Origin of the sequence: Gordonia rubripertincta, from assembly GCF_038024875.1 — a bacterium.
GTDB lineage: Bacteria > Actinomycetota > Actinomycetes > Mycobacteriales > Mycobacteriaceae > Gordonia > Gordonia rubripertincta.
In genome coordinates this window covers 4,426,409-4,483,684 of the sequence record NZ_CP136136.1, presented here as the reverse complement: position 1 = coordinate 4,483,684, position 57,276 = coordinate 4,426,409, and the positions used below count along the sequence as shown (strand labels likewise).

Below are 57,276 nucleotides of genomic sequence, written 5' to 3'. Positions count from 1 at the left end.
GGGTGAACACGGTGACGATGCCCGGGTGATCGAGGGCTGCCGCTGTCCGGGCCTCGTTGCGGAACCGCTCGTGGAAGCTCGGATCGGCCGGGTTCGGCGAGATGATCTTCAGGGCCTCACGACGGCCCAGCGTCGGATGTTCGACGAGCCAGACCTGGCCCATCCCGCCGCGCCCCAACAGGGAGATCACGCGATACCCGGCGAACGTCGAGCCGGGTTCCACTGTCTCCACGCCCGACGACCCCCTTGTCCCGACCCGCTCGCACAGGTCTTCCCGACCACGCCCTCGCAGGCGGTGTCGTCACTGTAACCAGCCGGAGCGGCCCACGAGGCAAGTGGTGCGTCGTGTGAACGACCCAGCCACTACGCTGTCGTGGTGGCCGATCTCGGTGGGGCGTTGCTCGTGGGCGGGACCAGTAGTGACGCCGGCAAGAGCCTCGTCGTCGCAGGTCTGTGCCGCGCGCTTGCGCGCGACGGCATCCGGGTCGCGCCGTTCAAGGCACAGAACATGTCGAACAACTCGGTGGTGACCCTCGACGGCGGGGAGATCGGCCGCGCCCAGGCCCTGCAGGCCTTCGCCTGCGGACTCGAACCCTCGACGCGGTTCAATCCCGTCCTGCTGAAACCCGGAAGCGATCGTCGCTCCCACGTCGTGCTGCGCGGGCGCCCGGCCGGTGACGTCGGTGCCCGGGACTATCTGGCCTGGCGGGCCCGGCTGAGGGAGGTCGTCGCCGAAGAGCTCGCCTCGCTCCGCCGTGACTTCGACGTCGTGCTCTGCGAGGGGGCGGGATCGGTTGCCGAGATCAACCTCCGCCACAACGACATCGCCAACATGGGGCTCGCGCAGGCGGCGCGCCTTCCGGTGCTGTTGGTGACCGACATCGATCGCGGTGGCTCCCTGGCCTCGCTGTTCGGCACCACCGCGATCCTCGACCCCGCCGACCAGGCGCTGATCGCGGGTTACGTCGTCAACAAGTTCCGGGGCGACCCGACCATCCTCGAACCCGGGCTGCAGCAGGTCGAGGCGATCACCGGCCGCCCGACCCTTGGCGTCCTGCCGTTCTCCGACGATCTCTGGCTCGACGCCGAGGACTCCCTGGCCGCGCCTGTGGGCCGGCGGGTCGGACCGCCGACGGACAGGTGCGGCCCGGGGGCGCGGCTCCGCGTCGCCGCGATCCGGTTGCCCCGCATCTCCAACTCCACCGACGTCGAAGCGCTCGCCTGCGAACCGGGGGTCGACGTGACCTGGGTCGACGACCCGGGCAGCGTCGCCGCCGCCGACCTGGTGGTGATCCCCGGAACCCGTGCCACGGTCTCCGACCTCGCCTGGATGCGCGACCGCGGGCTTGCCGAGGCGGTCATCGCCCGCGCGGCCCGGGGCGCCCCGGTGGTCGCCATCTGCGGTGGTTTCCAGATGATGGCTCGCACCATCGACGACGTGATCGAATCCGGCCGCGGCCGCGTCGACGGCCTCGGCGTGTTCGATCTCGACATCTCCTTCGCCGCCGAGAAGACGTTGCGGCAGGTCGGCGGTACCGGCCGCGGGGGAGAGGTGATCAGCGGCTACGAGATCCACCACGGGCGGGTCGTCGGGTCGCGGGAGGACGCCTGGATCGTCGACGACGCCGCGGGACCCGAAGGCGCGGTGCGAGGTGCGGTCCGTGGGACGCACTGGCACGGACTGCTGGCCAACGACGCCTTCCGGCGTCGTCTGCTCACCGAGGTGGCCGCCGAGGCCGGTGTGCGGGACTTCCGGGTCGCGGGCGACACCGTGGTGGAGGCGATCCGGCGGCGTCAGGTCGACACCATGGCAGACCTGGTCGGCGAGCACCTCGACATGGACGCGGTGATGCATCTCATCGAGAACGGGCCGCCCGCCTCCGCGCCGGTCATCCGCCACCACGTGGACCTCAACGCCGGTTCGGCGCAGACGCTATCGTGGCCCAATGACTGAAGATCAGCGTCAGGTGACAGTCAACGGCCTCACCTTCGACGTCCGGATCGGGGGACCGGATCGGGGCCCGTGGGTCCTGCTGCTTCACGGATTCCCGGTGGACGGTTCCTGCTACGACGCGGTGCTCCCGCGACTCCACGAATCGGGCCTGCGGACGCTGGTCCTGAACCAGCGCGGCTACAGCCCGGGCGCGCGACCCGAGGCCGTCGAGGACTATCACCTCAGCCGCCTGGTGTCGGACGTGATCGCCGTGCTCGACGAACTGAAGATCGGGTACGCGATTCTCGTCGGACACGACTGGGGCGGCATCGTCGCCTGGCATCTCGCGGGCAAGTACCCCGACCGGTTCACCGGTCTGGTCGTCGCGAGCACCGGCCACCCGTCGGCGATGCGGGATGCGCTCGCGGCGAGTGATCAGCGCGAACGGTCCTCCTACATCCTGGATTTCGTCGCCGACGGCGCCGAGGAGACACTTCTCGCCGACGATGGTGCGAAGCTGCGCGCGGCCGGGGTCACCGCCGAGGAACTCGCCCCGCTGCGCGAACCGGGCGCACTCAGGGCCGCTCTGAACTGGTACCGCGCCAACTTCGTCGGCGACATCAAGGGCACCATGGCGTGCCCGCCGGTGGAGATCCCCACGACCCTCGTCTGGAGTGACGCCGACGCCGCGCTCGGTCGTGAGCAGGCAGAGGGCAGTGGCCGATACGCCTACTCCGACTTCCGGTTCTGCGAACTCGCGGGCGTCGACCACTGGATCCCGCAGAACGCTCCCGCAGCCCTCGCCAGCGAGATCGCCCTGCGGTCGGCCCTGTTCTAGGTCGGGTTCGGGGGCGGCCCTAGATCTCCAGCCCGAGCAGCGCGTTCTCGAGGACCTCGGGCATCGCCGGGTGGATCCAGTACTGGCCACGGGCGACCTCGAGCGCGGTCTGCCCGAAGGACATCGCCTGGATGACCGGCTGGATCACGGTCGGGGCCTGCGGGCCGATGATGTGCGTGCCGAGGATCTTGCCGGTGCCGCGTTCGGCGATCACCTTGCAGAAGCCGGTGGTGTCCTCCATCGCCCAGCCGTAGGCGACGTCGCCGTAGGCCTGGACCTTGACCGTGATGTCGTACCCGGCGTCGCGGGCCTCGTCCTCGGTCAGCCCGACCGAGGCGATCTGCGGGTGCGTGAAGACGGCCGCCGGAACGAACCGGTGGTCGAACTCGACGAGATCGGCTGCGTCCCAACCCTTCAGCAGGTTGGCCTGCACCACCCGCTCCTCGTGGTTGGCGACGTGCTTGAGCTGGTACGGCGAGCTGACGTCACCGAGCGTCCACACCCCGCGCGCGGCGGTCCGGCCGTGGGTGTCGCAGCGCACCCGGCCATCCTCGTCGAGTTCGATGCCGACCGAGGAGAGATTGAGGCGGTCGCCGTTGGGTTTACGGCCGGTGGCGACGAGCAGGACGTCGGCCTCGAGGTGCGTCCCGTCGTCGAACTGCAGGCGGACACCGCCGTCGGGCAGGTCCTCCGCACCGGTGATGCCGGTGTCGAGGTGGACGTCCCACTTCTCCTTGGCCACCTCGGTGAAACGGTTCGAGATGTCGGCATCCTGCTTGCGCAACAGCGCGGGGCCGCGGGCGATGATCGACACCCGGGAGCCGAGAGCGCCGAACACGTGCGCGAATTCAGCTGCGATGTAACCGCTTCCGACGATGACGAGTCGCTCGGGCAGTTCCGGCAGACGCATCACGTCGTTGTTGGTGTAGTACGTCACGCCGGAATCGGCGATGATCGGTGGGATGACCGCGCGCGAGCCGGCGGCCAGGACGGCCTCACGGGCGAGAACCGTTGCGCCGTCGGCGGTGACGAGACGGTAGAGGCCGTCCTCGTCCCGGCCGTCGAACTCGACATGGGAGCTGTAGACGGTGATGTTCTCGCACCGGTCGACGCGATATTCCTTGCCGCCCTGCGAGATCGGGTCGATCCGCCCGAAGACACGCTCGACGATGCCGGGCCAGTCCACCGAGTCGACCTTGGCGTGCACCCCGAGACGTGCGCCCTGCGTGGCGATCTCGGCGACCTCCGCCGCGTAGACGAACATCTTGGTCGGGATGCAGCCGACGTTGAGGCAGGTGCCGCCGTACACGCCTTCCTCGAAGATGGCGATCGTCTTCTCGGCGTAGCGCTCGTCGGGGATGGAGTTGCCGCTGCCGGAGCCGATGATGGCCAGGTCGACGACCTGCGTGGCGGTCATAGGGTGCTCTCTTTTCTGCTGGTTTCCGAGTTCTCGGTCGCGGGCCGGATGGTGTGGGTGAGCCAGTCGTCGACCTCGCGGTAGGCGTGCTCACGGGCCCGGGCCACGGAGAGGAAGACGTCGTGGCGGGCGTCGGGGATGGGGACGGTCGACACGCGCCCGCCGAGACATCCGCTCCAGCGGGCGATCTGGCGGACGTCGAGGACGGCGTCGGCACGATCGGTCGACGGCGAGTAGGCCTTCGCGAAATGGGTCTTGTCCGAACGCAACACGAGTGTCGGCGTCCCGACGTCGATGCCGCGGTGCAGCCGCCGCTGCCCGTTGCGGACGGCGTTCAGGAAACCGAAGGTGACCGGAAAGCCGCCCATCGGTTTGAGGGCCAGGTCATAGCTCCACTCACCGTGCGCACTCTCGTGGAGGCTCTCGCCGTAGGCCGAGGAGAGCTCCTGCGGGATCACCCGGGTCGGCTGCACCGCGGCCACCGCCTTGATCAGCATCGTCACCGGCAGCGTCCGCAGGACCGCGTCACCCTGGAGGTCCAGCCAGGGTGAGTTGAGCAGCAGGCCGTCGACGAGCCGGTGCCGGGCCGGGTCCTGCTCACGCAGGCGGTCGAGCCACAGCGCGGTGATCAGCCCGCCCGTCGAGTGGCCGGCGATGATCATGCGGGTGTCGGCACCCACCTCCTCGGCGATCAGCTCGAGCGCGAGGCCCAGTTCCTCGTCGTACCGGGCGAGATCGGTCGTGAAGTGGGCGGTGTGGTGGTCCTCCCGCGACCGTCCGCACTTACGCAGGTCGATCGCGTAGAACGCGTAACCGCGGGCGGTGAAGAAATCGGCCAGCGGCTCGTGGAAGAAGTAGTCGGTGAAGCCGTGGACATAGAGCACCGCACCGGCCAGGGGCCGGGGGCCGTCGATCCGCGCACCCGCCTCGGCGCGGCGGATCAGCGTCGCGGTGACGGGTGATTCCCCGTCCGGATCGTCGCCCAGCGGGATGGTGCGGAGTTGATAGTGGTCCAGGAAGCGGTCGGGTTGCCAGCCGGTGCCTGCGGATACGCTCACAGCAGCCAGCTTAGTGACCCCTCGGCTCGGGCAGGGGGTGCCGCGGAAGTGTCACGGAAACCACAGTTGAGCAGGTCGATTCTGTGACAGAACGTGCCATGCTGGACAATGGCCGATGAAAAGATCGTTGATCAGCTTGAAGTGGAGTCCAGGTGTCGAAAACGGTGATCAAGACCGACGTGGCTTTGGTGGGTGCAGGCATCATGAGTGCCACCCTGGGAGCTCTCCTCCGTCAGCTGCAGCCCGATTGGTCGATCAGCCTGTTCGAACGGCTCGACGCCGCTGCCGCCGAGAGCAGCGATCCCTGGAACAACGCGGGCACCGGACACTCGGCGCTGTGTGAGCTCAACTACACGCCCAAGACCGCCGACGGCGACGTCGACATCACCAAGGCGCTCAACATCAACGAGCAGTTCCAGGTGTCGCGCCAGTTCTGGGCCCACGCGGTCGACCAGGGCATCCTCGGCGATCCCTCGGAGTTCATCAACCCGATCCCGCACGTCGCCTTCACCCACGGCGACGCCGGCGTGAAGTACCTGCGCAAGCGCTACGACAACCTCGCGGGCCAGACCCTGTTCGAAGGCATGGAGTTCATCGACGACCCGGCCGAGTTCACCAAGCGTCTCCCGCTGATGTCGGCCGGTCGCGACTTCTCCGACCCGGTCGCGCTGAACTGGTTCGACCAGGGCACCGACGTCGACTTCGGTGCGCTGACCCAGCAGCTGCTCAACTACGTCGCGCAGGGCGCCGACATCTACTTCGGTCACTCGGTGACCAACCTGTCCAAGCAGTCCGACGGCAGCTGGATCGTCAAGGTCCGCAACGGGCGCACCGGCGACGTCCTGAAGGTCCACGCGAAGTTCGTCTTCGTCGGCGCCGGCGGCGGTGCGCTGCACCTGCTGCAGAAATCGGGCATCAAGGAGGCCAAGGGCTTCGGCGGCTTCCCGGTCTCCGGCGAATTCTTCCGCTGCACCAACCCCGACCTCATCGGCGAGCACCAGGCCAAGGTCTACGGTCAGGCCGCCGTCGGCGCGCCGCCGATGTCGGTGCCGCACCTCGACACCCGGGTGATCAACCACAAGCCGGGCCTGCTGTTCGGCCCGTACGCCGGCTGGTCGCCCAAGTTCCTCAAGTCGGGCAAGATCACCGACCTCCCCGCCTCGATCAAGCCGGGGAACCTGCTGCCGATGGTGTCGATCGCGCCGCAGGAGTTCGGTCTGCTCAAGTACCTCATCAGCGAGCTCGCCGCGAACAAGGCCGACCGCGTCAACACGCTGTCGGAGTTCGTGCCGCGTGCGCTCGGTGCCGACTGGGAGCTCATCACCGCCGGTCAGCGCGTCCAGGTCATCCGCAAGACCGGCGTCGGCGGCAAGCTCGAGTTCGGTACCGCGGTCGTGACCTCCGAGGACGGCACCATGTCCGGCCTGCTCGGTGCGTCGCCGGGCGCGTCGACCGCCGTCCCCGCGATGCTCTCGGTGCTCGAGAAGTGCTTCCCGGCCGAATACGCCGGCTGGTCGCCGAAGCTCACCGAGATCATCCCGTCGTTCGGTCAGAAGCTCAACGGCAACCGTGACCTGTACCGACAGGTGTGGGACTGGACCAACAAGTCCCTGCGGCTGACCGGTCGCGACGCGAGCACCGTGCAGACCGACGCGCTCGCCCCCGCCACCGCGGGGTGATCCTGGGCGGTCAACTGTGCTAACCACGACACATGAGTCCTGAACCGCAGCACGACCGGCGCCCGCAGGTACACCGCAGTACATCTGCCGAGATCGACGCGGCCACGCTGTACCGGATCCTGCGGCTCCGGGTCGACGTGTTCGTCGTGGAGCAGGCCTGCCCCTACCCGGAGATCGACGGTCGTGATCTCGAGCCGACGACACGTCAGTTCTGGATCACCGAGAGCGGTGAACCCGACGACGACGCCGTGCTGGCGACCCTGCGCCTCCTCGAGGAGCCGCCGGGTGCGGACGGCGGGACCGTCTACCGGATCGGGCGTGCCTGCACGGCACGCGCACATCGTGGCCGGGGCCTGGTTGCCCGACTCCTCACGGTCGCGCTCGACGAGGTCGGGGACCACCCCTGCCGGATCGAGGCGCAGGCCTACCTCACCGAGATGTACGGCAAGTTCGGTTTCGTCGCCGAGGGCGACGAGTACCTCGAAGACGGGATCCCGCACGTGTCCATGCTCCGATCCGGCCCGCGATGACCGACGTCCCGGAACCGGCCCCGGTCCGCTATCCGTTCAGCGCGGTCGTCGGACAGGAACAGCTCAAGCTGGCCCTGGTCCTCTCCGCCATCTCGCCGAGCATCGGCGGCGTCCTGATCCGCGGTGAGAAGGGCACGGCCAAGTCCACCATCGTGCGCGGGCTCGGTCCGTTGATCGGCGACGACGATGGCTCCGGGCGTGTCGTCGAACTGCCGATCGGTGCGACCGAGGACCGCGTGATCGGTTCCCTCGATCTCACCTCCGTACTGCGAGACGGTCGTGCGGAGTTCACCCCCGGGCTGCTCGCCCGCGCCCATCGGGGCGTCCTCTACATCGACGAGGTCAACCTGCTCGCCGACCATCTCGTCGACGTCCTGCTCGATGCCGCCGCGAGTGGGCGCGTCACCATCGAGCGTGACGGTGTATCCCATACGCAGGCAGCGGATTTCGTGCTCGTCGGCACCATGAACCCGGAGGAGGGGGAGCTGCGCCCGCAGCTGCTCGACCGCTTCGGGCTCGCGGTCGACGTCGCCGCGGGAAAGGATCTCGACGAACGCGTCGAGGTCGTCCGGCGGCGGATGGCGTTCGACGCCGACCCGAACGCGTTCGCGACCGAGTACGCCGAGGCCGAACACGATCTGGCACAGCGGATTCACGCGGCGCGGGAAGCGGTGAACGGGGTCGAGGTCCCGACCCGCGAGCTGCGCCGCATCGCCGGAATCTGCGCCCACCTCGACGTCGACGGACTCCGCGGCGACATCGTCGTCGCGCGCACCGCCGCCGCACACGCGGCCTGGCGCGGGGTCATGACGGTGGCCGAGGTGGACGTGCGGGCCGCCGTCGAACTCGCCCTGCCGCACCGCAGGCGCCGCAACCCCTTCGACGAATCCGGTCTCTCGAACGACCAGCTCGACGACGCGATGTCGGCCGGCCAGGACGCCGCCGGCCCCGAGACGCCCGACTCCCCGGACGACGACCCGACACCACCGGAAGGCGGACCGGGTGGGGGTGCGCCGGAGCCGGGGGAGTCCTCGGACTCCGCTTTGACTCCGGAAAGCGCCGATGCACAAGCGGAATCGGAGTCCCGACCGCAGGCGGCCCCCGGACCGGCCTTCGGTGCCGCCCCGACGCCGACGGGGCGGCGGGTGCGTGCGCTCCGCGTGACCGGGGTGGGAGACGGCGACCCCGGCCGCCGGTCGAAGGCGCGCAGCAGGCGCGGCCACACGACCCACGCCGTCGACTTCGAGGCCGGCCGGCCGGTGCACCTGTTCGCCACCATCCTCGCCGCAGCGGGCCGGGCACCGCGGTCGTCCGTCCGGATCGCCGCACCCGACCTGCGCTCCGCCGAGCGCATCGGCCAGGAGTCGAACCTCGTCGTCTTCGTGGTGGACCTGAGCGGATCGATGACCGCCCGCCGCCGGCTCACCGCGGTCGCGGAACTGTGCGTCGAGATGCTGCGGGATTCCTACACGCGTCGCGACCGGGTCGCCGTGATCGTCGCACGCGGAGGTACCGCGACGCTGGCCGTACCGCCCACCAAGTCGGTGGACATCGCGGTGCGCCGCCTCGCCGAGATCCGCACGGGCGGCCGGACGCCACTTGCCGAGGGGCTGGCCCTGGCCGGCGACGTCGTCGAACGTTGTCGCCGCACCGAGCCGAACCGCCGGCCGCTCCTCGTGGTCCTCACCGACGGTCGCGCCACCTCCGGCCGGGATGCCCCGGCACGGGCGCGGCTCGCGGCCTCGGCGATCCGCCGCCGGGGCATCGAGTCGGTGGTCGTCGACTGCGAGCAGGGGATGGTCCGGCTCGGCCTCGCCGCCGACCTCGCCGGACACCTCGGCGCCGAGTTGCTGACCATGGACCAGCTGTCCGCGACCGCACTGACCCGCGGCGCGGCCTGAATCCGGCTACGAAGGAGACATCCAGTGCCCCAAGGGGTTCCCGCTTCGGTTCCCGATGACGGCCTGACCACCCGCCAGCGTCGGAACCAGCCCGTGCTGGCCGTCCATACCGGTGACGGCAAGGGGAAGTCCACCGCCGCCTTCGGCATGGCCATGCGTGCCTGGAACGCCGGTATGCGAGTCGCGGTCTTCCAGTTCGTGAAGAGCGCCAAGTGGAAGGTCGGGGAGGAGTCGGCGCTGCTCGCTCTCGGGCAGTGCCACACCGACACCGGTGCGGGCGGCCCGGTGGAGTGGCACAAGATGGGCCAGGGGTGGTCGTGGCTGCGGGCAAACACCGACCACGCTGATGACCACGCCGCCGCGGCACACGCAGGCTGGGCCGAGATCGCCCGTCGGCTCGACGCAGGCGAACACGACTTCTACGTCCTCGACGAGTTCACGTATCCGCTCGACTGGGGCTGGGTCGACACCGACGAGGTCATCGAGACGCTCGCCCGACGCCCCGGACGCCAGCACGTGGTCATCACCGGTCGCCGCGCGCCGCAGAAGCTCGTCGACACCGCGGATCTCGTCACCGAGATGCGCAAGATCGCCCATCCGATGGACGTCGGACGCAAGGGACAGAAAGGCATCGAGTGGTGACCGTGCCCGGGACGACGACTCCGGCGGTGGTGATCGCGGCCCCGTCGTCGGGCAGCGGCAAGACGACGGTGACTACCGGACTGATCGGCGCGCTGCGCGCGGCCGGGCATCGGGTGGCGCCGTTCAAGGTGGGTCCGGACTACATCGACCCCGGCTATCACGCTGTCGCCGCGGGGCGTCCCGGCCGCAACCTGGATCCCAACCTGGTGGGCGAGGACCTGATCGCGCCGCTGTTCGCCCACGGCGCCGCGGGGGCCGACATCGCTGTCGTCGAAGGCGTGATGGGCCTGTTCGACGGCCGGATCACCGGCGACGTGCTCGGCAGCGCCTCCGACCCGCTGGGTGTCGGCTCGACCGCACATGTCGCGGCGGTACTCGGTGCGCCCGTCGTGCTGGTCGTCGACGCCGGCGGGCACAGTCAGTCGCTCGCCGCGGTCCTGCACGGGTTCCTGTCCTATGACTCGTCGGTGCACATCGCCGGCGTGATCCTCAACCGGGTCGGCTCGCCGCGGCACGAGATGGTGCTGCGTCAGGCGTGCGCGCGCGTCGGCGTTCCGGTGTTCGGCGTGTTGCGCCGCGACCCGTCGCTGACCGTGCCCTCCCGGCACCTCGGACTCATCCCCGCGGCCGAGCGCAGCGCCGACGCGGTCGCCGCCGTCGCCTCGATGACCGATCACCTGCGCGACGCCCTCGACCTGCCGGCGATCGTGGCCGCCGCCCGGCAGCGTCGGGTTCCCGACGCCGCACCCTGGTCGGCGGCCGACGCACTCGCGCCCTTCGCGCCCGACGACGGCGTTCCGCATCCGCACCCGCGCCCGGTCGTCGCGGTCGCCGGGGGAGCCGCGTTCACCTTCGGCTACACCGAACACGCCGAGATGCTGCGTGCCGCGGGGGCCGAGGTCGTCGCCTTCGACCCGCTGTCCGACCGCCTGCCCCCGGGCACCGCCGGCGTCGTGATCGGCGGCGGCTTCCCGGAGGAGCACGCCGAAGAGCTCGGCGCCAACCATGAACTGCGCGCCGACCTGCGGGCGCATGTCGCGGCGGGCCGTCCGATCCACGCCGAGTGCGCGGGCCTGGTCTACCTCGCCGATCATCTCGACGGCCGTCCGATGAGCGGTGTCCTCGACGTCGCCGGCAGCTTCGGGCCGCGGCTCACGCTCGGATACCGCGACGCCGTGGCCGTGGCCGACTCGGTGCTGTTCGGGGCCGGGGAGCGCGTCACCGGGCACGAATTCCATCGCAGCACCGTGCACGCAGGTGAGGCGGCGACGCCGGCCTGGGCATGGCGCGATGCCGAGGGGCGGCCGGCCACCGACGGCGTGGTCACCGAGGCGGTCCACGCGTCGTATCTGCACCTGCATCCGGCGGCGATCCCGGCGGCGTTGAGCCGTTTCGTCGCGCGAGTAGGCTCCTCGGCGTGCACGATTCCGATCAATTCCTAGACGCGGGTTCGCCGATGACGGCTAGGCGGTTGCGCGAGACGCTCGATGCGCTGGCCGCTCACGGAGCCGACGATCCGGATCTGCTCCGCCAGCTGCTCGAGGCCGTGCTCGTCGTCGGGCAGGGCGTCGAACTCGATCGTGCGCTGCAGCGCATCGTCGAGGTGGCCGCCGGTCTGGTGGACGCGCAGTACGGTGCACTGGGCGTGCGCGGACCCGACGGCGGTCTGAGCGAGTTCGTCCACATCGGGATCACCGAGGCGCAGCGGGCGACGATGGGACACCTGCCGGTCGGCCGCGGCGTGCTGGGTCTGCTGATCGACGACCCCCGACTGCACCGCATCCATGACCTCGGGTCGCATCCGACCTCGGTCGGGTTCCCGCCCAACCACCCGCCGATGCATACCTTCCTCGGTGCGCCGATCCTGGTGCGCGGGGAGGTCTTCGGCAGCATCTACCTCACCGAGAAGCGATCGGCCGACGACTTCTCCGAGGTCGACGAGACGGTCGTGGCGGTGCTCGCGGTGGCCGCCGGTATCGCCATCGACAACGCCGGACTCTTCGAGCGGGCGCGCACCCGGCATCGCTGGATGCAGGTGCTGGCCCGGCGCGGATCGGAGCCGCTCGCCGGTATCGCCCTGTCGGACACCATGTCCCGGATGTGTGTCGATGTCGCCGACCTGGTGGGTGCGGTCGACGTGTTCCTTCTCACCGAACTCGACGGCGAGGTGGAGTTGCGCGGTCACACGGGTGAGCGGATCGAGCTCGACAACTTCACCGCGCCGCATGCGAACGCGCTGACCGTCCTGCGCGCCGGCACCATGGCCCCGACACTGGTGCGCCGGGGTGCCCGCTGGACGACGGTGCAGCCGCTGCAGCGGGCCTCGGGTGCCTTCGGCTGGATGCTCATCACCCACCGCAACCGCCCGTACTGGGACTCCGAGGAGATCGCCGGACTGGCCGGCGTCGCCGAGATCGCCTCGCTGGCCGTCGTCTACGCCGAACAGCAACAGATCGCCCGCGATCTCGAGGTGCTCGAGGATCGTCACCGCATCGCGCGTGACCTGCACGACCACGTGATCCAGCGACTGTTCGCGGTGGGCATGTCGGTGCAGACGTTGCTGGCCGGGTCGACCGATCCCGCCGCCGCGACCGCGCGACTCGAGCAGATCATGACCGACCTCGATCGCACGATCGCGCAGATCCGGACGTCGATCTTCGACCTGCAGACGGTGACCGCCGGCGACGACGGGTCGACCCTGCGGCGGCGCGTCCTCGACATCGTCTCCGAACTGTCCGGGCATGCGTCGATCTCGCCCAGCGTCCAGTTCGACGGTCCCGTCGACACCGTGGTGCCGGACACGCTGGGACCCCACATCGACGCGGTGCTGCGTGAGGGCCTGAGCAACGCGTTGCGGCACGCGCAGGCCGAACACATCGCTGTCGCGGTCCGTGCCGACGACGTGCTGACGGTCGAGATCACCGACGACGGGGTCGGTATCGGCACCGACGTCACCTACCGCGGGCTGGAGAACCTCACCCGGCGCGCCGAGGACTGCGACGGGACGTTCAGCGTCGTGACCCGCCCGCGCGGCAAACGCGAGGAGGGCGGGACGACGCTGACCTGGTCGGTCCCGCTGATCGGCTAGTTCCTGCCGTCGCGCAGCTTGGTCGCCATCACCGCGACCTGGGTGCGGCGCTGCATGTCGAGCTTGCCGAGGATGCGGGACACGTAGTTCTTGATCGTCTTCTCCGCCAAGAACATCCGTCCGGCGATCTGCCGGTTCGTCAGACCCTCGCCGATGAGGTTGAACACCTCGCGTTCCTGATGGGTCAACTCGGCGAGCGGGTCCTTCTCCTCCTGCTTGCCGTCGCGTAGCTTCGCCAGCAGGGCAGCGGTCGACCGGTCGTCGAGCAGCGAACCGCCCTGTCCGACGGTGCGGACCGCGGCCACCAGGTTGTGGCCGAGGATCTGCTTGAGCACGAAGCCCGACGCGCCGGCCAGGACCGCGGCGAGCAGGGCGTCGTCGTCGGCGTAGCTGGTCAGCATCAGGCACTTCACGTCCGGTTCGGCGGCGCGGACGTCGCGGCAGAGTTCGACACCGTTGCCGTCGGGCAGTCGGACGTCGAGCACGGCCACGTCGGGCTTGGTCGCGAGGATGCCGACCAGGGCCTCACCGACGGATGCGGCCTCGCCGACGACCTCGATGTCGCCTGCGGTGCCGAGGAGGTCGCGGAGTCCGCGTCGGACGAGTTCGTGATCGTCGACGAGGTAGACGCGAACCGGTGTGGGGGTCGAATCGTCAGCCATGGTCTGAACGTACCGGACCTTCTCAGCTGCGAGAACTCACAACGGGGCGTGGTGTCGGCGGCGACGAGTGTCCCGGCCACATTCGCGACGTCTGCCCCCATGGAAGCGGGACTTTCTCCCCACGAGCAACGCCCGTCCCGGCGCGCACAGTGGTTGTCGACGGATTCTCGATCCGCCTGTCCCACCCGACCTTCGGACCAGGAGAGCACGTGACCACCCTCATCGGACCCCCGGAACTGACCAACAGCGGGATGACCGGATCGGACCTGCTGCGCGAACTGCTACCCGTGTGCGAGACCGAGGTGGAGCGTCACATGCGGATGACCAAGGACTGGCATCCGCACGACTACGTGCCCTGGGACTCCGGTCGCAACTTCGCGATGCTCGGCGGCGTCGACTGGGACCCGGAACAGTCGCAGCTGTCGGAGACCGCCAAGGCCGCGATGATCACCAACCTGCTCACCGAGGACAACCTGCCGTCGTACCACCGGGTCATCGCCGAGAACTTCAGCCTCGACGACGCGTGGGGTTGGTGGGTCGGACGCTGGACCGCCGAGGAGAACCGCCACTCGGTGGTCATGCGCGACTACCTCGTCGTCACCCGCGGCGTCGACCCGGTCGAGCTCGAAGAGATCCGCATGGCCCACATGACGTCGGGCTTCAACCCGTTGCCCGAGGACGACGGACAGCGTGACCACAGCTTCGACATGCTCTACGCCGTCGCCTATGTCAGCTTCCAGGAGCTCGCCACCCGCGTCTCCCACCGCAACACCGGCAAGGCCTGCGGCGACCCGATCGCCGACCGGATGCTGCAGCGCGTGGCGGCCGACGAGAACCTGCACATGCTCTTCTACCGCAACATCGTCGCCGGCGCCCTCGACCTGGTTCCCGACCAGACCATGGCCGCGATCTACGCGATCGTCTCCAACTTCCAGATGCCCGGCGCCACCATGCCGAACTTCCGGCGCAACGCGGTGCTCATCGCCAAGGGCGGTATCTACGACCTGCCGCAGCACATGTCCGAGGTCGTCATGCCGGTGCTGCGCAAGTGGCGCATCTTCGAGCGCGAGGACTTCGGTCCGCTCGGCGAGCACTACCGCGAACAGCTCGCCGCCTTCCTCGATGAGATGAACGTCAAGGTCGAGAAGTTCGAGGCCTCGCGTGAGCGCGCCCTGCAGCGCGAGCGGGCCCGGAGCCGCCGCATGACGATCACGGAGCCGGTGCGGGTGGGCTGTGAGTCCGGATTCGCCACGGCGATCTCGATGGCAGAGGCGGCTGCCGACCGGAACCCGGCCTGGTGGAACGAGATCCGCATGGGCGCCGACGACGCGCTCGACGCCGCCTATTGCAGTTCCACGCTGCTCGGCATGTTGCTGCAGTCTGCCGCGCACCGGCTCGGCGTCCCGGCCGCCGACATCTGGGATCACATCCGACGCACCGGAGAACTGCCGCTGTAGATCACACCGGACAGGCGCCGGAGAGCAGGTCGGCGCCCGGTAGTGTTCCGTGCCATGTCTGGTCACTACCTCGTCGGCCTCGATCTCGCGGGCCGCAGGGTGGTCGTCGTCGGCGGCGGTTCCGTCGCACAGCGGCGGCTGCCGAACCTCATCGCGGCCGGAGCCGACGTCCACGTCATCGCCATCGATCCGACGCCGGCCGTCGAATCGTTCCAGGGCATCACCGTGACCCGCCGCGCGTACGCCGACGGCGACCTCGAAGGTGCCTGGTACGTCATGGCCTGCACCGACGATCCGGCGGTCAACGCGGCGGTCGTCGCCGAGGCCGAGCGCCGCCACACCTTCTGCGTGCGCGCCGACGACGCACCGCACGGAACCGCGGTCACCCCGGCGTCCGCCCGCCATCGCGACGTCCAGTTCGGCGTCCTCGCCGGTGGCGACCACAAGCTGTCGGCCGCGTTGCGCGCCGCGATCAGCCGTGCCCTGGCGGAGGGCTCGCTGAGCGTCGACGATGTCGAGCCGCACGCCCCGGGCGTCGCGCTGGTCGGCGGCGGTCCCGGCGATCCCGACCTCATCACCGTGCGCGGTCAGCGCCTCCTCGCCGAGGCCGACGTCGTCGTCGCCGACCGTCTCGCACCCGCCGAACTGCTCGAATCACTCGGCCCGCAGGTCGAGATCATCGACGCCGCCAAGGTGCCCTACGGACGCGCGATGAAGCAGGAGGCCATCAACGACGTCCTCGTGGCGCGCGCCAAGGAGGGCAAGTTCGTCGTCCGGCTCAAGGGCGGCGACCCCTATGTCTACGGTCGCGGCTTCGAGGAGCTGCAGGCCTGCGTCGCCGCCGGTGTGCCGGTGACCGTGGTGCCCGGCATCAGCAGCTCGATCGCCGCACCCGCGTCGGCCGGCATCCCGGTGACCCATCGCGGCGTCACCCACGAGGTGGTCATCGCCTCCGGTCACGTCCCGCCGGGACACCCCGACTCGCTGATCGACTGGTCGGCGATGGGCAAGCTGCGCGGCACGCTCGTGCTCATGATGGCCGTCGAACGCGTCGACGTCTTCGCCGACGCCCTGCTGGCAGGCGGCCGTCCCGCCGACACACCGGTGGCCATGATCGAGAACGGATCGCTGCCGACGCAGCGCCTGCTGCGCACCGACCTCGCGCATGCCGCCGAGGTCGCCGAGGCCGAGGGGCTGCGGCCGCCGGCCATCGTCGTCATCGGCCAGGTGGCCGCGTTCACCGAAGGCGCCTGAGCCGAACGATTCGCCGACACCGAACCAACAGGGATTGGCACATCGGCGCGCTCGGCCGGTACCGTCGTGCCTTATGTCGAATCCAGGATCCGTGCACGCTGGAACTGTGGACACCTCCCAGTTCCGTCCGGTCTTCGGACTGCCGATCCTGGTGTTGTCCGGAATGCAGCTGCTCATGGTGCTCGACGGCACCGTCGCGGCGCTGGCCCTCCCACGGATTCGCGACGCCCTCAGCCTCTCCGAGTCGAGTGCCAACTGGGTCATCTCCAGCTACGTCCTGGCGTTCGGCGGACTGATGCTGCTCGGCGGCCGACTCGGGGACACCTTCGGCCGCAAGCGGATGTTCATCGTCGGCGTCGTGGCCTTCACCCTGACCTCGCTCCTGTGCGGCCTCGCGTGGAACGAGGCGAGCCTGATCGTCGGCCGAGCCCTGCAGGGTGCATCGGCCGCGATCGCCGCCCCGACCGCGATGGCCCTGGTCGCGACCACGTTCGCGCCGGGCAAACCCCGCAGCCAGGCCTTCGCCATCTATGCGGCGATGACCGGCGTCGGTTCGGTCGCCGGCCTCATCCTGGGCGGCGTGCTGACCGAGGTGTCGTGGCGACTCGTGTTCCTCATCAACGTGCCCATCGGCCTGGTCGTCGTGATCGGCGCGATCATCGCGCTGCGCGAATCGCAGGGTGAGCGTCTGCCGCTCGACGTCCCCGGCGCGGTGCTCGGCACCCTCGGCTGCACCCTGCTGGTCCTCGGGGTCAACGAGGGACCCAACGGCTGGGGTTCGCCCGTCGTGATCGGCTCGTTCGTGCTCGGCGTTCTGGCACTCATCGCTTTCGTGATCGTCGAGCGCCGTGCTGCCAACCCGATCCTGCCGTTCTCGCTGTTCGACAACACCTCACGCGTCGCGGCGCTGGGGGCGATCCTGTTCGCCAGCATGATCATGATGTGCATGGCGGTCTTCATCTCGCTGTACCTGCAGGGGATTCTCAAGTACTCGCCGATCCAGAGCGGTCTCGCCGTCGTGCCCTTCGCCTTCGGGCTCGGCATCGCCGCGGCGATCGCGTCGAAGCTCTCGCTGATGATCCAGCCGCGCTGGCTGGTCCTGGTGGGCGGCGCTGTCATCCTCGCCGGCTGCTTCTACGCCTCGTCGATCGCCACCGACGCCCCTGACTACTTCCCGGGCATCTTCATCCCGGTCATCGTGATCGGCTTCGGCGTGGGCCTCGCCGTCATCCCGCTGACCCTGTCGGTGGTCGCCGGCGTCGGACCCCACGAGATCGGTCCGCTGACCGCCCTCGCGCAGGTCGCGCAGAACCTCGGCGGTGCGGTCGGCCTCGTCGTCGTCGGCGCGATGGTGACCTCGCGGGCGCTGTCCAAGGGCGGCACCACCGGACCCGTCGAGACCATGAACCCGACCCAGTTGGCCGCCCAGGCGGAGGGCTACGGCCTCGCCTTCGCGGCCTGCGCCGGCATCGCGGTCATCGCCGCGATCGTCGTGTTGTTCATGCGCTTCACCCCGGAACAGGTCGCCGAGGGGCAGGCCGCCCAGGAAGCGGCCGACGCCGGGGTGGACCCCTAGTCCGTCGGCGCCACTAGTCCGTCAGCACGACGATCTGGTCGGTTGCGGCGATCTCGACGCGCTGACCGGCGTCGGACAGGACCGCGGCGAGGCCGTCGATGTCGCGCACGGTACGTCGTGTGCGGACCAGCTCGCGCGCCATCAGACCCTTGTAGTGCTTGTTGAAGTGGCTGACGACCTTGCGTGACCCGTCGGGCTGCTCGGTCATCACCGTCGCGGTGACCGCACCCTTGACCGGGCCGAGCTGTTGGTAGACCCCGGAACGCAGATCCACGACGAAGTCGTCGACGGCGTCCAGCGCGGGCGACAGCTCCGGCTTCCAGATCGACGCCAGCGTCGGCATGCCGGGCAGTTTCGATCCACCCGACAACCGGTAGGCGGGAATCGCGTCGGCGGCACGCACCACACCGAACAACGCCGAGCCGATGGCCAGGCGCTCGGCGGCCTTGGTCTTGCCCGCCTTGGTCAGCGAGGCGTGGTCGAGAGCGTCGTAGAGGACGCCGGTGTAGCGCTCGATGGCCGGTCGGGTGGGGGAGAGCCACAGGTCGGCGTTGCGATCCACCTCGGAGAGCTGGGTGGCTCCCAGGCCGAGTGCCTTGCGACTCGCGTCGAGGTCGCCGGCGAGGTCGACGATGGCCTCACCGATCCGTTTGCGGACCGGGTTCAGCTCGGCGAACGACAGGGTGTCGAGATCGAGGGGAGCCCCGTGCCCACCGTCGGATTTGGTCTCGGAGGGAGGGAGGATGACGAGCACCGGAACACCATAACTAAGCTGGTTTGTCGTGATCACACGCATGTCGACCCTGTTCCTGCGGACCCTGCGCGACGACCCGGCCGATGCCGAGGTGCCCAGCCACAAGCTGCTGGTGAGAGCGGGCTACGTCCGCCGCGTCGCGCCCGGCGTCTACTCCTGGCTCCCGCTGGGTCTGCGAGTGCTCAAGGCCATCGAGAACGTGGTGCGCGAGGAGATGAACGCGATCGGCGGCCAGGAGATCCTGCTGCCGGCGCTGCTGCCGCGCGAACCCTACGAGGCCACCAACCGCTGGACCGAGTACGGCGACGCCCTGTTCCGCCTCAAGGACCGCAAGGGCGCCGACATGCTCCTCGGACCCACGCACGAAGAACTCTTCGCGACCTTGGTCAAGGGCGAGTACTCGTCCTACAAGGACATGCCGGTCATCCTGTACCAGATCCAGACCAAGTACCGCGACGAGGAACGGCCGCGCGCGGGCATCCTCCGCGGCCGCGAATTCGTGATGAAGGACGCCTACTCCTTCGACCTCGACGACGACGGCCTGAAGAAGGCCTACAACGCGCATCGCGAGGCGTACCAGAAGATCTTCGAACGCCTCCAGATCAAGTACGTCATCGTCTCCGCCACCTCCGGCGCGATGGGTGGCAGCGCCTCCGAGGAGTTCCTGGCCGAGTCCGAGGTCGGCGAGGACACCTTCGTGCGATGCCTGGAGTCGGGTTACGCGGCCAACGTCGAGGCGGTCGTGACGCATGCGCCCGACCCGAAGCCGGTCGACGGCCTGCCCGAGGCGGTCGTGCACGACACCCCGGGCACCGAGACCATCGCGAGCCTGGTCGAGTGGGCGAATGCGAACCTCGACGGCGAGTACACCGCCGCCGACACCCTCAAGAACGTGATGGTGAAACTCCTTGCGCCGGGCAAGGATCCCGAGTTCGTCGGCGTCGGTGTCCCCGGCGACCGCGAGGTGGACATGAAGCGTCTCGAGGCCTCCGTCTCGCCGGCCGAGGTCGAACTGCTCACCGACGCGGACTTCGCCGCCAACCCGTTCCTGGTCAAGGGGTACATCGGTCCGAAGGCATTGCAGGCCAACGGTGTCCGCTACCTCGTCGACCCCCGCGTGGTCGACGGGACCTCGTGGATCACCGGAGCCGACGAACCCGGCCGCCACACGTTCGGGCTGGTCGCCGGCCGGGACTTCACGCCCGACGGCGCGATCGAGGCCGCCGAGGTCCGCGACGGCGACCCGTCGCCGGACGGTGCGGGAAAGCTGGTGAGCGCCAAGGGCATCGAGATCGGCCACATCTTCCAGCTCGGCCAGAAGTACACCGACGCCTTCGAGGTCGACGTGCTCGGCGAGAACGGCAAGCCGGTCCGGTTGACCCAGGGTTCTTACGGTGTCGGTGTGTCGCGCCTGGTGGCGGTCATCGCCGAACAGTCGCATGACGACAAGGGTCTGCGCTGGCCGAAGACCGTGGCGCCGTTCGCCGTTCACCTCGTCATCGCCAACAAGGACGAGGCCGCGATCGCCGGTGCCGAGCAGCTTGCTGCTGACCTCGACGCCGCTGGACTCGAAGTGCTCCTCGACGACCGCAAGGCCTCGCCCGGCGTGAAGTTCAAGGACGCCGAACTCCTCGGCATGCCGACGGTCGTGGTCGTCGGACGCGGTTACGCCAACGGCACCATCGAGATTCGTGACCGGTTCACCGGTGAGGCCGCCGAGGTGGCCGTCGACGGAGCGGTGGATTCGATCGTCGCCGCGGCGCGCGGCTGATCGAGCGGATCCGAGTCCGGCTCAGCCGGAGACGGGAGATCCCGGAAACGCGACCGTGACCGGGGTTTCCTGCAACAGGGCACGCCACGTGGCGGCGCGGACTGCGGAGTCCGACAGGCCGTCGACGCCGATCCGGCGACCCGGCTCGTCGTCGGCCTGCTCGACCAACGCCCGGTATGCAGTGGTGCAGTCGACCTCGGCCGCGAGTGCCGCCCGAGCGGCGGTCTCGGGATCGGTGACCTCCACCGGAAGCGTGTAACCGGCTGCGGCCAGCGGTGGTGTGCCGCCGGCGGCGGTGATGGCACGGTCGATCTCGTCCCGGCGGGCGCGGTGCTCGGCGGCGTAATCGCCGACCATGCGACGACGCGCGGCCGCGACGAACGCGGTGATCACCCCGTAGGTGAAGATCGCCGCGTTCTCGGCGTCGGCGGCGACGGCGAGCGGATCGCCGGTGTCGGCCACCGGGGAGGGGACGGGGCTGGTCATGCCAGTTGCACCTCTCTCATCGAGGTCACGGCGGCCGCGACCGATCCGGCCAGTCCGGCCGGGTACCCGGACACCGAGATCGCCACATCGCGCGCCTCGCCGGCCGACTGCTCGAGGCCGGCGCGCACGCCCACCAGGGTCGGCGGTCCGGCCGGTGCGGGTGCCGACGAGGGGGCCGGTTCGTCGATGGTGGCCGCGACGTCCTGATCCAGCCGGATGATCTCCTCACGCAGCGCCCGTGCATGCTCGACGCGTTGGTCTGCGACGACGGCGAGTGCGGCGGCATACCGGGGTTCGGCGCCGGCGAGTGATCGTGCACTCTTCTCGTCGGCGAGGGCACTGCGCACGAGCGGTACCAACCGCTCGGCGGTGACGGCCTCCTCCGACGGTCCGGTGCTGCAGCCCGACACGCCGACGGCGCCCAGGCCGGCCACCGCGACCCCGGCCACGAGTCCTCCGCGCAGCACGGTGCGCCGATCCAATGTGGTCACGCGACACATGATGCCAGCCGCGAAACGAAGGTGGTCGGGGCATGCCTCGGGATCCACTAGGATGTGTCGGAGCAACTTCGTGCGAGACCTTGCACGGCCCGACAACTGAAGACGAGGGGAGTGGCATGCCGATCAGCCCGCCGCAGGTGAGTGAACTCGTCGAAAAGCTTGTCGTAGAGCAAGGTTTCGACCTCGAAGACGTCATCGTCAACCGACGCGACGGCCAGGACGAACTGACGATCGTCGTCGACCGCGACGGCGGCAGCGAACTCGACGTCCTCGCCGACCTGTCCAACCGGATCTCCGAGGTCCTCGACGCGGTTCCCGAACTCGCCGACGAGGACCCCTACGTCCTCGAGGTGACCTCGCCCGGCGTCGACCGTCCCCTGACCCTCCCGCGGCACTGGCGTCGAAACACCGGACGCCGCGTCACCGTCGACGTCGCCCCACACGACGGAGGCGAGGAGCGGTCCCTCACCGGTCGCATCGGCAAGCTCGACGAGACGAACGTCGAGATCGTGATGAACCACCGCGGACGGATCGCGGTCGAGACGATCCCGCTCGAGGCCGTGACGCGAGCGGTCGTGCAGGTCGACTTCTCGCAGCCGAGCATCGCCGAACTCGAACTCTGCGGCCTCGACGCCGATGAGATCGGGCGCCGGCGGACGCGGGACCGCACGCAACTGGACAACTGAAGACCGAAGAACCGAACAAGTGAACAGCAGTGACAAGTGAAGAGCGGCGACAAGTGAATAGGAGCCAGACCCCATGAACATCGACATCGGCGCGCTGCGCATGATCGAGGCCGACAAGGGCATCTCGATCGAGACGGTCATCACCGCCATCGAGACCGCCCTGCTGACCGCCTACCGCCACACCGACGGCTTCGCGCCGCATGCGCGTGTCGACATCAACCGCAAGTCCGGTGCCGTCCGCGTGATGGCACAGGAACTCGACCAGAACGGCGACGTCGTCCACGAGTGGGACGACACCCCGGAGGGCTTCGGCCGGATCGCGGCCACCACCGCGCGCCAGGTCATCCTGCAGCGCCTCCGCGACGCGGAGAACGAGAAGAACTTCGGCGACCTCGTGGCACACGAGGGCGAGATCGTCGGCGGCGTGGTGCAACAGGACTCCCGCGCCAACGCCCGCGGCATGGTCGTGGTGCAGATCGGCAGCGACGCCAACAGCACCGAGGGCGTCATCCCGCCCGCCGAGCAGGTGCCCGGCGAGGTCTACACCCACGGCGACCGCATCAAGTGCTACGTGGTCGGCGTCAGCCGCGGCCCCCGCGGACCGCAGATCACGCTGTCGCGTACCCACCCGAACCTGGTCCGCAAGCTGTTCTCGCTCGAGGTGCCGGAGATCGAGGACGGTTCGGTCGAGATCGTCGCGGTCGCCCGAGAGGCGGGTCACCGGTCCAAGATCGCCGTGCACACCGGTGTCGCCGGACTCAACGCCAAGGGTGCCTGCATCGGCCCGATGGGCCAGCGTGTGCGCAACGTCATGAGCGAACTGGCGGGCGAGAAGATCGACATCATCGACTTCGACTCCGATCCCGGTGTGTTCGTCGGGAATGCGCTGTCCCCGGCGAAGGTTGTATCGGTCACCGTGGTCGACGCGGCCGCGAAGGCGGCCCGGGTCGTGGTACCGGATTATCAGCTCTCCCTAGCCATCGGCAAGGAGGGGCAGAACGCCCGTTTGGCCGCCCGGCTGACCGGTTGGCGGATCGACATCCGCTCCGACGCAGCCCCCGCGGTCGAGGGGAGCGCCGAGTGACACGAGTGACAGCCGATTGTTCGCAACCCACCCGGTCGCGCTAGACTGATCGATGGTTCAGCGATCCGCCCCCCGCACGTCAACCAATCACAGGCCGGTACGGATGTGTATCGGTTGCCGGCAACGGGCAGAGGCCACCGAGTTGGTTCGTGTCGTCACGCAACAGCGTGGTGATATCCCAGTGCTCGTGGCCGATCCCGCGAAGACCATGCCGGGACGTGGCGCTTGGTTGCATGCGAGGGCGGAGTGCATCTCCGTCGCGACGCGACGCAGGGCCTTCGCCGCGGCACTCCGGACCCCCGGTCTGACCGCGGACCCGGACGATCTCGCCGAACAGCTCGGCGTGATCACCCACTAAAGATGGCTCCTCGGAGTCGGAACAGGTTGCAGAAGACATGAGCACACCGTGAAGTCCCCACGATGAGCATGTACCGGACATAAATCGAGGCCGTAGCGGGTTAGCCGCTTGGCCTCCAGCAAAGGAGAGCAGTGGCAGGCAAAGCCCGCGTGCACGAACTGGCCAAGGAGCTCGGTGTCACGAGCAAGCAGGTGCTCGAGCGTCTGAAGGAACAGGGCGAGTTCGTCAAATCGGCGTCGTCGACGGTAGAGGCCCCAGTGGCCCGTCGACTGCGTGAATCATTCCCCGGCAAGGACGGGGGAGCCAAGGACGGCGGATCGTCGTCGGCGCCCGGCCCTCGCCAGTCGGCCAAGCCCGGACCCAAGCCGTCCGGTGCGCCGAAGCCCGGTGTCGCCCCGGCAGCGCCGGCCGAGCGTCCCGCCCCGGGACCCCAGACCAGCGGACCCAAGCCGGGCGGCCCGAAGCCGGGCCCCGCCCCGGTCGAGACCCCCGCACCGGCGGCGGCCGAGCGCCCGAGCACGGCCCCGACCCCGACCCCCGGTGCCCCCAAGCCCGCGGCCCCGGCACCTCAGGCGCCGGCACCCGCCGCACCTCAGGCACCCGCCGCGTCGGCAGCACCCACGCCGCCGACCAAGGCCCCGGGTCCTCGCCCCGGTCCCAAGCCCGGCCCGCGTGCCCCGCGTGTCGGCAACAACCCGTACTCCTCGGCCCCGGCTCCCGCGCCGCGTCCGGCGGCCCGCCCCGGCGGCCCCGGCCAGGGCGGTCCCCGTCCCGGTGGCGGTCGTCCCGGTCCCGCCGGCCAGGGTGGACCCCGTCCCGGTGGCGGTCGTCCCGCTCCCGGCCAGGGCGGACCTCGTCCCAACCCGGGCAACATGCCCCCTCGTCCCAGCCCCGGCGCGATGCCCTCGCGTGCGGCTCGTCCTGACGCCCGTCCGGGTGGTCGCGGCGGTGCCGGTGGTGGCCGTGGCGGAGGCGGCGGCGGTTACCGCGGCGGACCCGGTGGCGGCGGCGCTCCCGGCGCACCTGCCGGTGGTGGCTTCCGCGGTCGTCCCGGTGGCGGCGGCGGTCGTGGCCGCGGCGGTGCAGCAGGTGCGTTCGGTCGTCCCGGTGGCGCGCCCCGCAAGGGTCGCAAGTCGAAGCGGGCGAAACGCGCCGAGTACGAGAGCATGCAAGCTCCGTCGGTCGGCGGCGTCCGTCTGCCCCGCGGCAACGGTGAGATCATCCGTCTCGCCCGTGGTGCCTCGCTGTCCGACTTCGCCGACAAGATCGACGCCAACCCGGCATCGCTGGTCCAGGCGCTGTTCAACCTCGGCGAGATGGTGACGGCGACCGAATCGGTCAACGACGAGACGCTCGAGCTGCTCGGCTCGGAGATGAACTACCGCGTCCAGGTCGTCAGCCCGGAGGACGAGGACCGCGAGCTGCTCGACAGCTTCGACCTCACCTACGGCGAGGACGAGGGCGGCGAGGAAGACCTCGAACAGCGTCCGCCGGTGGTCACCGTCATGGGCCACGTCGATCACGGTAAGACCCGATTGCTCGACACGATCCGTAAGGCCAACGTCCGCGAGGGCGAGGCCGGCGGCATCACGCAGCACATCGGTGCCTACCAGGTGAACACCCACCTCAACGGTGAGGATCGCCTGATCACCTTCATCGACACCCCGGGTCACGAGGCGTTCACCGCCATGCGTGCCCGCGGCGCCAAGGCGACCGACATCGCGATCCTCGTGGTCGCGGCCGACGACGGCGTCATGCCGCAGACGGTGGAGGCGGTCAACCATGCCCAGGCGGCCGACGTGCCGATCGTGGTCGCGGTGAACAAGATCGACAAGGAAGGCGCCGATCCGCAGAAGATCCGCGGACAGCTGACCGAGTACGGCCTGATCCCCGAGGAATACGGCGGCGACGCCATGTTCGTCGACATCTCGGCCAAGCAGGGCGAGAACATCGACGCGCTGCTCGAGGCCGTGCTGCTCACCGCGGACGCGTCGCTCGACCTGCGTGCCAACCCGGACATGGACGCCCAGGGTGTCGCCATCGAGGCGCACCTCGACCGCGGCCGCGGCCCGGTGGCGACCGTGCTGGTCCAGCGCGGCACGCTCCGCGTCGGCGACTCGATCGTCGCCGGTGACGCCTACGGTCGTGTCCGTCGCATGGTCGACGAGCACGGCGAGGACGTCCCCGAGGCGCTGCCGTCGCGTCCGGTCCAGGTCATCGGTTTCACCTCGGTCCCCGGTGCAGGCGACAACCTGCTCGTGGTCGAGGAGGACCGCATCGCCCGGCAGATCGCCGACCGCCGCAATGCGCGCAAGCGCAACGCGCTGGCCGCCCGCAGCCGCAAGCGGATCAGCCTGGAAGACCTGGATTCGGCTCTCAAGGAGACCAGCCAGCTCAACCTCATCCTCAAGGGTGACAACTCGGGTACGGTCGAGGCCCTCGAAGAGGCTCTGCTCGGCATCGAGATGGGCGACGAGGTGTCGCTGCGCATCATCGACCGCGGTGTCGGTGGCGTCACCGAGACCAACGTCAACCTGGCGGCGGCCTCGGATGCGATCATCATCGGCTTCAACGTCCGCGCGGAGGGCAAGGCCACCGAGCTGGCCAACCGCGAGGGCGTCGACATCCGGTACTACTCGGTGATCTATCAGGCCATCGACGAGATCGAGAGCGCGCTCAAGGGCATGCTCAAGCCGGTCTACGAAGAGGTGGAGCTCGGCCGCGCCGAGATCCGCGCCATCTTCAAGTCGTCGAAGGTCGGCAACATCGCCGGCTGTCTCGTCCAGTCGGGCATCATGCGCCGCAACGCCAAGGCGCGCCTGCTGCGTGACAACGTCGTGGTCGCCGAGAACCTCACCGTGTCGTCGCTCAAGCGTGAGAAGGACGACGCCACCGAGGTTCGCGAAGGCTACGAATGTGGTCTCACGCTGACCTACTCGGACATCAAGGTGGACGACGTGATCGAGACCTACGAGCTGCGGGAGAAGCCGCGCGACTGATGCGCGTCCGCTTCTGAGCTCTCTCGACCCACGTCCGTGCGCGTCGGCCCGACACCGGGCCGGCGCGCACGGCACCGCTCATGGAAGGACCCCCGATGGCTGATCCAGCACGGGCACAACGTCTGGCCAAGCGGATCTCGACGATCGTCGCCTCGGCGATCGCCACCGAGATCAAGGACCCGCGCCTGGCCTACGTGACGGTCACCGACACCCGCGTGACCAACGATCTGCACGACGCGACCGTCTACTACACGGTGATGGGCGAATCCATCGACGCCGAACCCGACTACGAGGCGGCGGCAGCAGGACTGGCCAAGGCGACCGGTGTGCTCCGGTCCAAGGTCGGCGCCGGTACCGGCGTCCGCTTCACCCCGACCCTGCGTTTCCTGCTCGACACAGTGCCCGACGCGGCCCGGCAGATGGAGGAGCTCGTCGCTCGCGCCCGCGCCAACGACGAACTCGTCGCGCGACGCGCAGCCGAGGCATCACCGGCCGGTGACGCCGATCCCTATCGCTCGGCAGACGACGCCGGCGACGACGAGTGAGCGCTTCGGCGAGTGCGGCGATCGCCGCCGAGCTGGCGGCCGCGTCGGCGGTGACCATCTGTTGTCACATCCGACCGGATGCGGACACCATCGGCAGCGGTCTCGCGCTGGGACTGGCCCTCGACCGTCGCGGCGTCGACGTCGAGGTGTCCTATCCCGGTGCCGAGCAGCTGCCGGCCTCCCTCGGCGGACTGCCCGGCAGCAAACTCCTGTGTTCCCCGAACCAGGTGGTCGGGCACCCGCTGGTGGTGTCGGTCGATGCCGCGAACCTCGAACGCCTCGACGAGTTGGGCGAGGTCTTCAGCAAGGCCGCCACGTCGATCACCATCGACCATCACGCGTCGAATCGCGGTTTCGGTGACCTCGACCTGATCGATCCCGCCGCCGACTGCACGTCGGTCCTGGTTCTCGACGTTCTCGACGAGCTCGGCGTCGAACTCGACGCCGACATCGCCACCTGCATCTACGCCGGGCTGACCACCGACACCGGTTCGTTCCGCTGGGCTCGACCCCAGTCCTTCCGGATCGCGGCGCGCCTGCTGGAGACCGGCGTGGACGCACGCCGGTGGAGCCGCATCCTCTTCGACTCCCACCCGTTCGAGTGGTTCGCCATGATGTCCGGCGTCCTCGCCTCGACGAAGCTGGTCCCGTCGGCGTGCAACGGCGAGGGACTCGTCTACGCGATCGTCGACCAGAAGGCCCTGGCCGGCATGAGCTGGGAGGAGTCCGAGAGCGTCGTCGACACCATCCGGACGGCCCGCGACGCGGAGGTGGCCGCGGTGTTCAAGGAGAACGCAACCGGGGTGTGGACGGTGTCGTTGCGGTCCAAGGAGATCGTCGACCTCGTCCCGATCGCCCGCGCCCACGGTGGCGGCGGGCATCGTCAGGCCTCCGGCTACAGCGACACCGGGACCGCCGACGAGGTGGTCGCGAGGTTGTTGGAGTCGCTCTGACCGAGACCCGCGGAGAGGCCGCGACAACTGACGAGGCAGGTGTCGCACGTATCGCGACGCTGACCGTCTCGGCGCTCGCGGTCCTGATCGCACCACCCCTCTACCTGCTTCTCGACCTCGCGGTCGTCGGCCGTCTCGGCGGCGATCAGCTCGCCGCGCTCGGTGTCGGCACGCTGGTCCTCTCGATCGTCAGCACCCAGCTCACCTTCCTGTCATATGGCACGACGGCCCGGTCGGCGCGCAGGTTCGGAGCGGGTGACCGGGTCGGCGCGGTGCGGGAGGGCGTGCAGGCCAGCTGGATCGCGGTCGCCGTCGGCGTGGTGATCGTCGCGGTCGCCTATCCGCTCGCGCCGATGGTCATGCGGCTGCTCGTCGGGGCGTCGTCGCCGGAGTCGGCCGCGGTGGCCGCCGACGCCGCGCACTGGATGCGCATCGCGATGTTCGGGGTGCCGCTGATCCTGCTGTCGATGGCCGGCAACGGCTGGATGCGCGGTGTGCAGGACACCCGCCGTCCCGTGGTCTATGTGGTCATCGGGTTGTCGCTCGCCGCAGTGCTGGTCGTCGGCCTCGTGCACGGGGTCGGACCGTTCCCGCGCCTCGGCCTCCCGGGCAGCGCCGTCGCCAACGTGATCGGCCAGGGCGTCACGGGCGTGCTGTTCGCGGTGCGGGTGATCCGCGAGGCGGCCTCCTCACCGGAGTCGAACGGGTTCAGACCCGACCGGAGAATCATCGGCGCCCAGCTGTCGATGGCACGCGATCTCATCGTGCGCAGCCTGTCTTTCCAGATCTGTTTCGTCTCGGCCGCCGCGGTGGCCGCCCGGTTCGGCGTCGCGCAGGTCGCGGCGCATCAGCTCGTGCTGCAGCTCTGGGAGTTCATGGCGCTGTTCCTCGACTCGGTCGCGATCGCCGCGCAGGCGCTCGTCGGCGCCGCACTAGGCGGTGGTCGGGTCAAGGTCGCCGACACCGTGGCCCGCCGCGTGACCGGGGTGTCGGTGGTTGCCGCGACCGCGATGGCCGCGGTCTTCGCCGCCGGTGCGACGCTCATCCCGCGCATCTTCACCTCCGACGACGCCGTGCTGGACGCGATCGGCGTGCCGTGGTGGTTCTTCGTCGGCATGATGCCGATCGCCGGTGTGGTCTTCGCTCTCGACGGCGTCCTGCTCGGCAGCGGCGACGCCGCCTTCCTCCGTACCGCGACCCTGACCGGCGCGCTCGTCGGGTTCCTGCCGCTGATCTGGCTGTCGCTGATCTTCGACTGGGGACTGGCCGGGGTGTGGTCGGGACTCGTGGTCTTCATGGTCGTCCGGCTCGCGACCGTCGTGTGGCGCATCCGCTCCGGCCGCTGGCGTCAGGCGGGTGCCGTACCCGCCTGACACTCGTCAGTCGTCGCGGGGCCGCCGGATCCGGGTGGTCCGGAAGGACGGGTCGTCGGGTCGCCGCGGCGGCTGGGCGAGCGGGGGAGGCGGCGGCCGGTACCGCTCGGTCTCCCGCAGATCCGGGTGACCGGCCTGCGTCCGGTAGAGCTGAGTGGTCCGGAAGCTCTCCACGTTCGGGCCGGCCGCCGGGCTGCTGGTCGCGCGCGATCGGCGGGTCGCGAGGCCGATCGCGTCGCACGCCCACAGGACGAGGACGGCCGCGACGCCGAACATGGTCTCGAATGCGATGACGCCGATCCAGTAGTGCAGGGGCAGGGCGACCTCGGTGGCCGTGAGGTCGACGCCGAAGTCGGGCTGGTGATAGTAGGTCGCCCACGTCCCCAGCGCGACCAGTCCGGCGAACGGGAGCAGGCCCACCCAGGTCATGGCCGTCTGTCGTCGGGCGATCGACCACACGACGACCTGGCCGGTGAGCAGCGTCGCGGTGGCGGCCATCGAGGCGAACCGGAACACCTCCGACGACCAATCCTGGGTGACCGAGAGATCGAGGTAGAAGGGGAGCAGCGCGAGCCGCTCCAACCCGACGAACAGCAGGCCGAGAAGCACCGCCACGGTCACCCGCCACCCGGACCGTGCCCACGCCGCGGTGATCACCACGAAGACGACAAGGACGCCCCCGCTCAGGCCGTACTGCGTCCACCGCTCGGTGGTGTCGCCGACGGCGAAGGCCGTCACCTGCGCGACGAGGTAGGCGAGCAGGATCAGGAAGCTCACGACGACCTGGACCCACCAGGGTCCGCGATTGCCCGGCAGACGTGATCCGCTCGGGGCGACGGGTGCGCCGTACACCGCTCGATCGTCCCACGCCGACCCGCCCCGGGCACGGTGGATTCACGACCTCTGGCACGATGGATCCTCGTGGCAACTTTGTGGGCGATCAGCGATCTGCACGTCGCCCATCGGGGCAACGAGCACATCATCGACGAGATCCGGCCGACGTCGCCGGGCGACTGGCTGATCGTGGCCGGTGACGTCGCCGAACGCACCGACGACATCGTCGACACCCTGCGCCGGCTGCGGACCCGCTTCCACACCGTCATCTGGGTCCCGGGCAATCACGAGCTGTACACCACGGCCAAGGACCCGCTGCAGGTGTTCGGGGTGGCCCGCTATGACTATCTCGTGCAGGCGTGCCGCGACATCGGTGTGGTGACCCCGGAGGACATCTACCCGCTGTTCGATCCGGGTGACGGCGGCGATCCGGTCCGCGTGGTCCCGATGTTCCTGCTGTACGACTACACGTTCCGGCCGGAGGGCACGGCCAACAAGCTGACCGCGCTGGCATTGGCGCGGGAACGCAACGTGGTGGCGACCGACGAGTTCCTGCTCTCGCCCGAGCCGTTCCCGACCCGGGATGCCTGGGGCCGGGCGCGCATCGAGATCACCCGCCGTCGGCTTCAGGCCCTCGACCCGTCGGAGAAGACGGTCCTCATCAACCACTGGCCGCTGCGTCGCGAGCCCTGCGATGCCCTCATCTACCCGGAGTTCGCACTGTGGTGCGGCAGCGAGCTGACCGCCGACTGGCACACCGAGTTCAACGCCGCGTGCTGTGTCTACGGGCACCTGCACATCCCACGCACCACCTGGTACGACGGCATCCGGTTCGAGGAGGTGTCGGTCGGTTACCCGCGCGAGTGGAAGCGGCGCGGCCTGCCGAACCCGTTGATGCGCAACATCGTGCCCGGTGACGGCCTCGGCGAGACAGATCTCCCCGAGCACGGGGTGCGGTTCAACCTGCCGCCCGACTACGCCGAGCGCGCCGCGGAATTCCGGGCACGGGTGGAACAGAGGCAGGCGGAGCGCCGGACGCGGCAGGCGGAACGGCAAGCACGAAAGGACGAGCAGTGATCGAACAACTCCTCCCATCCGGGGTCGCCTCGGCGGAGGCGTTCGACGATCCGCCCGGACTGATCGCGATGCCCGCCGAGCAGGCACTCATCGGCAAGGCCGTGGAGAAGCGTCGCCGCGAGTTCACCACCGTCCGCCACTGTGCCCGGCAGGCACTGGGGCAGCTGGGCTACGACCCGGTGCCGATCCTCAAGGGCGACAAGGGCGCCCCCATCTGGCCCGCGGGCATCGTGGGCAGCCTCACCCACTGCGACGGCTACCGCGCCGCGATCGTCGCGCACGCGATGGGGGTGCGGTCGCTCGGCATGGACGCCGAACCGCACGACGCACTGCCCGACGGTGTGCTCGAGCACACCAGCCTGCCCGCCGAGCGCGAGGTCCTCGCGACCCGCCCGGCCGGACTGCACTGGGACCGGTTGCTGTTCTGCGCCAAAGAGGCCACCTACAAGGCGTGGTTCCCGATCACCAAGCGATGGTTGGGTTTCGAGGACGCCCTCATCACCTTCGAGCAGACCGCGGAGACGTCCGGGACGTTCATCTCGCGCATCCTGATCGATCCGGCCGCCTCCGACGGCGGTGCGCCGGTGCTCGAGTTCCACGGCCGCTGGCTCGTCGAACGGGGCATCATCACCACGACGATCGCGATGGTCTGACATGGCCGACGCAACCATCGAGAAGGCCGGCCTGCTCATCGTCGACAAGCAGGCCGGGATCACCAGCCACGACGTGGTGTCGCGGTGCCGCAAGATCTTCGACACCCGCCGGGTCGGCCACGCCGGCACCCTGGACCCGATGGCCACCGGCGTTCTCGTCGTCGGGATCGAGAGGGCGACAAAGCTTCTCGGCCTGCTGTCACTGACCACCAAGTCCTACACGGCGACCATCCGCCTGGGCGCCTCGACCACCACCGACGACCGCGAGGGGGAGATCCTCGCCACCGCGGACGCCTCCGGTGTCACCGACGACGAGATCGCCTCGGGCGTCGCCGATCTCACCGGCGACATCCAGCAGGTCCCGGCGAGGGTGTCGGCGATCAAGGTCGACGGCCGGCGGGCACACGCCCTGGTCCGCACCGGCGCCGACTTCGACCTCGAGGCCCGCCCGGTCACCGTGTCGCGCTTCGACGTGCTCGCCACCCGTCGCGGCGGTGACACCGACAACGGCACCCCCGGCGTCGTGGATCTCGATGTCGCCGTGGACTGTTCGTCGGGCACCTACATTCGTTCCCTGGCCCGTGACCTCGGTGCCGCACTCGGGGTCGGGGGACACCTCACCGCGCTTCGCCGCACCGCGGTCGGGCCGTTCACCCTCGAGTACGCGCGCACGCTCGACGAGGTCCGTGAGGACGGCCGCGTCAGCCTCGACATCGACGAGGCCGTGAAGCTGTCCTTCCCGCGTCGTGACATCAGCGACGACGAGGCCGAATCCATCAGCCAGGGACGGTGGCTCGAGCCGATCGGTTTGAAGGGCGTCTACGTGGTCGTCGACCCGCACGAGCAGGCCATCGCGCTGATCCAGGAGAAGGGCAAGCGGGCGAGTTCGGTGATGGTGGTACGACCCGCGACCCTGCGTTAGCGCGGGACGACGAAGATCGCGCGGGCGGCGATGTCGCCCAGATCGATCGGCGCCGCGTCGTCGAGGGAGACCGAGATGGTGCCGGCGAACGGTCGCTTCTCGGCGACGGTCACGACGCAGTCGAGGGCCACGCCCACTTCGTCGAAATAGCGCAGCATCTCCGGGTCGGTGTCGGAGATGCGTGCGATGCACCCCGACGCGCCGACCTCGAGGTCGGCGAGCAGTGCCGCGGCGGGTGTGGGGATCGAACCGTCGAGTGCGGGGATCGGGTCGCCGTGCGGATCCCGGTCGGGGAAGCCGAGTTTGGCGTCGAGCCGGGCCATCAGGCGGTCGGAGACGGCGTGTTCGAGGATCTCGGCCTCGTCGTGCACCTCGTCCCAGCGGTAGCCGAGTTCACGGACGAGGAAGGTCTCGATGAGACGGTGGCGCCGCACCATGAGGACCGCGGCCTCACGGCCGTGATCGGTGAGAGTCACCGCCCCGTAGGGCTCGTGGGAGACCAGACCCTGGTCGGCGAGCTTGCGGATGGCCTCCGACGCGGTGGACGGGGAAACTCCGAGGGACTGGGCCAGCAGCTTGGTGGTGACCTTGACGTCCTCCCACTCCTGGCTGGTCCAGATGACCTTCAGATAGTCCTGGGTGACCTGTGACAGCTCGGTCACCGGACGGTCTGATCGCCATGGCATGGATCGAGCTTAGCGCCCCCCGGTCGCCTCGCCGACACCTCGTCGTCGGCCCCGTGTTCGCTTCCAGGCGTGTGGCGGTGGTGGTTTGGAACAGGTGCTCCCCGTAGGCTGGTCGCGTGTTGCGATGGCGAGGTCTTGATGACATCCCCGCGGACTGGGGACGGTGCGTGGTCACCATCGGTGTCTTCGACGGTGTGCACCGTGGGCATGCCGAACTGATCCATGCCGCGACGAAGGCGGCGAAGGAGCACGGGGTGCCCTCCGTGCTGATGACCTTCGACCCGCATCCGTCGGAGGTCGTGCGGCCGGGATCCCATCCGCCGCAACTGACCACGCTGACGCGACGGGCGGAACTGGCCGAGGAACTCGGGATCGACGTCTTCTGCGTGATGCCGTTCACCCCGGAGCTCGCGGCCCGCTCGCCCAAAGACTTCGCCCACGACATCCTCGTGGAGACACTGCATGCCGCCGAGGTGGTGGTGGGGGACAACTTCACCTTCGGGCGCAAGGCCGCCGGCGACGTCGCGAAGTTGACCGAGTTGGGCGCGAAGTTCGGCTTCGAGGTGCAGGCCATCTCACTGTTCGGCGAACACGCGGTGACCTACTCGTCGACCTACATCCGTTCCTGCGTCGCCGCCGGCGACATGGATCGTGCCGCCGAGGCTCTCGGCCGCCCGCATCGGGTGGAGGGTGTGGTCGTCCGCGGTGACGGCCGCGGACGCGATCTCGGTTATCCGACCGCCAACGTCGCGCCCCCGATGTACGCCGCGATCCCGGCCGACGGCGTGTACGCCGCCTGGTTCACGATCCTCGGTGTCGGTCCTGCCGTCGGTGAGGTCCTGCCGGGGGAGCGCTACCAGGCAGCGGTGTCGGTGGGCACCAACCCGACCTTCTCCGGCCGCACCCGGACCGTCGAGGCCTTCGTCCTGGACAAGAACGCCGACCTCTACGGCCAGCACGTCGCCGTCGACTTCGTCCACCGCATCCGCGGCATGGTCCAGTTCGACGGGATCGACGCCCTCATCGAGGAGATGGGGAACGACGTCGCCAAGACCAGGGAGATCCTGGCGGCGGCCGAGACATCGTGAGCACTCCCGGCAGGAGCCCCGCGCATACCTCCGCGATCGCCGCGGCCCTCGCGTCGGTCGTGCTCGGCCTGGTGGTCGTGGCCGCGACGTTCATGCAGTGGGTGGACCTCGCCTCGGTGGGACTCGCGCCGCTCAACCCGAACGGTTTCGGCGTCCACGACGGGCGCTACGCGGAGACGCTCGGAACCCAACTGACGCTCGGGTGGTTCACCGTCACCCTCGGTCTACTGATCATCGTCGGTGGTCTCGCCGCCCTCTACGGCCTTGTGCGGCGGGTGGGTGCAGCTCACTCGGGTTTCGCCACGGTCGCCGGGGCCGGGGTCGGCGTGGTCGTCATGGCCGGTGCGGTCCCGGTCCGGCCCCTCGGGCTGACGCTGCCGCTGGGCGAGATCGGTGCGACGTCGGCGGCCGCCGACGTGGGGGAGCCGACCGCCGGGCTGTTCCTGATGCTTGCCGCGGCGCTGACCTCGGTCGTTCTCGGACTGCTCGGCGTCTCACTGACCGGTCGCGGCGCCGAACGGCAACCGGCCCGGCGTCTGCTCGCCATCGCGATCGTCGTCGGCGCGGTCGTCGGTGTCGTCGCCGTCGCCCTGGTGTGGTGGTGGCTCGGCCGTGATGCGGCCACGAGCATCCACGGACTCGGGCCGGTCACGCTCGGATTTGGGTCGGGCACACGCGGGCAGGTAGCCTGATCAGTCGGTGTTGCTGCAGTCCGCGGTGGCGCACCGGATGTATCTGAGACGCGGCACTGAGAAACAGGAGTACCTCCATGGCTTTGACTGTCGAGCAGAAGAAGGAAATCCTCAGCGAATACGGTCTGCACGAGACCGACACCGGTTCGCCCGAGGCCCAGGTCGCCCTGCTCACCAAGCGCATCGTCGACCTCACCGAGCACCTCAAGCAGCACAAGCACGACCACCACAGCCGCCGCGGCCTGCTGCTGCTCGTCGGCCGTCGTCGCCGCCTGCTGAAGTACGTCGCCAAGGTCGACATCAACCGCTACCGTTCGCTCATCGAGCGCCTCGGCCTGCGTCGCTGATCGCGGACCGCGACCACTGACTTCTCACCGGCCATCTCCCGAACGGGAGGTGGCCGGTTTGTCATATTGAGGTATTGACAGGACGCGGTGATAGGCTGACAGACGGATCGTTGCCGTGAACTGATGGCAGTGCGTGACGACGAGCCAGATCGGTCCTCGGTAGTGGCCGCCGGAACAATGGTTCCGGCCGCTTCGATCGAAGGCCGTCTGAGCACTCAACCGGGCGCGAAACGTCGCGCCATTCACTCGCTGCCGTGTTTTCTCGGCGCGTTCTGGGTCGGTCCGATCCGCGCGTGCGACGAGCTCCACAGCACGACTGCACCGGCATTCGGTGCACCCTGCGCACCTCGCGATGACCACCCTCAACCGCACAAGCGGCCATCTCTGCGTGGCCGCGCATCACGACGGCCGCTAACGGCAGCCGCTACGAAGGGATTCCACCCCACATGACAGATGTGAACACCACCGAAGACATCAACGACGAGTACGACGACGCCATCACCGAGGCCACCGCGATCATCGACAACGGGAGCTTCGGCACCCGCACGATCCGGTTCGAGACCGGACGTCTCGCCCTGCAGGCCGCCGGCTCGGTGACCGCGTACCTCGACGACGAGAACATGCTGCTCTCGACCACCACCGCGTCGAAGCACCCGAAGGAGCACTTCGACTTCTTCCCGCTGACCGTGGACGTCGAGGAGCGGATGTACGCCGCTGGACGCATCCCCGGATCGTTCTTCCGTCGTGAGGGTCGTCCGTCGACCGACGCGATCCTGACCTGCCGCCTGATCGACCGCCCGCTGCGCCCGTCCTTCGTCGACGGTCTCCGCAACGAGATCCAGGTCGTCGTCACCGTGCTGTCGCTCGACCCGAACGACCTCTACGACGTCGTGGCCATCAACGCCGCGTCGGCGTCGACCCAGCTCGCGGGTCTTCCGTTCTCCGGCCCGGTGGGTGGCGTGCGTGTCGCGCTCATCCCGACCGAGGAGAACAAGGCCGGCCAGTGGGTCGCGTTCCCGACCGTCGAGCAGCTCGAGGGCGCCGTGTTCGACATGGTCGTCGCGGGCCGCATCGTGAGCGGTGAAGGCGATTCCGCCGACGTCGCGATCATGATGGTCGAGGCCGAGGCGACCGACAACGTCATCGACCTGATCGCCGGTGGCGCCCAGGCACCGACCGAGGCCATCGTCGCCGAGGGTCTCGAGGCCGCCAAGCCGTTCATCGCCCGCCTGTGCGAGGCACAGAAGTCGCTGGCCGCCGCCGCTGCCAAGGACACCGGGGAATTCCCGCTGTACCCGCCGTACCAGGACGACGTCTACGAGGCCGTCGCCGCCGCGGCCACCGAGCGTCTCTCGCAGATCCTGACGATCGCCGGCAAGCAGGAGCGCGACGACAAGACCGACGAGCTCAAGGCCGACATCCTCGCCCAGCTCGGCGAGCAGTTCGAGGGTCGTGAGAAGGAGATCGGCGGCGCATACCGTTCGCTGACCAAGAAGCTGGTGCGCCAGCGCATCCTGACCGACCACTTCCGCATCGACGGTCGCGGCATCACCGACATCCGTGCACTCTCCGCCGAGGTCGCGGTCATCCCGCGCGCCCACGGCAGTGCGCTGTTCGAGCGTGGCGAGACGCAGATCATGGGTGTCACCACCCTCGACATGGTGAAGATGGCGCAGCAGGTCGACTCGCTCGGACCCGAGACGTCCAAGCGGTACATGCACCACTACAACTTCCCGCCGTACTCGACCGGTGAGACCGGTCGCGTCGGTTCGCCCAAGCGTCGCGAGATCGGTCACGGTGCGCTCGCCGAGCGTGCCCTGATGCCGGTCCTGCCGAGCGTCGAGGATTTCCCGTACGCGATCCGTCAGGTCTCGGAGGCGTTGGGCTCCAACGGTTCCACCTCGATGGGTTCCGTGTGTGCCTCGACCATGTCGCTGCTGAACGCCGGTGTGCCGCTGCGCGCGCCGGTCGCCGGCATCGCCATGGGCCTGGTCTCCGACACCGTCGACGGCGAGACCCGCTATGTCGCACTGACCGACATCCTCGGTGCCGAGGATGCCTTCGGCGACATGGACTTCAAGGTCGCGGGCACGAAGGACTTCGTGACCGCGCTGCAGCTCGACACCAAGCTCGACGGCATCCCCTCGCAGGTGCTCGCGGGTGCGCTCAGCCAGGCCAAGGACGCCCGACTGACCATCCTCGACGTCATGGCCGAGGCCATCGACGAGCCCGACGAGATGAGCCCGTTCGCACCGCGGATCACGACCATCAAGATCCCGATGGACAAGATCGGCGAGTTGATCGGCCCCAAGGGCAAGACGATCAACGGCATCACCGAGGAGACCGGCGCCAACATCTCGATCGAGGACGACGGCACCGTGTTCGTCGGCGCCTCGGACGGTGTCAAGGCACAGGCTGCGATCGACCGCATCAACGCGATCGCCAACCCGCAGCTGCCGAAGGTCGGCGAGCGCTTCCTCGGCACCGTCGTCAAGACCACCGCGTTCGGTGCGTTCGTGTCGCTGCTGCCGGGTCGCGACGGCCTGGTGCACATCTCGAAGCTCGGTAAGGGCAAGCGTGTCAACAAGGTCGAGGACGTCGTGAACGTGGGCTCCAAGCTCCGTGTGGAGATCGCCGACATCGACGAGCGCGGCAAGATCAGCCTCGTCCCGGTCGACGAAGAGGCCGACAAGGCCGAGGCCGCAGCCGCCGAAGCGGCGACCGCCGACGCTTGAGCCGAACGCCGCTGGCCCGCATCGAATCTCGATGCGGGCCAGCGGCGTGTTGGGCGAGTTCGGATTCGGTGGCGGAATCGCCCGATTCATACGAAATTGCGGCAGATGCCAAAGGGGATCAAACAAGAACGATTTCTTTGTGTGACTAATCAATTGTATTCGCGCCGATATTGACTTGGGGGTCCGGGTCGGCAGGTATTGTTAACCGCTCACGACGACCAGTCGCGGCGGTGATATTGGCTCCGCAGTGTCGTGCAAATTCGCAGTATCCGAAGGCGATTGGCAGATATGTCGTGATGGTCTCGCCAGCGTATGTTTCGAAACGATCTACATCGCCCTGGAATTGCGCGGATGATGCCATAATTCGAAGAAACCTGTCCGCGACATCGATAGCTGGGACCGGCCATGCGCGCATCGAGGTACCCTCATGGAGGCTGACTCCGGAAGCGATGCACCGCACGGGGACTCGGGCAGACCGTCGGCGCTGACGCTTGACTGGATGGAGTGGCATCCGGCCTCGGGTGCCCCCATGTCATCCATGACTCCATCGGACGAATCACAGGTCGCGGCGGCGCCTGGAACGGTGATCGCACCCACCGTGATTGACTATGGGCGAACCGACGCCATGCATGAGGTCGGGTACCCTGTTCGCTCACCAGCGCCCCGGCTTTCGGGTCAGTTGGCCGTGCTGGGAGTTCTTGTCCTGTCGCTTGTTGTTGTGAGCGCGGCCGTCGTATGGAACCTGGACAGCGGACGTGTGTCGACTGGGGATCGGTCGGACGGGAGCGTAGTCGGACGAACATCGACCCCGGATCTGTACATGTCGTGCAGCACTCCTCCGAGCCTGACGGTGGTGTCGACGTCACTCACCGACACCGGCTTCGCGGTCACGACGAGCGGTTCCAGCTCCTGTAGCGGTGGTGATGTGATGTCGAACTCGGCGACGCGGATCGTTGTCAGATCTTCGATCGGGCTCGTGGCGTCGGGGACATTCGACCTATCGTCCGAGTCGATCGGCATTCCGCCATCGGGAGGTCGAGGACGATCGATCACGTTCACCTTTCCGCCGGGGAGTTACTACTCGTTGCCGGACGTCATCGGATCTTCGAGTGCGCTCTCGGTCACCGTGGACGCGGTCGGCACGACAGCCGTTCAAGAGGTGCAGGCCGCCACGGAGTTTGCCGCCGTCGATGTCAAGTCCGACGTGGCATTCACACCTGACGGCGTGGACCCCGAACAGATGGCGGGGCAGAGCCTCCGAGACCAGGTCACGCACGATCGCCCGCAGATTCTCTCTAACGGTAACAACCGATGGCATGCCCAACTCAGCGCCAAACAACCAGGGCTGGTGGCGGACGGGAGGACTTGGCTGTACACCGACATTCTCGAGGAGTTCGCCGTCCTGGATGCACGATTCGCTGGGACACGACTTCTCTGGAGCAGTGAATGGCCGGTCTTCAGCGTGAGGGACTGGTGGATCACGGTTACCGAGCAGACTTTTCAATCTGGTGCGGGTGCAGTTGTCTGGTGTCGGCAGCAGGGCTTCGATCGCGACCATTGCTTTGCCAAATTCGTCAGCGACACCGCCTCACCCGAGGGGACCACCGTATACGTCCCGTGATGTCCAGCACGCCCCGCAACTCACCGGAAGGCAAGGAAATGACGGCTGCTATGCAACCTGCACTCCTGATGGGCGAGAGTGTCCGGTTTCAGACACAGTTCACGCCGCACATGATTCTCACCTATCTCAAGACGACGGTGACCGTCACCGACCGCCGCGTGATCGTCCACCATCCGCACCAGCTGTTCGGCGTGATCCCCTATGGCTATTTGCAGAAAGAGGTTCCGCTGCGCCACGTCGCGCAGATCAGTAGCGGCAGTGCGACGTCGACGATCCGCATCCTCTTCGCTCTGGCGGTCTTCTGCTTTGCGATCGGAGTGATATTCCTGGGCCGGGAGGCCGTCGATCCCGGCAGCATCCTCTTCGGTATTGATTCACGCGGAGCGCTCGGGGTTCTGTTCGGCCTCATACTGCTGGCGATCGCCGTCGTTCTGTTTATGACTGCGCACTCGAATGGAATCTTCGTCTACAGCACAGGTGGGGGTGTCCTCGTCGCCAACGGAGCGAGATCCGAAATGCCGCACATACAGCACACCGCCGCCGAGCTCGGGCGGTTGATCTTCTCCTGAGCTCGCTCGTGGAACGCAGTCCGTGCCGAGCATGATGCCCTGACCGGCGGTCAGGGTGTACTCGGACCCGGGGGTCACGGACCCGGCCGTCCGGCGCCGATGTCATCGAGCAGGATCATTCGATCGCCGGAAGCGCGCCTATGATCTGCAGAGATGAACGGTCCGCCTGATCAGCTGACGGTCGCGCACCGCCGCGACGCTGCGCACACACCCGCGTCGCGCACCGTGGCCGACCTGCTGCGGACCGCGCCGGTGACCGGACAGGCCGACATGACCGTGCGCCAGGCGGCGGCGCTGATGACCGAGCGCGACCAGGACTACGTGGTGATCCCGCTGCCCGGTCAAGGTCTCGGCCTGCTCACCGACGCCGACATCCGGGCGCGCGTGGTCGCTGCCGGGCGCAGCCTCGACACCCCGGTGGGGGAGATCGTCGACGGGCCGGCGTTCGTCGTGGACTCCCGTACATCGGCCATCGACGCCCTCACCGAACTCGTCGACCGTGACCTCACGGTGATCCCGGTGACCGACGCCGACGGAACAGTTCTCGGCGTCGTCGGCGCGAGCGACTTCGTCGCCGACCCGGCCGGTTCGAGCATGCCGCTGCGCGAACAGATCTCACGGTCGCAGACGGTCGGGGAACTGCAGGGACACGCGCAACGCATCCCGCAGCTGGTGGCCGATCTGGTGCGGCGGGATCGACCGGCACACGAGGTCACCCAGGTCGCGTCCCTCATCATCGACGCCGTCGTGTTGCGGGGGCTACGGCTGGTCGTCGACTCCCGGCCCGACGTCGACGCCGCTGCGTACACGTGGCTGTCACTCGGCAGCAATGCCCGTCGGGAGCCGGTGCTGAGTTCGGATGTCGACTCCGCGGTCGTCTTCGACGACTCGCTGGAGGCGGCCGAGCTCGACGCCTACCGTGCGGCCTTCGCCGAGCTCGACGACGTGCTGCGCGGCGCCGGCCTGACGGTCGACACCAACGGCGCCGTCGCGTCGAAGCCGCTGTTCTCGCGGACCCGCACCCAGTGGCAGACGGCCGCGCGCGGGTGGATCGACGTGCCGCTGGAGAACAAGGGGATGATCTTCACGTCGCTGGTCCTCGACGGCCGGCCCCTGTTCGGGTCGCGCCGCGAATCGCCCATTCCCACACCGGGAGTCGAGATGATCGGCGCGCTGCGCGCCGATCCGCGCACCATGCGGTTGCTGCTGGAGGAGTCGTTGTCGACCAAGGCACGACTCCGTTCGATGCGTGACGTCCTGACCCGGCGCCCGGGCGCGTTCGACGTCAAGGCCAACGCGCTGACGCCGTTGATCAACATCGCCCGCTGGGTTGCGCTGAGCGTCGAATCCACCGAGGTGAACACACGCGCCCGGTTACAGGCGGCCTCGGGCAGCGCACTGCTCACCGCCGACGACGCGACGACGCTGACGGAGGTCTTCGACGTCCTGCAACGGGTGCGGTTGCGGTATCAGGTGGCGCAGTTCGATCGCGGCGAGACACCGGCCGACGTGCTGGAGATGGGCCGGTTGTCACCGCTCGACCGGAGTCTGGTGGCGCAGGCGGTGCGGGAGATCGCCGGCGTCCAGCGCAGAATGGCGGGTATGAGCCACTACCAGGTGAACTGAGATGCCATGTGCCTGATCCTCTTCGCGTGGAACGCGCATCCCGAGCACCGGCTGATCGTCGCCGCCAATCGCGACGAGTACCACCGACGGCGCACGTATGCGCTGTCCCGGTGGGATGACCTGCCGATCATCGCCGGACGCGACGCGCTGGCCGGTGGCACCTGGATGGGTGTCTCCGCCGATGCCCCCGACCGCGTCGCGATGGTGACGAACGTTCGAGTCGGTCCTCCCGAACGCGTCGGGGTGCGCTCGCGCGGCCAGTTGCCGGTGGACTTCCTGACCGGTGACGAGGACCCCAAGGTGTTCGCCGACCGCGTCGTCGAACAGGCCGCCGACTACGACCCGGTGAACCTTCTCGTCGGCGACGCCGCGGATCTGTGGTGGGTGACGAACCGGCCGCAACCGCACGCCGAGCGAGTGGCCGACGGCGTGCATGGCGTGTCCAACGGGGCGCTCGACAACGACTGGCCGAAGGTCGTCGACGGCACTGCTGCGCTCCGTGACCTGATCTCCGCGGGCGCCTCCGACGAGGACTACTTCGCCATGCTGGCCGATCAGGATCGCCCCGACCCGGCGCGGCTGCCCGACACCGGCGTCGGAGCCGAGTTCGAGGCGGCCCTGTCGCCGAAGTTCATCAACATCCCGGGATACGGCACGCGGGCCTCGACCCTGCTGCGCATCCGCCACGACGGCCACGGGGAGATCATCGAACGCCGCTACGGCTATCGCGGCAAGCGGCGGGGGACCACCCGCATCACCTTCTGAACACGGGTGGCCTCGCCGATCAGTTGTGTGCGAACGGCATCGGCGCGACGGGGAGACCGAGCGCCTCGCCGACCTCGGCGGTGAACAACTCGCCGCGGTGGGTGCTCAGCCCCGATGCCAGTGCCGGATCGGTGTCGCAGGCGGTCTCCCAGCCCTGGTCGGCCAGGCGCAGCACGTAGGGGAGGGTCGCCCCGGTGAGCGCCTGCGTCGACGTGCGGGCGACGGTGCCGGGCATGTTGGCCACGCAGTAGAAGGTGGTGTCGTGCACGGTGAAGGTCGGGTCGGCGTGGGTCGTGGGGTGTGAATCCTCGAAGCAACCGCCCTGATCGATCGCGATGTCGACGAGAACCGCGCCCGGTTTCATCTGGTCGACAAGGCTGTTGGGCACCAGAACCGGTGCCTTCGCGCCCGGGACGAGCACGGCGCCGATGACCAGGTCGGCCTTCTTGATCGCCTCGTCGAGCGCGAGTTTGGTGCTGTAGCGGGTGTGGACGCGGCCGGCGAACCGGGCGTCGATCGCGCGCAGCTTGGCGATGTCGAGGTCGAAGACAGTGACCTGCGCACCCATGCCGACGGCGATCGTCGCGGCGTTGACGCCGCTGACCCCGCCGCCGATCACGACGACCTCGGCGGACTCGGTGCCGGGGACGCCGCCCATGAGGACGCCGCGCCCGCCCTCGGACTTCATCAGGTGATAGGCGCCGACCTGGGGTGCGAGACGGCCGGCGACCTCGCTCATCGGGGCGAGCAGGGGGAGCGCGCCGTCGGCGGTGCGGACCATCTCGTAGGCGATGGACGTGGTGCCCGAGGCCAGCAGCGCGTCGGTGCACTCCTTGCCGGCGGCCAGATGGAGATAGGTGAAGATCGTCTGGCCCTCGCGCATGAGGTCGAACTCGGAGGCGATCGGCTCCTTGACCTTGAGCAGCAGTTCGGCCTGGTCCCAGACCTCGGCGGCGGTGCCGAGGATCTGCGCGCCGGCTGCCTTGTAGTCGTTGTCGGTGACGGCCGACCCCTCACCGGCGCCCGCCTGGACGATCACCTCGTGACCGCGGTGGTGCAGCTCCGCGACGCCCGCCGGGGTGATGGCGACGCGGTACTCATGGTTCTTGATCTCGGTGGGGATCCCGACGCGCATGATGCTCCCTCTCGTTTCGAAGTTTGTGCAGATAATCTGTCTCAAGCGTGAAGGAACTTCAGAAGTGCCACAATATTCGTGAACAAGATTCTCGACAGGCCGGTCTCGGCGAAGATGTTTCCACTCAGGACGGTGAGATGCCCACTGCACCGAAGGATGTTCAGCTCGGAGAGCTCGACGCGACGGACCGCGAACTGCTGAAGCTCCTCCAGTCCGATGCCCGTATGCCCAACAGTGAGCTGGCACAACGTGTCGGGATCGCCGCGTCGACGTGTCACGGCCGCATGCGCAGGCTCGTCGAGCTCGGTGTGATCCGTGGATTCTTCGCCGACGTCGACCCGGCCGCCGTCGGCCGCCCGCTGCGCGCCATGGTCGCGGTCAGTCTCCAGTCCGACGCCCGAGGGCAGATCCGGCAATTCGTCGGCGAGATCGCCGCCTACGACGAGGTGATCGACGTGTTCTTCCTCGCCGGTGCCGACGACTACATGCTCCACGTGGCCACGGCCGACACCGAGACGCTGCGCCAGTTCGTCGAGCGGCTCAACAGCCGTCGCGAGGTCGCGGGCACCACCACGTCGCTGGTCTTCGAGCATCGACGGGGTGATGCGCCGATCTATTGACAAGGTCCTCGCCACTAGACTGAGTTCCGTTGACACGTCGAGATCGAAGAGGGTGGACATGAGCGGTATCAAGGTGGGTGTCCTGGGCAGTCAGGGCAAGGTCGGGCAGGCGATCGTCACGGCGGTCGAGAACGCCGACGACCTCACCTACACCGTGGGCGTCGACAAGGGTGACTCGCTGGAGTTCTTCTCCGACACCGACACCCAGGTCGTCGTCGACTTCACCCACCCGGACGTCGTGATGGACAACCTGAAGTACCTCATCGCCAATGGGATTCACGCCGTCGTCGGCACCACCGGCTTCACCGAGGAACGCCTCGAGACCGTGCGCGGCTGGCTCGCCGAGAACCCGAAGGTCGGCGTGTTGATCGCCCCGAACTTCGCCATCGGCGCCGTCCTGTCGATGCGTTTCGCCGCGCAGGCCGCCAAGTACTACGACTCGGTCGAGGTCGTCGAACTGCACCACCCGCAGAAGGCCGACGCCCCGTCGGGCACCGCCTACCGCACCGCCGAGCTGATCGGCCGCGCGCGCGCCGATGCCGGCGTCGGCGCGAGCCCCGACGCCACCACCTCCGAACTCGACGGCGCGCGAGGAGCTGTGGTCGACGGCGTCCACGTCCACTCGGTGCGTCTGGCGGGCCTCGTCGCCCACCAGGAGGTTCTGCTCGGCACCGAGGGGGAGACGCTCACCATCCGCCACGACTCGCTCGACCGGTCGTCGTTCGCGCCCGGTGTGCTCCTCGGTGTGCGCAGCATCGGCGACCGCCCCGGTCTGACCATCGGACTCGAAGAACTGATGGACCTCTGATCCCCATGGTTGATGACGGCACACACGACGAGGGCACCCACACCGGCGACACCGAAGGCGGCGCGCCGCAGCTGGGGCCGAAGAAGAAGGACGCACGGCCGATCATCTGGATGATCGGGTTCCTCGTCGTCGCGCTGATCGTCTACTTCGTGCTGCTCGGCTGGCGCGGGTTCCAGCTGATCGCGACGGGAACCGCCGCGGGAATCGGTCTGGGGCTCGGCGTCATCGCCCTGCCGCTGATCGGCGCCTGGCTCATCTATGCAACGCTGCGCGCGGGTCTGGAACACCAGAAACTCGCCGCGATCATGGCCGAGGAGGGTCGCGAGCTCGACATCTCGAACCTTCCGCACCGCGCCTCGGGCCGCATGGAACGCGGCGCCGCCGACGAACTCTTCGCCCAGGTCAAGGCTGAGTGGGAAGCCGACCCCGACGACTGGCGCAACACATACCGCATCGCCCGGGCCTACGACTACGCCGGTGACCGCCCCCGAGCCCGCGCGATGATGAAACGCGCGGTCGCGCAGTTCCACGGACGCGAGCAGTAAGGGGTCGGGCGGGATGAGCGATCCGACGAGCTTGCTCGACGAGGCCGCCCGTCTCTGGGCCGACCATCTGGCGAACGTCGGACCCGAAAGGCTCGGGGAGACAAGTGGTTGCGCGGGATGGACCAACCGCGACCTGATCAACCACCTCATCGGCGGCGGCTACCGCTACGCCATGCTGCTCGAGGGTGGCAGCGCCGCCGACACCCTGACGACGCGCGACGTCGACTACGTGGGTGCCGGTGACCCGGTCGCCGAATTCTGGCGCAGCGACAACGCCTTTCGAGCCGCGGTCGACTCCGCCGACCTCGACGTCGAGGTCGATCATCGTGCCGGCCGACGCCCGGGCCACCAGCTCCTGGTGATGCGGATCATGGAGCTGGCCTTGCACACCCACGATCTGTGCGTGGGCCTCGACGCCGAATGGGCGCCGTCGGAAGGGTTGGTCGACTTCGTGTTCACCGACGCCGCCCCGTCATCGACGAACTACGTGCGGCCGGGATGTTCGAGGCGCCGATCGAACCGGCGTCGGAGAGCGCCGCAGACCGGTTGCTCGCATTCGCAGGGAGGTCCTGATGGCGGACAAGAGGCTGCTGATCATCCACCACACACCGTCGCCGGCATGCCAGGAGATGTTCGAAGCGGTCGTCTCCGGTGCCACCGATCCGGAGATCGAGGGCGTCGAGGTGGTACGTCGAGCCGCGTTGGCGGTGACCGCGAGCGACTTCCTGGAAGCCGACGGCTACATCCTCGGCACCCCGGCCAACCTCGGATACATCAGTGGCGCACTGAAACACGCTTTCGACGTCAGCTACTACCAGATTCTCGACTCGACGCAGGGTCGCCCGTTCGGGGCGTACATCCACGGAAACCAGGGAACCGAGGGCGCGGAGAAGGCCCTCACCTCCATCACCACCGGCCTCGGCTGGGTGAAATCCGCTGACTATGTGGTGGTTTCGGAGGGGCCGACGAAGGCTGACCGGGAGAAGTGCTGGGAACTGGGTGCCACGGTCGCGGCGGGGTTGATGGAGTAACCGCGTTGGACCGCCCGAGCGGATAGGTCTAGGACATGCGGGGCCTGGGTCTCGTCATACGATGTCCCTGCGATCTTCTCCCATAACGTTTCACTACTCGCTGCGCTCCTCGGTGGCTCGGCGCTCCATGTTCCCGACGAAGTCGGCCAACATCTCGGGATGCGCGTACGGCAACAGCATCCAGTGCAGGTCTTGGGCGCTGCGCAATCATGCCCGCTACTCCGACAAGACGGCTTTGTCGGTGGCAGTCGGGACCGCTCGCCAGCCGGGCGCCTGGTACTCCACCGTGCAGCACGTCACCGTTCTGAACAGCCCCGAGTGGCCGGTCGCCACCGTCCCGATCTGATTGAGAGGAGCGCAGGGGTGATCTTCATGCTGCTCGGCACGCGGCCGAGTCGGATGCTGGCCAGAGCGAATTAGCGAGCCGACAGGGTTCGTACTCCGGCGGAAACAATGCTTGGTCGACGTCGTCCGCGTTCCGCGGAACGCTCGTGATGTCGTGACCTGCGGAATTGTCGGTGGCCCGAGGTAGCTTGTTCGTATACCTGTTCGAACTGGCTGGGGGGTAGGGATGTCTGTTACCGCGTTGCGTGGCGGGGGTGTGTCGTCGATGTTCGACGGCACGGATCCGAAGTTGTTGTCGGACGAGGTACTCGAGGTTCGGGTCGTCGGTTATGCCGCACAGATCACGGCGTTGACGGCTGAGTTCCTTGGTCTGGTGGCGGAACTGGATGAGCGGGACTCATGGCGTGGGCCGGGAATTCATTCACTGTCGCACTGGCTCTCCTGGAAGGCGGGGATTGCGCCGCGGACGGCACATGAACAGGTGCGGGTGGCCAAGGCGTTGGGCGAGCTCCCGCTGATCCGGCAGCACTTCAGGTCGGCTGACGTATTCGAAGGTGCGAGCGCTGACGCGGGTGGCGACCCCGTTGCGTGAGCCGGAGTTGGTGAATCTGGCGTTGTCGTGCACAGCGTCGCAGCTGGAGAAGGCGGTGCGGGCGATGCGTCAGATCGACCGCGGTTACAGCGATGGTGCGGAGTTGACGCCGCCGGCGGAGTCGTGGGCTCGGTGGAAGTGGAATGCGGATGGATCGTTGTCGGTGTCGATGACCCTGACGCCTCTTGATGGGGCGCGGTTTCTGGCAGGGACGGTGCGTGCGGAGTATGAACGCACTCGCACGATGGGCGATCCGGACCTGCCGAGTGTTCCGCGGAACACTCCCGGCGAACTGGAAACCGAATCCGGGGAGACAGATTCGGAGGTGAAGCCGGCGAATCGTCGGGATCTGTGGCGAAACGTACCGTCGAATATTGCTGCGGCGGTGGTGGCGATGGCCGATATGGTGCATGAGGGAATCGCGATGCCCGACCTCGCTCCCGGGGCCGAGATCTTGGTCCATGTCGGAGACGGGGTGGAGCATGCGCATCTGGATGACGGGCCGGCGCTCTCTGAGGCGGAGGTCGGGGAAGCGACCTGCGGTGCGTCGCTACGAGAAGCGTTGTCCAGAAGGGTTCCTGGAAGTCCGGGGAAGCGGGCGTTGTTGGGGTTGGGGCGCAAGCAGCGGGCTCCGTCCAAGGCGATGATTCGGGCGTTGTTCCTGCGGGATCGGTGTTGTCAGACGCCGGGATGTGGGCGGACGCGGCATCTGCACGCGCATCATGTGGTGTTCTGGTCGGCCGGTGGGGAGACCGAGTTGGACAACCTGATTCTGTTGTGCGGCTCGTGTCATCGAGCATTGCATAGGGGCGAGTTCGCGATCAAGGGACATGGGCAGCAACGGTTTTCGTTCCATATGTCCGATGGTTCGGTGACAAAGGCGAGTCCTCCGACAGGCGCGCCCGGACAATGGCGACCGGACGGCCGGATTGCCGCGGATGCGACGGTGCCGGTCGGTGGCGGGCAACTCGACCTCGGGTACGCCACCGAGGTGATCTATGCGGTGTGGGACTGGAAGCAGCGCCAGGCGACGGCCAGTCCTGCGGCCGCGTGATTCCGGCCGCCCGCACAGGGGGTAGAGCGTTCCGCGGAACATTCGTGACGCCGATTTGTCCGGTGCGCTGTTAAGCTGTCTCCCGGAGTGCCGGGAAGTCTGGTCGGCTGCGTGTTCGTCGTTGGTCGTGTTCCGCGGTCTGCGGCGACGCGTACGTTGCCGCACCACCGAGGACGACTATGCACCCACTCCAGCACTCTGAACCGAAACCGCGCCTGTTCGCCCGAGGCTCCTGGCCGGAGACCTCCCGCATCACCGACATCCTCTGCAAGGAAACCGTCGGCGGGATGCTGCTCCTCATCGCCACCGTGGCCGCGTTGGCGTGGGCGAACTCCCCATGGTCGGCTGCGTACTTCGATCTCGCCGATGTTCGACTCGGTACCGACGCCCTCGGCCTGCCCCTCGACCTCACCCTCGCGACCTGGGCAGCCGATGGCCTCCTCGCGATCTTCTTCTTCATCGTCGGCCTGGAGTTGAAGCGGGAGTTCGTCGCCGGCGACCTGCGTGACCCCGCCCGTGCCGCGCTGCCGGTGGTCGCCGCCATAGGGGGCATGGCGGTACCGGCCGTCATCTTCGTGGCATTCACCGCACGAGCCGGCGACGGTGCTGTACAGGGGTGGGCCATCCCGACGGCCACCGACATCGCCTTCGCGGTCGCGGTGCTGGCGGTGATCTCCACACATCTGCCCGCGGCACTGCGTACCTTCCTCCTGACCCTGGCGGTGGTCGACGACCTGCTCGCGATCACCGTCATCGCGGTGTTCTACAGCGACACCATCAACGGCTCGGCTCTGGCGCTCGCGCTCCTGCCACTCGCGGCGTTCGCGATCTGTGTGCAGCGGGGGATACGCGCCTGGTGGATCCTGCTTCCGCTCGCGGTGCTGACATGGGCGTTCGTCCACGAGTCAGGAGTGCACGCAACCGTCGCGGGGGTGTTGCTCGGATTCACCGTTCCGGTTCTGCACCGAAAATCCGACGACGCGGGCAAGCCGGGTCTCGCCGAACAGTTCGAGCACCGGATCAGGCCCCTCTCAGCAGGTTTCGCGGTCCCGGTGTTCGCATTCTTTGCCGCAGGCGTCGCCATCGGCGGGCTCGACGGTCTCCGTGCCGCCCTCGGCGATCCCATCGCGCTCGGCGTCGTCTTCGGGCTCGTCATCGGCAAGGTGGTGGGGATCGTCGGCACCAGCGCCCTGCTGGCCACCTTCACCCGCGCATCGCTCGACGCCGACGTGCGGTGGATCGACGTGGTCGGCGTCGCGATGCTGGCCGGAATCGGATTCACGGTGTCGCTACTCATCGGTGACCTCGCCTACGAATCGGGCACCGAACGCGACGAGCTGGTGAAGATCGGGGTCCTGGCCGGCTCCCTCATCTCCGCGTCGGCGGCCGCAGTTCTCCTTCGGCTACGAAATCGTCACTACCGCGCGGTTGCTCGCGAAGAGGCGCGTGACGACGACCACGACGGGATCCCCGACGTCTACCAGCGAGAGCAGTGACATGCAGCAGACCGGACTCGGCCTGATCAACGTTCCCGAACGCGCACAGAATCCGGTACGTGCGATCGGCATACGCGTTGCCATCGCCGTCGGTGTCATCTCGATCGCGACGGCGGTGGTCTACGTCGACCGGGATGCCTACAGCCACGCGCTGGATGCTCCACTCACACTCCTGGACTGTCTGTACTACGTCACCGTGTCGCTCTCGACCACAGGTTACGGCGACATCGCTCCCATGACCCCGGGAGCTCGAGTTGTCAACGTCCTCGTGGTCACGCCGTTGCGCGTCCTGTTCCTGGTGGTGCTGATCGGGACGACTCTCGAGGTGCTGACCGAACGGTCTCGTCGGGCGTGGCGGATTCAGCGGTGGCGGCACAACCTGCGCGACCATCACGTGATCGTCGGCTTCGGCACCAAAGGTCGAAGTGCGGCCCGCGCGCTCATCGACGCCGGCGTGGACACCGCGAATCTCGTGGTGGTCGACAGCGACCCGAACGCGCTCGACGCCGCGGAATCGCTCAACCTGGTGGCTGTTCGTGGAGACGCGACACGGAGGGAGGTCCTCAAGCTGGCCGAGGTCGGCGCGGCCCGTGCCATCCTCATCGCTGTTCACAGCGACGCGACAGCCGTCCTGATCACCCTTACCGCCCGCCAGCTCAGTCCCGGGGCCAACATCGCGGGTGTGGTCCGCGACGCGCAGAACGTGTCGCTGCTACGCCGCTCGGGTGCCGACACCGTCGTCGTCTCGGCGGCGACCGCGGGGCGCCTCATGGGAATCGCAACTCGGACACCACATGTCGTCGAGGTGGTGGATGACCTGTTGACTCCGGGAACACGGCTGTCGATGGTCGATAGGCCCGAGGACCGTTGACCGCGGCAGTGTTCCGCGGAACACCTACCTGGGGGTCAGCTTGATGATCGGCAGTTCCCGATCGGTCTTCTCCTGATACCCGGCGAACCGCTCGTTCTCGTTGATCTGATTCCAGGCCTGGGCGCGTTCGTCGCCGTGGAGCTGCTGGGCGCGGACCTCGACGGTCTTGCCGTCCACCTCGATGCGGGCCTTGTCCGGGTTCGCCTTCAGATTGTGGTACCAACCGGGGTTGTTCACGGCTCCGTTCGCCGACGCCACGATCAGCCAACTGCCGGCGGGGCCCGGGAACCAGGCGAGCGGGGTCACCCGTTCCCGACCGGTCTTGCGGCCAACGGTCGTCAGCACGAGCGCATTCATCCCGCCGAACTGTCCCTTGCGGCGGATCATCGGCGCGACGACCTTGTTCACGATGCGCATGAACGGTCCCTTCGGCACACGGCCGCCACGTGTACCTGCCGAGGTCTCGAAGCTCATCGTCGTCTCTCCTTCACCGGGATGGTCCCAGTGTGCTGCAACCGAGCGTTCCGCGGAACACTTCTGGAGCAGCCCGGTCGTGGACTCCGGACTACTCCACGTCGGCGAGGAGCTTGCTGACTTCGTACTGACGCACCAGGAACGCCTTCTCGTCGAGCTTCTTCCGTCGCATCCAGGAGGTGACCTCGGAATTGCACTTGCTCGCGTTGCACGAACCGCAGCATGGGACGACGTTGGAGATCGTGTACCGGCCACCGCGCGAGATGGCCAGCATGCAGTCGCGCTGCAGAGCGACCCCGTCGGCACCGCAGTACGCGCACCCGCCCCACGCGTCCTGAAGAGCGAGCCATTGGGTGTCGGTGAGATCGTTGTCGCGGGAGGCGACGCGCTTACGACGCCGCTTGGCGTAGCGGTTGGCGCGGGTCGTGCTGCGAGTGGCCACGGGAGGAGAATACCCGTTCTGATCACACCAGCCTCAGCAGTCACAACCTCGTGTCACCGAGTCTCCGATTTGACCAACCCCTAGACTGGCCACCGTGAGCACGGCCATCCGCGACATCTCATCGACCGGGACGATCCCCACTCCGTACGAGGACCTGCTGCGCCTCGTGCTCGAGACGGGCACCCCGAAGGCGGATCGCACCGGGACGGGAACCAAGAGCGTCTTCGGTCATCAGCTGCGGTACGACCTCGCCGAGGGCTTTCCGCTGATCACCACCAAGAAGGTGCACCTCAAGTCGATCATCTACGAACTCTTGTGGTTCCTGCGCGGAGACTCCAACGTCCGCTGGCTCCAGGAGCGCGGCGTGACCATCTGGGACGAGTGGGCCGACGCGAACGGTGACCTCGGACCCGTCTACGGCGTCCAGTGGCGCAGCTGGCCGACGCCGTCGGGGGAGCAGATCGACCAGATCTCCGCAGCGCTCGAGACGCTGAAGACCAACCCCGACTCACGACGCAACATCGTGTCGGCATGGAACGTGGGGGAGATCCCGCAGATGGCGTTGCCCCCGTGCCACGCGTTCTTCCAGTTCTACGTCGCCGACGGCAAGCTCTCCTGCCAGCTGTACCAGCGCTCGGCCGACCTGTTCCTCGGCGTGCCGTTCAACATCGCGTCGTACGCCCTGCTGACCCACATGATGGCGCAGCAGGCGGGCCTGGAGGTCGGTGAGTTCGTGTGGACCGGCGGCGACTGCCACATCTACGACAACCACGTCGACCAGGTGACCCTCCAGCTCTCGCGCGATCCGTATCCGTACCCGAAACTCGAACTGCGCAAGCGGGATTCGATCTTCGATTACGAGTACGACGACATCGAGATCGTCGGCTACGAGTCGCATCCCGGGATCAAGGCGCCGGTGGCGGTGTGACCCGCCGGGTCCGGCTCGTCTGGGCGCAGGGCCGCGAGGTCGCCGGCAAGGGGGCGGCGATCGGTCGTGACAACACCATCCCGTGGCGCGTCCCCGAGGACATGGCGCGGTTCAAGGAGAAGACGCTCGGCAACCCGGTCATCATGGGCCGCAAGACGTGGGACTCCCTGCCGCCGAGGTTCCGGCCGCTGCCCGGGCGCACCAACATCGTGGTCACCCGCAATGCGGACTGGTTGGCAGACGGTGCGCTGACCGCCCGGACGATCGACGAGGCATTGAGCCTGGCCGACGGCGACACCGTGGGCGTCATCGGCGGCGGTGAGATCTACCGGCTCGCCATGGATCACGCCACGGAACTGTACGTCACCGAGATCGATGTCGACGTACCGGGAGCCGACGCGTTCGCGCCGGAGATCGGTCCCGGGTGGACCGTCGCCGACAAGGGGGAGTGGCAGACCTCGACCACCGGCACCGCCTACCGATTCGTCGACTACACGCGCTGATGGCACCGGAGCGTCTCACCTCGGCTCAGGCCCGTCGAACCGCGCTCGCTGCACAGGGATTCGCCGACCGTGCACCGTCGGGCGCCCCGAGCATGGCCCACCTCAAGCGGGTCGTCGGCCGGACGGGTCTGCTCCAGATGGATTCGGTCAACATCGTCGCGCGAGCGCACTTCATGCCGCTCTACAGCCGGCTCGGACCCTACGACCCCGACCTCCTGCATCGCGCCGCCTGGCAACCGGTCCGCGGGAAGCGTCTGCTCGTCGAATACTGGGCTCACGAGGCGGCTCTCATCCCGGTCGAGGACTGGCCGCTGTTCCGTTGGCGCATGGACGAATTCGCCGACGGGCGGTATCGGCACACGCGTGAGGTCATGCGCCGCAACCGGAGTCTCGCCGAGGACGTCCGCAGCGTGATCGAGGAGATCGGCGCCGCGATGCCGAGGACGATCGAGGAGGAGCTCGGCATCGAACGCGAGCCGGGCACCGCCGGGAGCTGGTGGCAGCGCGGCGAGATCAAGCACCTGTGCGAGGCGATGTTCGCCGCCGGCGACCTGTCGGCGGTGCGCAACGGCAACTTCATGCGTCACTACGACCTCACCGAACGGGTCGTCGGCGCCGACATCGCCGCGCAGCACCCGGATCGCGCGCAGGCGCACCGGGATCTCATCGCCCGGGCCGCGCGCTCACTGGGTGTCGCGACCGTCGCCGACCTCGCCGACTACTACCGCCTCAAACCGGCCGACGCCCGGCCGGCCGTCGCCGACCTCGTGGATTCGGGTGTGCTGCACGAGGTCTCGGTCGACGGATGGCGCGACCCCGCCTATCTCGCAGACGGTGCGCCGATGCCGCGCCGCATCGACACCTCGGCGATCCTCTCGCCGTTCGACCCGCTCGTCTTCTTCCGGCCACGAGCCGAGCGCCTCTTCGACTTCCACTACCGCATCGAGATCTACGTCCCCGAGCACAAACGTGTCCACGGCTATTACGTGCTGCCGTACCTGCTGGGCACCGACATCGCGGCCCGCGTCGACCTGAAGGCCGACCGCAGATCCCGAACCCTGTTGGTACTCGGCGCCTTCTGTGAGCCCGGACACGATCGCGGCGTCGTCGCCGATCGATTGGCCGCCGACCTGCGCACATTCGCGGGCTGGCTCGACCTCGACGACGTGTCGGTGGGCACGAAGGGTGACCTCGCGCGCGATCTCCGAGCCGTGATGGGATGCTGAGCACCGGGAGGCCGCGAAACAGCGGGACAACAACCGGGGACGACCAGAAGGAGAGAACCGACGATGACCGTGTCGTATGACGGCAACGACTACCGCTTGGTGATGTTCGACCTCGACGACACACTCGCACCCTCGAAGAGCCCGCTCGACGACCAGATGGTGGACCTGCTCCGCCGGATGCTCGACGTCAGCCTCGGGTGCATCATCTCCGGCGGCAACTTCACGCAGTTCGAGAAGCAGGTCCTCGCGCGTCTCGGCACTTTCGACTCGGTCGGCAACCTCCACCTGATGCCCACCTGCGGCACCCAGTACGTGCGCTGGGCGGGCAACGAGTGGGAGACCGTCTACGCCGAGTACCTCACCGACGACGAGAAGAAGCGCACCCTCGACGTCCTCGAGACCGGTGCCAAGGAACTCGGCATCTGGGAAACCGAGACCTGGGGCGAGATCCTCGAGGACCGCGGCAGCCAGATCACCTTCAGCGCGCTCGGGCAGAAGGCGCCGGTCGACGCGAAGGCCGCCTGGGATCCGGACGGCGCGAAGAAGGAGTCGCTGCGCGCCTACGCCGCCGAACGGCTGCCCGACCTCGAGGTACGCAGCGGCGGTTCGACGTCGGTCGACGTCACCAAGAAGGGCATCGACAAGGCGTACGGCGCGCTCAAGCTGATGGACATCCTCGGCCTGACCACCTCGGACATCCTGTTCTTCGGTGATCGCCTCGACGAGGGCGGCAACGACTACCCGGTCAAGGCGCTGGGCATCACCTCGATCGCCGTGCACGGCTGGCCCGACACCCACGCCAAGCTGTCGGCGATCCTGGACCAGAGCTAGACGGCGGGTCGGCCGACCGGCTCGACCCGCTGCGTACCGCTGCGCACCCGGTAGGACTTCGCGTAGAACTGGCCCGACCGCGGGTCGATCTTGTTGTTCACGTAGTACCAGTCCATCTGGGTCGCCGCGGGGGTGACGGTGAGGACCGAGTACCCGTGCGCGTCCAGCTCGCAGAAACGCACATGGTGGTTCGCCGAACGGAACGCCGCCGACGCCGCGACGCCGGCGGTGTCCGGCGGCACGTTGAACATGTCGTCGACGTTGGTCGCCGTGACCGAGGTGCCGACGAGTTCGGTGGCGACGGTCCCGGCGCCGGGATAGTTCGCCACGTTGACCGGGACATCGCAGGCCCACGACGAGTGGATGTCGCCGGTGACGAAGACGACGTTGTCGACGCGGTTGGTCCGGATCGAGTCGAGCAGACGCCGACGGTCGGCGGCATACCCGTCCCACTGATCGGCGTTGTAGGGGATTCCCTCCTTCGGGACCCCGAGCATCGAGGTGACCGCACCGGTCGTCGCCGGATCGAGCGGCGGGATCAGCACCGGCGTGATCATCACCGGGTTGCCGACGATCTTCCAGCGGGTCTCCGACGATATGAGCCCGTTGGTGAGCCACGACATCTGCGCCTTCCCCGTGATCGTGCGAGCCTGGTCGTCGATGCTCGCCGACCGTGCGCTCACCTGCAGGTCGCGGTAGGAACGCAGATCCAGCATCGACAGCTCGAGCAGTTTCCCGAACCGCAGTCGGCGGAACAGGTGTCGGCCCTGCGGGTCGACGCCGGGGCGGATGGGCATCCACTCGGAGTAGGCGCGGAGCGCGGCGGCGCGCCGGACCGGCCACGGGCCCTCGTTCGGCTGATGGTTCTCCGCGCCGCCGCTCCAGGCGTCGTTGGCGGTCTCGTGGTCGTCCCAGACGGGGATGAACGGCACCTTCCGGTGCAGTGCGGCGAGGTCCGGGTCGGTCTTGTACTGGGCGTGCCGCGTCCGGTAGTCGCGCAGCGTGACAACCTCGTGGCGCGGGTCATGGACCCGGACGGTTCCGGTTTTCCCTGTGTAGCGGCCGGTTTGATAGTCGTAGAAATAGTCGCCGAGATGGATCACCGCGTCGAGTCCTGGTTGGGCGGCCAGGTGACGGTAGGCCGAGAAGTAACCCGCCTCCCAGTTGGCGCAGGAAACGACGCCGAAGCGGATTCGTGCGACGTCGGCGCTCGTGG

At 68.4% G+C, this 57,276-nt stretch carries 53 protein-coding genes and 3 pseudogenes (2 of these 56 only partly in view); 43 read left to right on the top strand and 13 right to left on the bottom strand.

All coding sequences use genetic code 11. From position 1 onward, the window contains the following. On the bottom strand, positions 1-232 hold the 5' portion of the coding sequence (locus RVF83_RS20365) for a protein kinase domain-containing protein (protein ID WP_005199013.1). The gene continues 1,922 nt to the left of window position 1, outside the view; the window shows 232 of its 2,154 coding nt (coding positions 1-232); the start codon lies at positions 230-232; the stop codon falls past the left edge of the window. Positions 233-373: 141 nt separating this feature from the next. On the opposite strand from RVF83_RS20365, the gene RVF83_RS20360 reads away from it, so the two are divergent. Next, positions 374-1,954, top strand: coding sequence for a cobyric acid synthase (locus RVF83_RS20360; protein WP_039880535.1), 1,581 nt, complete (start codon positions 374-376; stop codon positions 1,952-1,954). A 13-nt stretch (positions 1,955-1,967) separates the two neighbouring features. After that, on the top strand, positions 1,968-2,771 hold the full coding sequence (locus RVF83_RS20355) for an alpha/beta fold hydrolase (protein WP_005199015.1): 804 nt from the start codon (positions 1,968-1,970) through the stop codon (positions 2,769-2,771). Between the two features lie 19 nt (positions 2,772-2,790). Here the strand turns inward: RVF83_RS20355 and mtr are convergent, their stop codons facing one another. Together mtr and RVF83_RS20345 are read right to left on the bottom strand one after the other, a co-directional pair. Next, positions 2,791-4,188 carry a mycothione reductase gene (mtr, locus tag RVF83_RS20350; RefSeq protein ID WP_005199016.1) on the bottom strand — a complete coding sequence of 466 codons (1,398 nt, stop codon included), beginning with the start codon at positions 4,186-4,188 and terminating at the stop codon, positions 2,791-2,793. Continuing rightward, entirely contained in the window at positions 4,185-5,246 is a 1,062-nt protein-coding gene (locus RVF83_RS20345; RefSeq protein WP_005199017.1) for an alpha/beta hydrolase, read from the bottom strand. Before RVF83_RS20345 ends, mtr begins: the two co-directional genes overlap by 4 nt. A gap of 152 nt (positions 5,247-5,398) precedes the next feature. On the opposite strand from RVF83_RS20345, the gene mqo reads away from it, so the two are divergent. Genes mqo through RVF83_RS20315 form a run of 6 tightly spaced genes read left to right on the top strand, consistent with a single transcriptional unit; the run spans position 5,399 to position 13,086 of the window. Further along, positions 5,399-6,925: a malate dehydrogenase (quinone) gene (mqo, locus tag RVF83_RS20340; RefSeq protein ID WP_005199018.1), complete on the top strand. Its 1,527-nt coding sequence runs from the start codon at positions 5,399-5,401 to the stop codon at positions 6,923-6,925. A 32-nt stretch (positions 6,926-6,957) separates the two neighbouring features. After that, positions 6,958-7,455 (top strand): GNAT family N-acetyltransferase, encoded by a 498-nt coding sequence (locus tag RVF83_RS20335; RefSeq protein ID WP_005199019.1) that lies wholly within the window; start codon positions 6,958-6,960, stop codon positions 7,453-7,455. Continuing rightward, the gene (locus tag RVF83_RS20330; RefSeq protein WP_005199020.1) at positions 7,452-9,356 is read left to right on the top strand and encodes a VWA domain-containing protein; all 1,905 of its coding nucleotides are present in this window, start codon (positions 7,452-7,454) and stop codon (positions 9,354-9,356) included. Before RVF83_RS20335 ends, RVF83_RS20330 begins: the two co-directional genes overlap by 4 nt. Before the next feature lie 24 nt (positions 9,357-9,380). Next, positions 9,381-9,998: a cob(I)yrinic acid a,c-diamide adenosyltransferase gene (gene cobO / locus RVF83_RS20325; protein ID WP_005199021.1), complete on the top strand. Its 618-nt coding sequence runs from the start codon at positions 9,381-9,383 to the stop codon at positions 9,996-9,998. Then, positions 9,992-11,440, top strand: coding sequence for a cobyrinate a,c-diamide synthase (locus RVF83_RS20320; protein ID WP_005199022.1), 1,449 nt, complete (start codon positions 9,992-9,994; stop codon positions 11,438-11,440). Before cobO ends, RVF83_RS20320 begins: the two co-directional genes overlap by 7 nt. A gap of 14 nt (positions 11,441-11,454) precedes the next feature. Further along, complete coding sequence (locus tag RVF83_RS20315; RefSeq protein ID WP_039880538.1) at positions 11,455-13,086, top strand: GAF domain-containing sensor histidine kinase; 1,632 nt, start codon at positions 11,455-11,457, stop codon at positions 13,084-13,086. Here RVF83_RS20315 and RVF83_RS20310 read toward each other — a convergent pair. After that, positions 13,083-13,748, bottom strand: coding sequence for a response regulator (locus tag RVF83_RS20310; protein ID WP_005199024.1), 666 nt, complete (start codon positions 13,746-13,748; stop codon positions 13,083-13,085). The genes RVF83_RS20315 and RVF83_RS20310 overlap by 4 nt on opposite strands. A gap of 209 nt (positions 13,749-13,957) precedes the next feature. Between RVF83_RS20310 and RVF83_RS20305 the strand changes: the two are divergent. The 3 genes and pseudogenes from RVF83_RS20305 to RVF83_RS20295 form a co-directional block, all read left to right on the top strand. Continuing rightward, positions 13,958-14,947, top strand: a pseudogene (locus RVF83_RS20305) (acyl-ACP desaturase); the annotation flags it as partial. A 312-nt stretch (positions 14,948-15,259) separates the two neighbouring features. Then, positions 15,260-16,459 (top strand): uroporphyrinogen-III C-methyltransferase, encoded by a 1,200-nt coding sequence (cobA, locus tag RVF83_RS20300; protein ID WP_174351891.1) that lies wholly within the window; start codon positions 15,260-15,262, stop codon positions 16,457-16,459. A 73-nt stretch (positions 16,460-16,532) separates the two neighbouring features. After that, positions 16,533-18,035 carry a DHA2 family efflux MFS transporter permease subunit gene (locus RVF83_RS20295; RefSeq protein WP_039880540.1) on the top strand — a complete coding sequence of 501 codons (1,503 nt, stop codon included), beginning with the start codon at positions 16,533-16,535 and terminating at the stop codon, positions 18,033-18,035. A 13-nt stretch (positions 18,036-18,048) separates the two neighbouring features. Here RVF83_RS20295 and yaaA read toward each other — a convergent pair whose 3' ends face one another. Then, positions 18,049-18,831, bottom strand: coding sequence for a peroxide stress protein YaaA (gene yaaA / locus RVF83_RS20290; protein ID WP_005199028.1), 783 nt, complete (start codon positions 18,829-18,831; stop codon positions 18,049-18,051). Between yaaA and RVF83_RS20285 the strand changes: the two genes are divergently transcribed. Then, complete coding sequence (locus RVF83_RS20285; protein ID WP_005199029.1) at positions 18,830-20,560, top strand: proline--tRNA ligase; 1,731 nt, start codon at positions 18,830-18,832, stop codon at positions 20,558-20,560. The two genes, yaaA and RVF83_RS20285, sit on opposite strands and share 2 nt — an antisense overlap. Positions 20,561-20,581: 21 nt before the next feature. On the opposite strand, the gene RVF83_RS20280 is transcribed toward RVF83_RS20285, so the two are convergent. Both RVF83_RS20280 and RVF83_RS20275 read right to left on the bottom strand, forming a co-directional pair. Then, a complete protein-coding gene (locus RVF83_RS20280; RefSeq protein WP_005199030.1) occupies positions 20,582-21,046 on the bottom strand; it encodes a ferritin-like domain-containing protein in 465 nt (154 codons plus the stop codon). Continuing rightward, positions 21,043-21,546 (bottom strand): hypothetical protein, encoded by a 504-nt coding sequence (locus RVF83_RS20275; RefSeq protein ID WP_051989297.1) that lies wholly within the window; start codon positions 21,544-21,546, stop codon positions 21,043-21,045. The genes RVF83_RS20280 and RVF83_RS20275 overlap by 4 nt, the downstream gene beginning before the upstream one ends. Positions 21,547-21,662: 116 nt before the next feature. Here RVF83_RS20275 and rimP point away from each other — a divergent pair, with 116 nt between their 5' ends. The 7 genes from rimP to RVF83_RS20240 all read left to right on the top strand — a co-directional run bounded on the left by rimP (position 21,663) and on the right by RVF83_RS20240 (position 29,544). Then, positions 21,663-22,232 carry a ribosome maturation factor RimP gene (gene rimP / locus RVF83_RS20270; protein ID WP_005199032.1) on the top strand — a complete coding sequence of 190 codons (570 nt, stop codon included), beginning with the start codon at positions 21,663-21,665 and terminating at the stop codon, positions 22,230-22,232. A gap of 73 nt (positions 22,233-22,305) precedes the next feature. Further along, positions 22,306-23,316, top strand: coding sequence for a transcription termination factor NusA (gene nusA / locus RVF83_RS20265; protein ID WP_005199033.1), 1,011 nt, complete (start codon positions 22,306-22,308; stop codon positions 23,314-23,316). Between the two features lie 52 nt (positions 23,317-23,368). Further along, entirely contained in the window at positions 23,369-23,674 is a 306-nt protein-coding gene (locus RVF83_RS20260; protein ID WP_307827302.1) for a YlxR family protein, read from the top strand. Positions 23,675-23,805: 131 nt separating this feature from the next. Continuing rightward, positions 23,806-26,673 carry a translation initiation factor IF-2 gene (gene infB, locus RVF83_RS20255; protein ID WP_005199035.1) on the top strand — a complete coding sequence of 956 codons (2,868 nt, stop codon included), beginning with the start codon at positions 23,806-23,808 and terminating at the stop codon, positions 26,671-26,673. A 95-nt stretch (positions 26,674-26,768) separates the two neighbouring features. Next, positions 26,769-27,218, top strand: coding sequence for a 30S ribosome-binding factor RbfA (rbfA, locus tag RVF83_RS20250; RefSeq protein WP_005199036.1), 450 nt, complete (start codon positions 26,769-26,771; stop codon positions 27,216-27,218). Further along, the gene (locus tag RVF83_RS20245) at positions 27,215-28,171 is read left to right on the top strand and encodes a DHH family phosphoesterase (protein ID WP_005199037.1); all 957 of its coding nucleotides are present in this window, start codon (positions 27,215-27,217) and stop codon (positions 28,169-28,171) included. Before rbfA ends, RVF83_RS20245 begins: the two co-directional genes overlap by 4 nt. After that, positions 28,168-29,544, top strand: coding sequence for an MATE family efflux transporter (locus RVF83_RS20240; RefSeq protein ID WP_083877542.1), 1,377 nt, complete (start codon positions 28,168-28,170; stop codon positions 29,542-29,544). Before RVF83_RS20245 ends, RVF83_RS20240 begins: the two co-directional genes overlap by 4 nt. Positions 29,545-29,550: 6 nt before the next feature. Here the strand turns inward: RVF83_RS20240 and RVF83_RS20235 are convergent, their stop codons facing one another. Further along, on the bottom strand, positions 29,551-30,396 hold the full coding sequence (locus RVF83_RS20235; RefSeq protein ID WP_005199039.1) for a hypothetical protein: 846 nt from the start codon (positions 30,394-30,396) through the stop codon (positions 29,551-29,553). 69 nt (positions 30,397-30,465) lie between these two features. Here RVF83_RS20235 and RVF83_RS20230 point away from each other — a divergent pair, with 69 nt between their 5' ends. The 3 genes from RVF83_RS20230 to truB are packed head-to-tail and all read left to right on the top strand — an operon-like array spanning position 30,466 to position 33,030. Then, positions 30,466-31,455, top strand: coding sequence for a metallophosphoesterase family protein (locus RVF83_RS20230; protein ID WP_005199040.1), 990 nt, complete (start codon positions 30,466-30,468; stop codon positions 31,453-31,455). After that, entirely contained in the window at positions 31,452-32,108 is a 657-nt protein-coding gene (locus tag RVF83_RS20225; protein WP_005199041.1) for a 4'-phosphopantetheinyl transferase family protein, read from the top strand. Before RVF83_RS20230 ends, RVF83_RS20225 begins: the two co-directional genes overlap by 4 nt. Position 32,109: 1 nt before the next feature. Next, the gene (truB, locus tag RVF83_RS20220; RefSeq protein ID WP_005199042.1) at positions 32,110-33,030 is read left to right on the top strand and encodes a tRNA pseudouridine(55) synthase TruB; all 921 of its coding nucleotides are present in this window, start codon (positions 32,110-32,112) and stop codon (positions 33,028-33,030) included. Here the strand turns inward: truB and RVF83_RS20215 are convergent. Next, on the bottom strand, positions 33,027-33,716 hold the full coding sequence (locus RVF83_RS20215) for a metal-dependent transcriptional regulator (RefSeq protein WP_162904481.1): 690 nt from the start codon (positions 33,714-33,716) through the stop codon (positions 33,027-33,029). The genes truB and RVF83_RS20215 overlap by 4 nt on opposite strands. 116 nt (positions 33,717-33,832) lie before the next feature. On the opposite strand from RVF83_RS20215, the gene RVF83_RS20210 reads away from it, so the two are divergent. From RVF83_RS20210 to RVF83_RS20175, 8 genes are all read left to right on the top strand, one after another. Then, on the top strand, positions 33,833-34,804 hold the full coding sequence (locus RVF83_RS20210; RefSeq protein ID WP_083877537.1) for a bifunctional riboflavin kinase/FAD synthetase: 972 nt from the start codon (positions 33,833-33,835) through the stop codon (positions 34,802-34,804). Further along, positions 34,801-35,496, top strand: a complete 696-nt coding sequence (locus tag RVF83_RS20205; protein ID WP_005199045.1) for a hypothetical protein — start codon at positions 34,801-34,803, stop codon at positions 35,494-35,496. The genes RVF83_RS20210 and RVF83_RS20205 overlap by 4 nt, the downstream gene beginning before the upstream one ends. A gap of 77 nt (positions 35,497-35,573) precedes the next feature. Then, a complete protein-coding gene (gene rpsO, locus RVF83_RS20200) occupies positions 35,574-35,843 on the top strand; it encodes a 30S ribosomal protein S15 (protein ID WP_005199046.1) in 270 nt (89 codons plus the stop codon). A gap of 446 nt (positions 35,844-36,289) precedes the next feature. Then, positions 36,290-38,578, top strand: a complete 2,289-nt coding sequence (locus RVF83_RS20195; protein ID WP_168432555.1) for a polyribonucleotide nucleotidyltransferase — start codon at positions 36,290-36,292, stop codon at positions 38,576-38,578. An 853-nt stretch (positions 38,579-39,431) separates the two neighbouring features. Next, positions 39,432-40,199: a hypothetical protein gene (locus RVF83_RS20190; RefSeq protein ID WP_157226831.1), complete on the top strand. Its 768-nt coding sequence runs from the start codon at positions 39,432-39,434 to the stop codon at positions 40,197-40,199. Beyond that, positions 40,199-40,768, top strand: coding sequence for a hypothetical protein (locus RVF83_RS20185; protein ID WP_247602304.1), 570 nt, complete (start codon positions 40,199-40,201; stop codon positions 40,766-40,768). The genes RVF83_RS20190 and RVF83_RS20185 overlap by 1 nt, the downstream gene beginning before the upstream one ends. A gap of 153 nt (positions 40,769-40,921) precedes the next feature. Continuing rightward, the gene (locus RVF83_RS20180; protein WP_005197071.1) at positions 40,922-42,394 is read left to right on the top strand and encodes a putative nucleotidyltransferase substrate binding domain-containing protein; all 1,473 of its coding nucleotides are present in this window, start codon (positions 40,922-40,924) and stop codon (positions 42,392-42,394) included. 6 nt (positions 42,395-42,400) lie between these two features. Then, on the top strand, positions 42,401-43,159 hold the full coding sequence (locus RVF83_RS20175) for an NRDE family protein (protein WP_005197073.1): 759 nt from the start codon (positions 42,401-42,403) through the stop codon (positions 43,157-43,159). A 19-nt stretch (positions 43,160-43,178) separates the two neighbouring features. Here RVF83_RS20175 and ald read toward each other — a convergent pair whose 3' ends face one another. Continuing rightward, positions 43,179-44,294, bottom strand: a complete 1,116-nt coding sequence (ald, locus tag RVF83_RS20170; RefSeq protein ID WP_005197076.1) for an alanine dehydrogenase — start codon at positions 44,292-44,294, stop codon at positions 43,179-43,181. Positions 44,295-44,431: 137 nt separating this feature from the next. On the opposite strand from ald, the gene RVF83_RS20165 reads away from it, so the two are divergent. The 9 genes and pseudogenes from RVF83_RS20165 (at position 44,432) to RVF83_RS20125 (ending at position 51,656) form a co-directional block, all read left to right on the top strand. Next, on the top strand, positions 44,432-44,914 hold the full coding sequence (locus tag RVF83_RS20165; protein WP_005197077.1) for an Lrp/AsnC family transcriptional regulator: 483 nt from the start codon (positions 44,432-44,434) through the stop codon (positions 44,912-44,914). Between the two features lie 58 nt (positions 44,915-44,972). Beyond that, positions 44,973-45,722 carry a 4-hydroxy-tetrahydrodipicolinate reductase gene (gene dapB / locus RVF83_RS20160; protein WP_005197079.1) on the top strand — a complete coding sequence of 250 codons (750 nt, stop codon included), beginning with the start codon at positions 44,973-44,975 and terminating at the stop codon, positions 45,720-45,722. 5 nt (positions 45,723-45,727) lie between these two features. Further along, positions 45,728-46,267 carry a hypothetical protein gene (locus tag RVF83_RS20155; RefSeq protein ID WP_005197082.1) on the top strand — a complete coding sequence of 180 codons (540 nt, stop codon included), beginning with the start codon at positions 45,728-45,730 and terminating at the stop codon, positions 46,265-46,267. A gap of 13 nt (positions 46,268-46,280) precedes the next feature. Continuing rightward, positions 46,281-46,796, top strand: a pseudogene (locus tag RVF83_RS23765) (maleylpyruvate isomerase family mycothiol-dependent enzyme); the annotation flags it as partial. Between the two features lie 43 nt (positions 46,797-46,839). Further along, entirely contained in the window at positions 46,840-47,298 is a 459-nt protein-coding gene (locus tag RVF83_RS20145; RefSeq protein WP_005197083.1) for a flavodoxin family protein, read from the top strand. A gap of 127 nt (positions 47,299-47,425) precedes the next feature. Further along, positions 47,426-47,644, top strand: a complete 219-nt coding sequence (locus RVF83_RS20140) for a hypothetical protein (RefSeq protein ID WP_005197085.1) — start codon at positions 47,426-47,428, stop codon at positions 47,642-47,644. A 264-nt stretch (positions 47,645-47,908) separates the two neighbouring features. Beyond that, positions 47,909-49,289 (top strand): annotated as a pseudogene (locus RVF83_RS20135) (HNH endonuclease). A gap of 179 nt (positions 49,290-49,468) precedes the next feature. Continuing rightward, positions 49,469-50,785 carry a Na+/H+ antiporter NhaA gene (nhaA, locus tag RVF83_RS20130; RefSeq protein WP_005197089.1) on the top strand — a complete coding sequence of 439 codons (1,317 nt, stop codon included), beginning with the start codon at positions 49,469-49,471 and terminating at the stop codon, positions 50,783-50,785. Position 50,786: 1 nt separating this feature from the next. Continuing rightward, positions 50,787-51,656 carry a potassium channel family protein gene (locus RVF83_RS20125; RefSeq protein ID WP_005197091.1) on the top strand — a complete coding sequence of 290 codons (870 nt, stop codon included), beginning with the start codon at positions 50,787-50,789 and terminating at the stop codon, positions 51,654-51,656. A 24-nt stretch (positions 51,657-51,680) separates the two neighbouring features. Here RVF83_RS20125 and RVF83_RS20120 read toward each other — a convergent pair whose 3' ends face one another. Together RVF83_RS20120 and RVF83_RS20115 are read right to left on the bottom strand one after the other, a co-directional pair. Further along, the gene (locus RVF83_RS20120; protein WP_168432557.1) at positions 51,681-52,130 is read right to left on the bottom strand and encodes a nitroreductase/quinone reductase family protein; all 450 of its coding nucleotides are present in this window, start codon (positions 52,128-52,130) and stop codon (positions 51,681-51,683) included. Positions 52,131-52,221: 91 nt separating this feature from the next. Further along, on the bottom strand, positions 52,222-52,572 hold the full coding sequence (locus tag RVF83_RS20115; RefSeq protein ID WP_005197436.1) for an HNH endonuclease: 351 nt from the start codon (positions 52,570-52,572) through the stop codon (positions 52,222-52,224). Positions 52,573-52,666: 94 nt separating this feature from the next. On the opposite strand from RVF83_RS20115, the gene RVF83_RS20110 reads away from it, so the two are divergent. The 4 genes from RVF83_RS20110 (at position 52,667) to RVF83_RS20095 (ending at position 56,060) form a co-directional block, all read left to right on the top strand. After that, positions 52,667-53,500, top strand: coding sequence for a thymidylate synthase (locus RVF83_RS20110; RefSeq protein ID WP_005197434.1), 834 nt, complete (start codon positions 52,667-52,669; stop codon positions 53,498-53,500). Further along, the gene (locus RVF83_RS20105; protein ID WP_005197432.1) at positions 53,497-54,003 is read left to right on the top strand and encodes a dihydrofolate reductase; all 507 of its coding nucleotides are present in this window, start codon (positions 53,497-53,499) and stop codon (positions 54,001-54,003) included. The genes RVF83_RS20110 and RVF83_RS20105 overlap by 4 nt, the downstream gene beginning before the upstream one ends. Further along, positions 54,003-55,229, top strand: coding sequence for a winged helix-turn-helix domain-containing protein (locus tag RVF83_RS20100; protein WP_005197430.1), 1,227 nt, complete (start codon positions 54,003-54,005; stop codon positions 55,227-55,229). Before RVF83_RS20105 ends, RVF83_RS20100 begins: the two co-directional genes overlap by 1 nt. A 63-nt stretch (positions 55,230-55,292) precedes the next feature. After that, entirely contained in the window at positions 55,293-56,060 is a 768-nt protein-coding gene (locus tag RVF83_RS20095; protein ID WP_005197428.1) for an HAD-IIB family hydrolase, read from the top strand. On the opposite strand, the gene RVF83_RS20090 is transcribed toward RVF83_RS20095, so the two are convergent. Beyond that, positions 56,057-57,276: the 3' portion of an alkaline phosphatase D family protein gene (locus tag RVF83_RS20090; RefSeq protein WP_005197426.1), read on the bottom strand. Its footprint extends 445 nt past the window's final position; the window shows 1,220 of its 1,665 coding nt (coding positions 446-1,665); its start codon lies beyond the right edge, outside the window; the stop codon is at positions 56,057-56,059. The genes RVF83_RS20095 and RVF83_RS20090 overlap by 4 nt on opposite strands.

Bases quoted from the DNA above. Each gene is read 5' to 3' on its own strand.
- mtr (WP_005199016.1), bottom strand. From the start codon at position 4,188: ATGACCGCCACGCAGGTCGTCGACCTGGCCATCATCGGCTCCGGCAGC.
- RVF83_RS20335 (WP_005199019.1), top strand. From the start codon at position 6,958: ATGAGTCCTGAACCGCAGCACGACCGGCGCCCGCAGGTACACCGCAGT.
- RVF83_RS20330 (WP_005199020.1), top strand. From the start codon at position 7,452: ATGACCGACGTCCCGGAACCGGCCCCGGTCCGCTATCCGTTCAGCGCG.
- RVF83_RS20315 (WP_039880538.1), top strand. From the start codon at position 11,455: ATGACGGCTAGGCGGTTGCGCGAGACGCTCGATGCGCTGGCCGCTCAC.
- RVF83_RS20310 (WP_005199024.1), bottom strand. From the start codon at position 13,748: ATGGCTGACGATTCGACCCCCACACCGGTTCGCGTCTACCTCGTCGAC.
- cobA (WP_174351891.1), top strand. From the start codon at position 15,260: ATGTCTGGTCACTACCTCGTCGGCCTCGATCTCGCGGGCCGCAGGGTG.
- RVF83_RS20295 (WP_039880540.1), top strand. From the start codon at position 16,533: ATGTCGAATCCAGGATCCGTGCACGCTGGAACTGTGGACACCTCCCAG.
- RVF83_RS20285 (WP_005199029.1), top strand. From the start codon at position 18,830: ATGTCGACCCTGTTCCTGCGGACCCTGCGCGACGACCCGGCCGATGCC.
- yaaA (WP_005199028.1), bottom strand. From the start codon at position 18,831: ATGCGTGTGATCACGACAAACCAGCTTAGTTATGGTGTTCCGGTGCTC.
- RVF83_RS20280 (WP_005199030.1), bottom strand. From the start codon at position 21,046: ATGACCAGCCCCGTCCCCTCCCCGGTGGCCGACACCGGCGATCCGCTC.
- RVF83_RS20275 (WP_051989297.1), bottom strand. From the start codon at position 21,546: ATGTGTCGCGTGACCACATTGGATCGGCGCACCGTGCTGCGCGGAGGA.
- rimP (WP_005199032.1), top strand. From the start codon at position 21,663: ATGCCGATCAGCCCGCCGCAGGTGAGTGAACTCGTCGAAAAGCTTGTC.
- nusA (WP_005199033.1), top strand. From the start codon at position 22,306: ATGAACATCGACATCGGCGCGCTGCGCATGATCGAGGCCGACAAGGGC.
- RVF83_RS20260 (WP_307827302.1), top strand. From the start codon at position 23,369: ATGGTTCAGCGATCCGCCCCCCGCACGTCAACCAATCACAGGCCGGTA.
- rbfA (WP_005199036.1), top strand. From the start codon at position 26,769: ATGGCTGATCCAGCACGGGCACAACGTCTGGCCAAGCGGATCTCGACG.
- truB (WP_005199042.1), top strand. From the start codon at position 32,110: ATGGCCGACGCAACCATCGAGAAGGCCGGCCTGCTCATCGTCGACAAG.
- RVF83_RS20215 (WP_162904481.1), bottom strand. From the start codon at position 33,716: ATGCCATGGCGATCAGACCGTCCGGTGACCGAGCTGTCACAGGTCACC.
- rpsO (WP_005199046.1), top strand. From the start codon at position 35,574: ATGGCTTTGACTGTCGAGCAGAAGAAGGAAATCCTCAGCGAATACGGT.
- RVF83_RS20195 (WP_168432555.1), top strand. From the start codon at position 36,290: ATGACAGATGTGAACACCACCGAAGACATCAACGACGAGTACGACGAC.
- RVF83_RS20185 (WP_247602304.1), top strand. From the start codon at position 40,199: ATGTCCAGCACGCCCCGCAACTCACCGGAAGGCAAGGAAATGACGGCT.
- RVF83_RS20180 (WP_005197071.1), top strand. From the start codon at position 40,922: ATGAACGGTCCGCCTGATCAGCTGACGGTCGCGCACCGCCGCGACGCT.
- RVF83_RS20175 (WP_005197073.1), top strand. From the start codon at position 42,401: ATGTGCCTGATCCTCTTCGCGTGGAACGCGCATCCCGAGCACCGGCTG.
- ald (WP_005197076.1), bottom strand. From the start codon at position 44,294: ATGCGCGTCGGGATCCCCACCGAGATCAAGAACCATGAGTACCGCGTC.
- RVF83_RS20165 (WP_005197077.1), top strand. From the start codon at position 44,432: ATGCCCACTGCACCGAAGGATGTTCAGCTCGGAGAGCTCGACGCGACG.
- dapB (WP_005197079.1), top strand. From the start codon at position 44,973: ATGAGCGGTATCAAGGTGGGTGTCCTGGGCAGTCAGGGCAAGGTCGGG.
- RVF83_RS20155 (WP_005197082.1), top strand. From the start codon at position 45,728: ATGGTTGATGACGGCACACACGACGAGGGCACCCACACCGGCGACACC.
- RVF83_RS20145 (WP_005197083.1), top strand. From the start codon at position 46,840: ATGGCGGACAAGAGGCTGCTGATCATCCACCACACACCGTCGCCGGCA.
- RVF83_RS20140 (WP_005197085.1), top strand. From the start codon at position 47,426: ATGTTCCCGACGAAGTCGGCCAACATCTCGGGATGCGCGTACGGCAAC.
- nhaA (WP_005197089.1), top strand. From the start codon at position 49,469: ATGCACCCACTCCAGCACTCTGAACCGAAACCGCGCCTGTTCGCCCGA.
- RVF83_RS20125 (WP_005197091.1), top strand. From the start codon at position 50,787: ATGCAGCAGACCGGACTCGGCCTGATCAACGTTCCCGAACGCGCACAG.
- RVF83_RS20120 (WP_168432557.1), bottom strand. From the start codon at position 52,130: ATGAGCTTCGAGACCTCGGCAGGTACACGTGGCGGCCGTGTGCCGAAG.
- RVF83_RS20100 (WP_005197430.1), top strand. From the start codon at position 54,003: ATGGCACCGGAGCGTCTCACCTCGGCTCAGGCCCGTCGAACCGCGCTC.
- RVF83_RS20095 (WP_005197428.1), top strand. From the start codon at position 55,293: ATGACCGTGTCGTATGACGGCAACGACTACCGCTTGGTGATGTTCGAC.